Consider the following 56,917-nt stretch of genomic DNA (forward strand, 5'->3'; position numbering starts at 1 on the left):
GCGAATAGCGGCGCCTGTGGATAACTTCCCCGCTATAAATAAAGGGAAGAGTTGAAGAACAAACCTTCGCAACACGATGCCCGAGGTGCCAAGAAACAACAATCTGGCTGTAGCAGCTTTATGTAAATGTCCGCTTGTAGCCAAGTTCAAATCAGCTACCGTGCCATCTGCAGATCCGCCATCGTCGCGGCAAGAAAACGCGCGGCTTCACCGCCCGTGACGACCCGATGGTCGAATGTCAGACTCAGCGGCAAGATCCGATGCACGGCGGGCACGCCGGCGGCCGCCACGACCTGTTCGTGAATGCGCCCGGCGCCGAGAATCGCGACCGTAGGCGGCACAACGATGGGAGCCGCATATTTACCGGCGATCATGCCGAAATTCGACAGCGTGATCGTATTACCGCGCAGTTCTTCCGGCGGGATCTTGCGCCCCCGGATGTCGGCACGCATCCGGTCGAGCCCGCCGCGCAGATCGGCCGGGTCGCGTAACGCGACGTTGCGCAACACCGGGACGAAGAGGCCATCCGGCAGATCGACGGCGATGCCAAGATCGATTTTCTCCAGCACGCGGCGCCGCCCCGTATGTCCGTCGAACCAGGCGTTAAGCCCCGGTTCGGCCCGGCATCCTGCCACCAGTGCACGGATCAGGCGAATCGTGACATCGGTATCGGGTGGCCACGCATTAATGTCGGCATCGTCGATAACGGTTGCCGCTGCTACCTCGCTGTGCGCGCGCGCCATGTTCTGCGCCATTGCACGCCGCACGCCGCGCAGCACTTCGGGCGGCCCGAGCTCGGCGAGTATCTTCGCGGCGCGCTGCACGTCTGCCGCTGTGATAACACCTTCCGGACCCGATGGCGTCACCATCGCCAGATCGACATCCAGCTTGCGCGCGAGCGCCCTCGCCGCCGGGATCGCCTTGATCACGCCAACACCCGCCCCCATGCCGCCGCCAGGCGCCGTCGGCGCGTCCTGCACTACATGCTGGCCGACCTCCATATGGCCGACCACGGTGCCGGCATCGGCTTCGTCGCCCTCTCCTTCGAATGCGGCAAGCGGCGCGCCCAGATGCACGACGTCGCCCGGCTGACCGAACAGCTTCGCGATACGGCCGGATTGAGGCGACGGAATCTCGACGATCGCTTTCGCCGTTTCGACCGACAACAGCGGTTGATCCGCGCGAATCTCGTCGCCGCTCTTGACGTGCCACTCGACGATCTCCGCTTCCTGCAAGCCTTCTCCGAGATCGGGCAGTTTGAAGACTTTCATGGCTTCACGACGCCTCCAGAGTCTGCCTGACCGCGGCAACGATGCGCTCCGTGCCTGGCATATATTGATTCTCAAGTCTGTACAGCGGCACCACCACGTCATATCCGGTGACGCGCTGCACCGGCGTGAGCAGCGAGTACAGTCCACGCTCGGCGATATTGGCGGCAATCTCCGCGCCCACCCCTCCGGTGCGCGAGCCCTCGTGCACGATCACACAGCGTCCGGTTTTCGCTACCGACGCGAGAATGGTGTTCATGTCGAGCGGTTTGAGCGTCGCCACGTCGATCACCTCGGCCATCACGCCTTCCTGCGCAAGCAGTTCGGCTGCGGCCTGCACGTCCTGCAATGCTCCCCCCCAACTCACCAGGGTGACGTCCGACCCATCGCGCAGCGTGAAGCAACTGTCGAGCGGCAGTGCTTCGCCGTTGTCCTCCACCGGCTGTCTGAAGAGCCGGTATAGTCGCGTCGGTTCGAAGAAGATCACCGGGTCCGGGTCGCGCATCGACGCGAGCAGCAAGCCGTATGCGCGTGCAGGAGACGATGGCGTCACGACGCGCAATCCGGGGATATGGGTGAACAACGCTTCAGGGCTTTCGGAATGATGCTCCGGCGCGTGAATCCCTGCGCCGCACGGCGCACGGATCACTAGCGGGCACGTCAGCCGTCCGCGGGTTCGATGCCGCAGACGCGACGCGTGATTCAGAATGTGATCGATGGCCGGATAGATGAACCCGCTGAACTGGATCTCCACGACCGGCTTCAGGCCCATCGCCGCCATGCCGATCGCGGTGCCGGCGATCGCGGTTTCAGCCAAAGGCGTATCGATCACCCGCTCTACGCCGAATCGCGCCTGTAACCCGACCGTCGCGCGGAACACGCCGCCGTTCACGCCGATATCCTCGCCGAGCAGCACGACGGCTGGATCGTGCGCCAGTTCGTAGGCGAGCGCCTGATTGAGCGCTTCGACCATGTTGAGGTCAGCCATGGCGATTCCCCACAGCAGGCGCAAATCGCTGCGCCATCGCCAGTTGCTCACGCATCGCCAACGGCAAGCTCTCGTACAGATGATCGAACATCGCGGAGGTATCCGGCGGCGGTACCGCCAGATACGCGTCGACGGCCTGCTCGACCTGCGCAAGGCACGCGCGGCCGAGTTGCTCGTCCTGCGCCTTGTCCCAGACGTTTAAGCGCATCAGGTAAGTGCGCAAGCGCAGCAACGGTTCGTACGCCCATTGTTTGCTGAGGACCTCGGCGTCGCGATAGCGCGTCGCGTCATCGGCTGTCGTGTGATCGCCAAGGCGGTAGCTGAGCGCTTCGATCAGCGTCGGGCCATCGCCCCGGCGAGCCTTGGCGAGCGCCGCGTGGACCACATGGTGCACCGCGATCACGTCGTTACCGTCGACCTGCAGTCCATCGATTCCCGCAGCGATCGCTTTTTGCGCGAGCGTTTGTGCAGCGCTTTGGCGGCTGCGTGGCACCGAGATCGCCCACTGGTTGTTATTGACCACAAGGACAAGCGGCGCCTGCCAGACGCCGGCCATGTTCATTGCTTCGTAGAAGTCGCCTTTGGACGTGCCGCCGTCGCCGAATATCGCCACCGCGACGCGCGGTTCGTGACGCAGCAGGAACGCGTAGGCCGCGCCGGCGGCATGGCACACCTGCGTGCCGATCGGCACACAGTTCGGGAAGTCGTCGCGCGGCACGCTGAAATCGCTGCCGCGTTCGTCGCCGCCCCAATACAGCAGACTTTCCGTCATCGTGACGCCGCGCAGCAATTGCGCGGCGTGATCGCGATAGGAAGGAAACAGCACGTCGTCGGGCTGCATCGCGCTGGCGGCGCCGACGCCGATCGCCTCCTGTCCAACCGACGACGCGAAGGTGCCGAGCTTGCCGGTTCGCTGCAGTGCAACTGCCTTCGTGTCGAACGCGCGTGTCAGCACCATCGCGCGATAGAGCGGAATCAGCGCCGCCGGGTCCCGTGCAAACGCAGGCAGCGGTTGAGCAGGCTCGCCGTCGGGGCCGAGGTATTGCGTGTAGCCGATATGAAAACTGGCAACCGTGGTCATGATCGCCCTCCACGTTCATTCGGATATCGTATACGCGTCGGAGTTCGCTCGCACGAGCGCTACCGTACGAACACTGCTGTGCTCGTGCATTCAAACCCGCCATACACCGCTATCGCTGAGGAGAGTGCCATGACGCTTACGATCACATCGCAAGCCTTCCAGCAGAACGGAGAGATTCCTCCGCAACATACCTGCCAGGGCGCCGATGTTTCCCCGCCGCTCGCGTGGTCCGGCGTGCCCGCGAACGCAAAAAGCCTGGCGCTGATCGTCGACGACCCTGACGCGCCGGACCCGGCCGCGCCGAAAATGACCTGGGTACACTGGGTGCTCTACAACATCCCGCCGACGGCAACCGGGCTGCCCGAGGGCGCCGCTGCAGGGAGCTTGCCAGGCGGCACGCTCGAAGGCACGAACGACTTCCGGCGTGCCGCTTACGGCGGCCCGTGCCCGCCCGTGATGCGGTAACCAATCCGCGGATATAAGTGCGATCCACCGTCGAGACTTACTGCTACGCCGCCCTCAGGAAATTCTCGCGCCTATGAAAGGAAAGCGACGAAAACCGATCCCGATTGACACGGAAAGTCATATCAGTCCTTCGACCTAATGCCGGCCTTGCCTCGGAGACTCACCCTGGTCATGAAGAAGACGCTCGGCCTCCTGGTCCCCGGACCGGCATTCTCAGCAAGTGATGCATATGAGGCGTGCCTCCGTCTTCGCGCCTGATGCAATCACGTTCGACCATATTTCCGCGTCCTGATCGCGGGCAAAGGGCCACCGCAAAACCGGGGCCATAGTCAGCGAACGTCGTCCACACGAAACAAATGTAATCATCTGTTAATGCCGCGCGCCGCAGCCTTTTTTGACGACGGAAGCGCCGTTCCGTTTTGGTACGATCCCGGCTTTTCCGCCAGCGCCCCGCCACCGTGAATCGCCGATATTTATCGTTGTTTCGTGAGCATTGCGCACGGTGGCTCGCCCGCATCCAACCGCTGGCCGCCGCCGGCAGCACGATAGCCATACTCGTTTTCAGCAGCGCGCTGCGCCGCCTTCGCCACCCAACGCGACGGGGCGTCGCGCTGACACTCGCCGCGTTGCCGGCGTTCTTCCTGCTGTACGTGCTTGCGCTCGTGCCATTTACGCCGGGCATCGGCGACATCCGCAAAGCCCGCGTCGATCGGCCAGCGTTGATCGTGTCGGCCGACGGCAAACTGCTCGAGGAATTCAAGCCAGTCAATCGCGAGTGGGTGTCGCTCAAACAGATCTCGCCGTACATGTTGGATGCATTGATAGCGACCGAAGACCGCCGCTTCTACGAGCATCACGGCATCGACTGGAAGCGCACCGCGTCGGCCGCACTGCATACGTTCTCCGGCGATCGGCAGGGAGGCTCGACGATCACGCAGCAGCTCGCGCGCAACCTGTATCCCGACGAAATCGGCCGCGCGCCGACCCTCACGCGCAAGCTTAAGGAAGCGATCACGGCGTTCAAGATCGAAGCTGTGTACAGCAAGGATCAGATCCTCGAGACGTACCTGAACACGGTGCCGTTCCTGTACAACGCCTATGGCGTGGAAATGGCCGCACGCACCTACTTTGGCAAATCGGCCGAACAGCTCGACATCCTCGAAAGCGCGACGCTCGTCGGCATGCTGAAGGCCAACAGCGCCTACAACCCGGTGCTCAATCCCGAGCGCGCGTTGCAGCGGCGAAACACAGTGCTCGGGCAGATGAACAAGTACGGGAAGCTCAAGGTCGACGCTTACAGCTGGTTGAAGCGACAACCGCTTAACGTCAATTTCGAGTTGCAGACCGCGTCACCGGGCGCCGCGCCTCATTTCTCGGCGCAATTGCGCAAGTGGCTGATCGCATGGGCCGGTCGCAATGGCTATAACATCTATGCCGACGGGCTGGTCGTGCGCACGACCATCGATTCCCGCCTGCAGGCGATGGCGACGCAGGCGATGAACTGGCAGACGAACCAGTTGCAATCGATCGCGAACGACGCATGGAGCGAACGCACGGGCTGCTGGCCGGGCAACGACCTGTTCCAGACATTCATTCGGCAGACGGCCGACTACCGCGCCGCACGTGATGCTGGTCAATCGGATCCGACCGCGCTCAGGAAGCTCGGCACGAACCCCACGTTCGTTCGCGCGCTCTGCCGGAGCAAGACGCAGATCCAGGCGGGGTTTGTCGCGATCGATCCGCGCAACGGAGATATCAAGGCATGGGTCGGCAGCCGCGACTTCAGTGACGAGCCGTTCGATCACGTGCAGCAGGCGCGGCGCCAGCCGGGTTCGACGTTCAAGCCGTTCGTCTACGGCGCGGCTTTTGCGGACGGCGCGCGGCCGAACGATACGATCGTCGACCGGAACGTCGCCATTCCGCTGACAGGGCATGCGAGCTGGCGTCCTACCGACGCGGAACCGCCGACCGGCCGACCGATGACGCTGCGCGACGCGCTTGTGTATTCGCGCAACCGTGTCACTGCTCAGCTCATGCAAAAGGAAGGCCCCGAAAAGGTCGCACAGCTCGCGCGTGCGATGGGCGTGCGCGAGAGTCCGCTCGAAGCGGTGCCGTCGCTCGCGCTCGGCACGAGCCCCGTCACGCTCAAGGAAATGGTCTCGGCGTACAGCACGATCGCGAACCGCGGCGCCTATCTCGAACCGCGCATGGTCACGCGCATCGAGGATCACGACGGCAAGGTGCTCGCCGAATTCGCGAGCGCATCGCCGGAACAGGCACTGCCCGCTGGCGCCGCGCAAACACTCGTCGACGTGATGCGCGACGTCGTTAACCGGGGCACCGGCGCAGGCATCCGGACGCGCTTCGGGATTCGCGCCGACGTGGCCGGCAAGACGGGCACGACGCAGGACAACACGGATAGCTGGTTCATCCTGATGCATTCGCAACTGGTTGCAGGCGCATGGGTAGGTTTCGACGATGCACGTGTGACGCTCGGCAACGACTATTGGGGCGAGGGCGCGCACAGCGCCTTACCGATGGTGGGCGCGTTCTATGACATGGCGCTGCGTGCGAGGGTCATTGATCCGGATGCACCGCTCGGCCCCGAGACCCGGCCACCCCGCACGGTCCATGCGCGACGGCATCGACACTTCCTCTTCTGGAGCTTCTGATGTCGTCGCTGGCGGACGCGCATGCATGAACCGATTTCGACCTGCGATTGACCCGCATGCTGCAATCGCTCCCAGCTGGGACGATCGCAGAGTTGGGCGATTGCTGGATCGCGTGGTGGGACGGCGCGCGCACGATGTACGCCCGAATCGGCGCCGACGGCCGCCCAGCCGGGAGGCACGCGTCAGATCTGGTCCGCGAGTGGGAGCAATGGCGCGCCTGGCTCGCGGTATGGATCGACGAACCGCGCTTTAGTACGCGATGAGAGGACGAGCGGCCTCATTGCTCACTTCTGGCAGATGCGTCGCCATGGTAGCCGAGCGTCCTTGACGTCGATTTTTTGAACTCGATGTTGGCCAGCGCCTCGCGGACGTCCTCAGGTGGCATCCACGCCAGCAGAACTTTCCCTATGGCCGTGCTGTAGAGCGGGTTTCGTCGTCCCACACGAGATTGCATGCGCAGTCCATACTCCGAATCGATCTTGCGGATGTATATGATTGCGTCATCATCCATCCGCACCGCGATTCAACCATCCCCCTCGCCTGTCCAGCAGCAATGTCGATCTGCATGATGTTCTCAAAGTGAGATCGGCTCATCTGCATTTGCTGTTGGACATGACGTTGCAACGGGACAATTCTATGCGACATAAAGACGTGTCGACTAAGTCGAGCGTCACCTGCATCGATATCAACTGAAATCGCGATTTTTCAAGGAGCACGCCGGATGTCCGCCTTGTTCACTCCTTTCAACCTTAAGGACGTATCTCTGCGCAATCGCATTGCAATTCCGCCGATGTGCCAGTACAACGCCGTCGACGGACTGATCAACGATTGGCATCGCGTGCATCTTGCCGGACTCGCACGCGGCGGCGCAGGCCTCGTCATCGTCGAGGCGACTGCGGTGTCGCCGGAGGGTCGAATTACGCCGGGCTGCACCGGCCTCTGGAGCGACCAGCAGGCACAGGCTTTTGCGCCCATCGTCGCTTCAATCCGTGCGGCCGGGGCCGTGCCCGGCATCCAGCTCGCCCATGCAGGCCGCAAAGCCAGCGCGAACCGGCCGTGGGAAGGTGGCAACCACATCGCTGCCGACGATCCTCGCGGCTGGCAGACCATCGCGCCGTCGGCCATCGCATTCGGCGACCATCTGCCGCGAGTACCCAAGGCAATGACGCTTCAGGACATCGCCCGGGTACGCGAGGATTTTGTAGCCGCCGCGAAACGTGCGCGGGACGCCGGCTTCGAATGGCTCGAACTGCACTTTGCACACGGCTATCTCGGCCAGAGTTTTTTCTCGATGCACTCGAATCAACGGAACGACGTCTATGGCGGCAGCCTCGGTAACCGCAGCCGTTTCCTGCTGGAGACTCTGGCGGCGGTGCGCGATGTATGGCCCGAACATCTGCCGCTGACCGCCCGTTTCGGCGTCATCGAATACGACGGGCGCGACGAGGAGACCCTCGCCGAATCCATCGAACTGGCAAAGAACTTCAAGCGTGCGGGTCTGGACATGCTGAGCGTTAGCGTAGGCTTCTCCACACCGACAGCTCAAATTCCGTGGGCACCTGCATTCCTCGTGCCCATTGCCGAACGCATACGCCGCGAAGCGCAACTGCCTGTTGCATCGGCGTGGGGCATCGATACGCCAGAACTCGCAAATCGTTGCGTTGAAAATAGACAGCTCGACCTCGTGATGGTTGGGCGCGCGCATCTTGCCGATCCTCATTGGCCGTATTCCGCAGCGCGCAAGCTCGGGATCGACCGTGCGTCATGGACACTTCCCGCACCCTATGCTCATTGGCTCGAGAGCTATGCCGTTGCTGACTGAGCAGTAGCGTCTCCGATGCAGTAGGAATCCTCTTCATTTAGGCCAGGAGATCAGGCGCTGTAATCGGGCTGATACAGTGGTTGCGCGGCCTCGAACGCTGCGTGTTTCGACGCGTGCGCATAGACGGCAAGAGAGCGTGGATATGGCCGCAGATCGCACTCCATGCGCAGTGCGTTGGCGATCTGCGGCACAAGGCACACATCGGCGAGCGTTGGCTGCGCGCCGAAGCACCACGGACCTGCATCGCTGCGTTCGAGCAGTCGCTCGACGCCGCCCATCCCCTCTGCAATCCAGTGCCTGTACCACGTGGCCTTCTGTTGCGGCGTGACCTTCAGTTCCGTTTCCAGATAGCGCAGGATGCGCAAATTGTTGACGGGATGGATTTCACAGGCAATCAGCAACGAGAATTCGAGCACGCGGGCGCGCAGGTTCGGTTCGAGCGGGATCAAGCGCTGTTCAGGATACTGCCGGTCGAGGTAATCGATGATCGCCAGAGACTGACCGAGCCTGAAATCCCGGTCCATCAGCGTGGGCACCAAAGCGGACGGATTCACGCTCGCAACGTAATCGGCGGCACGATGCTCGCCTGTGCGAATGTTGACGGGTAGCGTTTCATAGGCAATCCCCTTGAGAGCGAGCGCGATGCGCACGCGATACGATGTCGAACTGTTGAAGAAGCTATGGAGTTGCACAGTGAGTTCTTCCATCAATTGCAACGCCTGACGTCAAACGACGCTCACGGCGATTTCACCCAGACGATCGACGCCGACCTTCATCGTGTCGCCCTTCTGCACAGCACCGACGCCTTCAGGCGTGCCCGTGAAGATCAGATCACCCGGTTCGAGGCGGAAGAACTTCGACAGATACGCCACTGTCTCCGCGACCGACCAGATGAGATACGACACGTCGCTCTGCTGTTTGGTCTCGCCGTTGACCGTCAGCCACAGGCCGGCGTTTTCGAAGTGGCCGACCTCGCTGGTCGGATGAATCGGTCCAATCGGCGCCGAGCGGTCAAACGCCTTGCCAACCTCCCACGGACGCCCCATTTCGCGCATCTTCATTTGCAGATCGCGCCGCGTCATATCGAGGCCTACCGCGTAACCCCATACGTGCTCGAGCGCCTGTTCGACATCGATATCCGAGCCGCTCTTGCCGATCACCGCTACGAGTTCAGCTTCGTAGTGGTAGTTCCGCGTCTGCGACGGATAAGCCAGTTCGAGTGTTTCGCCATAAGCGACGGGCACGATGGCATCGGCAGGCTTGCAGAAAAAGAACGGCGGTGCGCGATCTGGATCGAAACCCATTTCGCGCGCATGCGCCGCATAGTTCCGGCCTACACAATAGACGCGGCGCACCGCGAATTGAGCGTCGCCGCCGGCGACGGGAACAGCGATGGGCGCTTCGGGCGGGAAAACAAAAGCCATAATGTTTTAACTCGACAGGGTTAAGAAAGCAGCAGCGTGCCGCGAGCAGGGCGTGCAGAAGCAAAACGGCTGCGTCTAGCTGCGTTCTTCGCGCAGCAAATTCAGTGCGGCAAGCACAGGACGATCCGAGTAGCTGAACAACACGCTTTCCACTGATGCCGAGAGCCGCACGGGTGCCCACGACGGTGCGATGAACACGTCATGTGGTTCGAACAGGAACTCATCGTCGCCGATCCTGACTGTGCCCTTGCCTTCTACGACGCAGTAAATCGTTGCGTCTGTGCTGCGATAGGCGTGCCCCTTGAAGCCTGCGGGCAGGTACTGCATGAACGTCGCGATGCCCGGCATGGGCCAGCCGCCCGTGGCCGGATTCACGTAGCGCAGCTTCACGCCGTCCCACTCGTCGAGTTCACCATTGCGGTACAACGCGTCGAGCGCTTCGCGGCTGCGCGCGTAGGGGTAGCTGAATATCGGCGAAGTGGGATCGGATACCCGGTGCCTCACAGGTCCCATGTTGTGGCCAAAGCGCGCAAAACTGTCGCCCTCGGGCCGCGAGATCGGCTGCGTAGCCTCGGAGTAGTTTTCGGCAAAACCAGCGTCCATGTGCGCGACAAGCGGGATATCCAGGCCATCGAGCCACACAACGGGTTCGCCCCCCTCTTTCAGGGAAGGATTACCGTGGTCATGCCATGTCCATGACGGCGTAATGATGAAATCACCCGGGTGCATCGTTGTGCGTTCGCCGTTGACGGCCGTCCAGGCGCCCTTGCCTTCTACAATGAAGCGCAGCGCCGACTGCGTATGCCGGTGGCTGGGGGCAATCTCGCCGGGCAGGATCAGCTGCAGTCCGGCGTACAGGTTCGGCGTCATACTCGACTTGCCTGGGAGACCCGGGTTTTCGAGCACCAACACGCGACGCACGGCTTCTTCGGCGCTGATCAGGGAACCGGCCCGCATCACGAGATCCCGCACCTGCGCATATTTCCAGATCGCAGGCAGCGTTTTCGGCCGAGGCGCTTTCGGAACGAGGCTATGCAGCGATTCCCAAAGCGGCGTCATACGCTGGCGGGCAATCTGCTCGTAGTAAGCGGTGCGCGATGCGTCCGGATTATCGTTAGTCATTGCGTCTCCTTTCGGTGCTGCGGGCAATGCGCGTTCAAAGGCGCCCTTGCTCAACGAGGCCACGACGGATGTGCTGGATCTGCGCCTCGCCAATCTGCAGAGCCTGCGCTGAAGTGTGGACAGAGTAATAGCCAAGCACCAGGTCATGGGGATGCGGGACGGCTGAGCCAATCACGTACTCCGCATCATCCAAGGCGAGGAAATCCACAGGTGTCTCCCCTGGTTCGAAGACAATGATCTCGCCATGCTCCAATACCTCCGGGATGGAGACTCGTCCTTTACCCATGGCCAGCCAGAGGACAGAGTGCCCCTGGGGCGGCTGATAACGCCAGCGCTCGCCCGCTTTGAGAGTAACTGCGAGATAGTTGATCGACATGGCTATTGCAGTCGAGCTTTTGGCACCCTCATGCTCCCCAAGCAGCACCCGGGCGGGCCCTATTTGCGGAATATCGGCTGCGGGCTGATAGACGCTTTCCGACGGACCGAGCTCCAAATCCGGCGGCAACGCGACCCAGAGCTGGAAACCACGTGTCAACCCCGGCTCGCCTGCTCCCCCCGCATGCCACACCCCCTTGCCGGCGCGCATCCATTCCACTCCTCCCGCACGCAGAATGCCGGTCGCGTTGTTCGTGTCTTCGTAGCTGACACTACCTTCGGCCACGTAGGTCAGCGTCGCGAGCCCCGAATGGGGATGCAGGCCGAAGGTCGGAAAGACGTCCCCACGATTGTCAAAGAGATCGAGGAAGACGAACGGCTTCAGGACCCGCCCCAGATCACCAGGGCTCATCAGGCGCGTGATGTAGCCGTGGCTCTGGCCACGGGAACGATAAACGATGGCACGAGCCTGATCGGACTCGATAGCTGCGGTATTGGACATGGGACCTCTTGTAAGGCCGGAGCGAAACGGAAACGAAGCGGAAACGAAGATGCGTGTGATATCAATTTGCCTGGTCAGATCGGCGCCTTACGGCGCGTCAAACAGAAAGTTCATGCGCCTTCCGTCAGAAACTCGATGATTAGCTTTCCTACCTCATCTGCCCTTTCGATGTTCGGGCAGTGGCCAGCGTTCGCGAGAACCGCCGCACGGGCGTCAGGAACGCGCGCAGCGAGTTCGTCAGCGAACCCCGGAAGCCGCAGCCTGTCCCGATCCCCTGCAACGATCAGCGTTCTGGCTGTTATGTTCCCGTACGGCGTGCGATCGGCGCCGCCGAACTCAGTACGAACGCGTGCCTGCGGCGAGCGAAAGCGTGCCGCTGCGATCGCCTCCCACGCCCCAGGTGCGACGCTAAGTGCATGGCGGCGGCGGACGTACTCGCGATCCTGATACCAGACGGGATCTTCGAATATCGCAGCGAGTAGACCAGCCATAGCTTCCTCGCTGCCGTCATAGTCAAGCAGGCGGCGGCGTTCTTCGTTGTCGGGAATGAAACCGCCGCCGCTAATCGCGACCAGGCGATCTATCGGCAATCGGCACGGCCTTTCGGCAGCCATCTGGAGCAGAAAGGTTGCCCCCATCGAATTCCCGACGAAATGCGCTTTGTCCAGCGCCATCAGTTGAATGAAACGCACCATGTGCGACAGCATGCGCTCCCGCTTGCTGTCGAAATCATGAATCTTTGCAGTCCTGCCGAATCCAAGCCAGTCTGGGGCAATCACCCGGAAATGGCGGGCGAGCGCGGGTATAAGATATTCCCAGCTCGTCTCGGCACCACCGCCAAACTCGCCGCTGTGAAACAGCACGACTGCAGGCCCTTCGCCAGCCTCGAGGTAATGGGTGCGCATCCCATCCACCTCGACATATCGGCTTCGATGCACCGCCTCAACCGGCGGCACGCGCCATGCCTGCTCGCTTGTGACTACGGTGTTCACGACAATGCTCCCATTGGCCGCAGGCGGCGCAGTTCGGCGCGGGGGCCCGCCGCCATCATGTCCGGAGTCCATTCCGACGCAGGATCGACTGTGCAGATAACCTTGCTGACGCCAGGCACGCGCGCCACCACCTGCTCCACCTGAGCAATGATATTGGCCGCTTGCCAGCAAACCGGACTGGTCAGGCGCAACCCAATGTGCGCCACACCGTCTTCGTTCAGCGTTACCTTCGTCACCATTCCCATGTCGATCAGGCTAATTGGAAGGCCTGTCGCAATCGAGCAGGGATCGACCACCTGATCGAGCATGGTTTGAATTCCGGTGGTGTCACGCATTGGAAACCTCCTGCACAGTTGAGAACGGTGCGAGCGGCCCGTCTGGCCGCCGGCGTGCGAATTCGTCGTCGCGCGTAGCTGAGAGGCGGGCGTCGAGATCGAGTCCCGTCATGCGGCCATAATTGTCAAACAGGATCGCGCGCTTGGCGGCAAGATCGAGTTGCGAAAGACCAGCGCCCTCGATCAGCGCCTCCGGAAAAGCGAATTCGCGTACGAACGTCTCCAGCAGCGGTTGTGGATGAAAGGCCATCGCTCCCGTGCCCCACAGGATCCGCTCCATAGCATGCTGCCCTCCTGGGCCGATCAGCGCAGCCATCGCATGAAGAAATGCCGCCGGGCGGCTTGCCGCCAGAGCGCTGGTGATCTCCAGATTGACATATACATTGTCGAACCGCGCGAGCTGCCACGCCGTCTCCTCGAGGAACGCCATGCCTCCGTGGACAACCTCGAAATTCAGCCCGGGGAAAGCCATGCATGCCCGGTCGATATCGTCGACCCTGTAATGCTCCATGGGCACAGGCCCAAGCGGAAGTGCCTTATGTACGGCAACGACCTTGATCCCCAGCTTTTCGGCCCGTTCGAACAATGGAAACGCGATCTCCGGATCGTCCATCTTCCATCCACGTATCTCGCTGCCAACCCAGCTGTTCGGATAGAGCTTGAGTCCGACCGGACGCAACAGTTCCACCTGTCGTTCCAGTTCATCCAGCGCGGCCTTACCGGTCATCGGGTCAACGCCGCAGTAAGTGATAAACCGATTCGGCCATCGCGCCTGAGCCTCAATTGCCTTTTCCAGGCTGCACAACCCGTCCTTGAACGAGAATATGGGCAGAACGTGATAAACGGCGAGATCGGTATCGCTTTCGAGGAACACCTGCTCAGCCGCCTCCTGGATAGACCAGTCCCGATAGAATTGCGCCAGCGTCGGTGCGTAGCCATGCCGCGCTGTCGCCACGACCGATCCATAAACGAGATCGCATAACGGGGCGGCAAAGCGATTGGCGTAGTTCGTCGCATCCATGTTGTAGGCGTGCACGACAGCATCTAAAACGGGCAGACCATCAATCATCGTTCGCCTCCTCAGTGATTTTTAGAGAGTATCTCCATCGACTTCACTAACGTCCAGAACAGAAAACTCACAGCGTGATCTGGTTTCAAGATCAGGTGACATGCTTTGATTAGAGGACTACTCAATCGGCGACTGACAAAGTCAATTAAAAACATCGTCGCTCTGTGCCCTGTTCTCGAAGTGAGATTGCCCTATCAGGTTTTGCTGCTGGACATGCCGTGACAGCCAGATAATCTATGCAAGATAAGGAAGACACGCCAACCGTATGAAGATCGGCATCTTTGCCATGGTGACCGGGAGCGGCAGACGGGATCTGGCGCATCACCCGGGACGTGCTTCCGCTTATGGTGCAGGCTGACCTGCGTGTGCCATTCGCCAACTCTTTTCAATAACTTAATTAGCATAACTTTAAATTGGAGAGTCTCATGACATCCCAGCGCCACATCGCTATCAACGCTTTCTATATGCCTTCGCCTACGCAATCATGGGCAGGAATGTGGCCGCACCCGCAGTCAACCGGAGCTGACTACAACAAGCTCAAATTCTGGATCGACCTCGCCAAACAGGCGGAATCGGGATTGATCGACTGCGTGTTCCTTGCCGATGCACTTGGCGTGCCGGACACATATGGCGGCGCGCCCGATGCCGCAATCCGAAGCGGCGCGCACTTTCCCGCCAACGATCCAATGTTGCTAATTTCAGCCATGGCCTCCGTTACCCGACATATCACCTTCGGTGTGACCGGCAACACCACTTACGAACCGCCCTATCTCCTTGCCCGCCGTCTGTCGACGCTTGATCAACTCACGGAAGGCCGGCTGGCATGGAACATCGTTACCGGCGTGATGCCATCAACCGCGAAAGCGATGGGGCAGAGCGAGATGGTTTCACATGACGCCCGCTACGATGTTGCAGACGAGTACATGGATCTTGTTTACAAGCTTTGGGAGGCCAGTTGGGAGGACGGCGCTGCGATTCGCGACCGTGCGCGCGGCATCTTTACCGATCCCTCCAAGGTGCATACGATTCATCATCGTTCCGAGCATTTCTCTTGCGACGGCATTCATTTGTGTGAACCGTCGCCCCAGCGGACACCATTGCTCTTTTCAGCTGGTGCCTCATCCCGAGGGATCGCCTTCGCGGGTCGACATGCGGAGTGCAGCTTCATGTCCACCAACAGCATCGACTTTGCCAGCAAAACAACTCAGCGATATCGCCAGGCCGCGGTAGCCGCCGGACGTACGCCAGATTCCATAAAAGTGTTCAATGCAACTACCGTCATCGTCGGTGCTACTGAAGACGAGGCTCGCGATCGGGTCCGGGAATATCAGCGCTATATAAGTGAGGAAGGCAATCTCGCGATCTTTTCCACCTGGCTCGGCGTGGATCTGTCGCGTTACGATCCTGATGGACCGATTGACGTGGTGGAAAGCAATGCTGTGCAGTCCATCGCCGATTCCATGCGCGCTACCGGCGACATGGGCAAGGTGACGTTGCGCGACCTAGCGCGCTTCGCCAATGTCGGTGGAAGAGAGGCGTTCATTGTGGGCTCGCCCGATCAGGTCTGCGATACGCTGTTGAAATGGCGCGACGAAGCCGATGTGGATGGATTTAATCTCGTGCGTACCGTCGAACCTGATAATCTCCAGAATTTCATCGATCTGGTCATCCCACGTCTTCAGGAAAGGGGGGCCTTCAAGACTGGCTATAAGGAAGGCACCATGCGCGAACAGCTATTTCCGGAAACCGGACCCAGGCTGCGAGCAGATCACTATGGAGCGCGTTTCCGCCCCGCGGTGAACCGCCCATAAGGACCTCGCCATTTCTGCGAGCATGAGCCGGCATCTGAGGCACCCACCGGCAAGGACAACGTTGCCCGCCGCTCACTCGGTGAGCCGCGGGCAACGCTTGTCCAGAACACCGGAACCTCCCCTCGCCTCACACTTTGACGAAGCTGACTCCAGCCAGCGGGCCGAACGGCAACGACGCTAGCGGCCCGCCGACATCGAGCGCTCCAAGATCGACTGCGAAAAAGCCGGCCTTCGCGATAAGCGAGCGGACGGTCGCTTTGGCATCCAGGTCGTCACCGGAGTAAAACAGCACGCGATTTCCACCAGACACTTCCGGCTCGTGCAGAACGTTCACATCGAGGTGGTTGAATGCCTTGACGAGACGCGCGCCAGGAGCGAGATCGCTAACCACGCTGCTCGAGTGCCGGCCGCCAAGATCGACTGGCTTGATACCGTAGGCAGCCAGCGGGTTGCCCGGGTCATTGGCGTCCGGTGAGTCCGGGTCGATCCATTCGACAGGATTGGTGCCGTCGACGACAATGCGCCCGTTCCATGCGGGCAGCCCCCCAAGCACTCGTTTCAGATCCACCCAGCGAATGGCGACGAAGACGATGTCCGCCTTGCCTGCTTCCTCCGTGGTACCGGCCTTGATCGCCGGACCGAGTTCCTGGACCAATCCCGCGAGGGATTCAGGGCCCCGGCTGTTCGAAATGATGGCCGAAATGCCCACCTTGGCGAACGCCCGGGCCAGGTTCGATCCCAACGCGCCTGCGCCGATAATGCCAATGCTCATGCCTTAATCCTCCAACAGTTAATTCGGCTCAGGCCGCCGTGGCCACCACGGCCCAAAGACCGGGGCAAAAAATACCTGCGAAATACGCACCGGCCCCGCACGCCATGCACATGCGTTCGACCAGGTATATATGTCGACGACACACCGACACATAGACGAAAGAAAACTCAGGAATGCAGAATTCGAGACTTCCCGAGCCGCGCCACCTCGGCAACAATATCGGCGATCGTGTACCTGGAAAGTTCGGCTTCGAGTGCGTTTCTGGCCCGTTGCAGCGCCGGGTGCATGGCTTCCTGGATATTAGCGCCGACCGGACAGGCGATGCATGGCGGTGTCCGAGGCAGGCTGAAGAGCTCCGCATCCTCGACCGCGTTATAAACGTCCAGCAGACGGATCCTTTTAACCGGCTTTGCTAGCAATGCGCCCCCGCCGGCGCCCAATTGCGACTTCGTTAGACCTGCGTCGCTCAGCCGCGAAAGCAAGCCACGAATGACCACCGCACCGGTGTTCACCGAATTGGCCAGATCCTCCGAACGCAGCGGCTTGCCGCCGTTGACGGCAAGCGCAGCGAGTGTGTGGACAGCGACGGCAAAGCGAGTGCTGGTGGGCATAGACTGGATCGAGCAATACGACTAAAGCGCAGACGGAGCCACAATCGAAGCACGACGATTGATTCGACGGTCGATACTGAATGCACCCGCACCATGGGCTGAGAAGGCCAGAAGGCCGCCCGCCATGGCGACGTTCTTGAGGAAGTTGAACATTTGACTCTGGTCGCCAAATGCATGATGGAAGATGATCGCAGTCACAACGCAGTAAATCGCCAGTACCCACGCTACGACGCGAGTGCGGTACCCAAGAATCAGCGACGTCGCGCATACCAGTTCAAGTACCATTGAACCGATATACCCCAGCAGCGGTGCAGGCAACCCTAAGGATGCGATGTAGCCGATAGTAGGGCCCGGCGAAATGAGCTTTTCCACGCCACTGATAACAAAAATTATCGCCATGAGAAGACGCCCTGCCAAAAGGCCCACGTCGTTGTTCGAGTAACCCGAAGTGTTCATTTCAATTCTCCACGAGGGATTTCCAGCTTGATGATGGGGGTGACATAAATCTTCGTACGAGTTGGCTCCATTGCCCTATTCCATCCCGTAGTTATAGATAGACGTCAACTGACTGGCTCGTCACGAGCCTTCGCGTATATGCGTGCTGTCCATATCGCATAAGCTAGTGGCGTCGTGACATCGTGTCCAACGGCGAATTCAGATGGCATGATCGAAAGTGGTGATAGTGGATCACCAGGCAAGCATTCCACCATCCACGATCAAATCTGTGCCGGTGATATAAGAGCTCTCGTCCGAAGCCAGGAAGAGTGCCGCCTGCGCCACCTCTTCTGGTTTTGCGGCGCGGCCGAGCATAATCCGACCGAGCACGTGATCGGCCCATTCCTTATTATTAAGCTGCTCGCGGGTCTGGTTGGTCTCAGTCACTCCCGGGGAAATGGAATTGGCACGGATGCCAAATTCACGCCCCTCCATCGCCATCTGGCGCGTCATCGCGATGACACCGGCCTTCGATGTGCAATGCGCCAAAGATCCGAGCGTGCGTACTGTCGTGTACGCGTTCGCGGAGGCTGTATTGACAATCGTGCCGCCGCTTTTCTTAAGGTAGGGCCAGGCCGTGCGAGTGAGGAAGAAAACGAGACTGACCTCCTCGTTCAGGCTGCGCGTCCATTCTTCATCTGAAATATCTTCAATCCAGTTGAAATAGGCCATCGCTGCATTGTTGTAGAGCACGTCGATCCGGCCAAAGCGCTCAATCGCGAGATCGACCAAGGCGCGGCACTCATCCGAATGAGCGAGATTGCAGGGATGCCGGGAGACCATTTCGCCGCCTGCAGCGAACACCGCCTCTACCGTAGCCGCGGCAGCTGCTTCGTTTAAATCGCACCCTACGATACGCGCGCCTTCTCGTGCGAATAGCAGCGCTGCGGCGCGCCCCATGCTCCCACCCGTACCTGTGATAACGCAAACCTTATCCTGAAGCCTGCCTGTCATGGTTGTCCTCTCATATTGTTGATGAGGTTGGTCGGCTAACACTAGCTGACCTTATAGAGCCCACCGTCAACGACCAACGCCTGCCCTGTGATAAACCCGGCCTCCTCACTCGCAAGGAAGGCGACCGGACCGACAAGGTCCCGCGGCTCCGCTATTCGCTTGATTGCCTGTTGCTGCCAGACGGCGCGTTTCGCGTCCTCGGGCATGCCAGCCGTGGCAGGCGTATCGGTCAGGGACGGGAGTATCGCGTTACAGGTGATCCCGTCGGCGGCGACGTCATTGGCGAGACCTCGCATAAACCCGATCGCGCCCATTTTCGTCGCTATGTAGGCACTGAGCGCCTGCTCCGCGATGCCGATCGAATTGGACGATATAGCAATGAATCGACCATAGCCATTCTTGCGCATGCGTGGCACGAAATGCTTCGCGCTATAGAATTGTGCGTCGAGATTGACTGCGAACCCTCTACGCCATGTGTCGAAGTCCAGTTCATCAATCAGGCCACGCGGAAAGGCAGCGGCATTGTTCACGACGATATCCAGACGGTTGAACCTTTCGTCTATGGCATGTCCGAGTTTTGCCCATGTCGCCTCGATTGACACATCCCCGGCGAAAGCCATTGCCGAATCTCCGGCTAATTTCGCCGATTCGGCCGGCACTTCCAGATCGACCAAAACAACTTCTGCACCGCATTGCGCAAGCTTGACCGCAATAGCGCGGCCAATGCCTCGTCCCGCGCCAGTGACGATGGCCACCTTGCCTTTCAACGATGTCATGTGTCCCCTCCAGCAGAATTCAGTGCCTGGCACAAGCGTCCATCTCACTTGCCACCGAGCGGATAAAAAAGCACGACTCAATCTCCTAAGCCAGGTTTCCAATGACAACGCCGGCGATGGCGATCACCCCGCCAATTCCCTGAAAAACCGAAATCCGTTCGCCGAACGAGAGACCTATAAGGAACGAGCCGATCATTACGCCAACGGTCAACGCTGTCACTGCGGCACTAACCGGCGCTCCGGCCACCATCGCTCGCCCCAGGAACCAAAGCGTCAACATATTGGCGAGAATCATTCCAAGGGTGGGCCATGGCAGTGTCATGCCGGCGCAGAGCTTCATGAAATAGACGGCAATGAGATTGGCGGCGATGGCAATCGCGACCATGGCGTAGCTAACAGACATTTTGTCTCCTCCAACGATAAGTATCAGCGGTGCCCTCCGCCGTAGGTCTCCGAGCACATTGTTTTGATCAGCAATTTCGTCAACCTACCTGGTTCAACGCGTCGAATTCATACCGCCAGGCACAGCGGCAGACGCAAAATCGAGAATCTATCCTCCTTATATCATTTGCATTCCTTATCATCATGTTTATAAACAGATTGTTAAATGATCGCCTCAACCTGCGGCGAACTCCCGAAGCGCTTTTATCGAGCAAGAGAAACTCGCCGCTCCTAAAAGACTCTCACTGCCTGGACCAACCAAGTGCGTCTCCACCTAACCGGTGACATAGCTCGCAGCACGTCGTGCACCATAGTGCGCATCCCAATAGCGGAGATGCTCAAGCCAGGGCACATGGGTCAAGCCGATGTCATCGTTGAACGCCATGACACGCGGCGCGGCTGGATCGAAAACGGGCCAATCTGGAAGACCCTTCGCCGTCGGACGGCCGGTACGGGCGAATTCCACCCAGGCAGCGCGGATTGTCTTGCCCAAAGCATAGTCCCCGGGTTGCCATGGCCAATCTCGCAGACTAAAGCGATCGAAACTAAAGAAGATAGAGCTGCAGTGAAAAGCGCCCAGCGGCCTTGGGAAGGCCTGTTCGTCGTAACTATCAGCCGGCACCGGGGGAGCTTTCTGAAACTGGTAGTAGTAGACGTCGTGGCCACCTGCTGCATGAAGATGGGCCCATGTCCAATTCTGCCAGGTGAATACACGGTGACTATTGGCCTTCAGGCTAGCGGCAAGCGCTTGCGCGTCTGTCGTGGCTGGGTAAAGCGCAAGGAAGCGCTCGGCGCTATCGCCATATTCTATTTGAACGTAGTCGCGATACGCTGCGAGACTGGGGGAGAAACCGATCACGAGATCCTCATTCGCCACCGACCCAACGAGTAGCGGGACAGCAGCTTGCTGCCGGCTCTCAAAGATCTGATAGCTTCCCGCCGGCAGTACCGCCCCATCCACAATTGGCTGAGCCGCGTCAAAAATCCCCTGCATATTGGTGCCGTCGACACCGCTCGCTGCCCGGATCGTATCGACATCGAGTGTCCGGATGTCCAGGTTGGCACCGCCTGTGATACCGTCGGTCCAAGCTTTACCCGACCGTGTTGCTGCCGCGAGAGATTGCCAGCGATCAGCAACACCGCTATCTTCAGCCACGGTACCGAAACTTCCACCGCTCTCGGCGATCGCTCGATGGAACAGGCCGCGTGCGCGGGGCGATGCCATGAGCAGGCTGACGCTGGAGGCGCCCGCAGAAATGCCGAAGATAGTCACGCATCCGGGGTCGCCGCCGAACTCAGCAATGTTGTTCCGCACCCACTGGAGCGCCGCGATCTGGTCAAGCAGCCCGTAATTGCCGGAAATGCCCTCGTCATTTTCCAGAGAAAGCTGAGGGTGGGCGAGAAAACCAAGTTTCGCCAAACGGTAGTTAATGGTAACGAACACCACCCCGTCACGCGCCCATGCATCACCATCAAAGAAGGGAGCCGATCCTGATCCAAACTGGAAGCCACCGGGATGGATCCACAGTATCACCGGACGCTTCTCTGCGGCATCCTTGGCCGCCGTCCATACGTTGAGATACAGACAATCCTCTGACTGGCTTTCAGCGCCAAAGGGGAGAAGCGAATTACCTAACATCGATTGCTGAATCGCAATTGACTTCGCGCGCGTGGCGTCTCTCACCCCGCTCCAGGCAGCCGGAGGCTGCGGAGCACGCCAGCGCAGATCGCCAACAGGCGGCGACGCGAACGGAATGCCGCGAAACGCAGTCACCTCGCCGTCCACGGACGGCTCTCCCCTCAACTGCCCCTGGCTTATCGTTACGATCTCGTTCATATTTAGCTCCTCACATGCCGACAAGCGATCAGGTCCGACTCATCTCGCTCTGACTCCGTGCGGTGAAAGGCGCACGCAGGCCAGTCTGCTCCATAAGCGGAAGCACGTCTCGGGTGAAGCGCCCGATCCCGTCCAGCGGATCAACCCAGGTCAGCAGAATGCCGTCGAGCCCGCAGTCCGCCAGCATCTCCAGGCGCTCCGCAATGCGCGCCGCGGAGCCTATCAGCGGAAAACCGCCACCGCTGCCGGCCATGCGCTGACGGAAAGCCTTCAATGCCTCGGGTGACATGAGCTTTGCGTGCTCCTGCTGCATCTGCATCCACGCATCGACGCACGCCTTGTCTTCATACTCGACAATGCAGCGGTGGTAATAGGCATCCGCCTCCGCCTGCGTATCACGCTGCATCACCATCGAATTGGTCCATACCTGGATCTCGCGGCCGAACTCCTCTCTCGCCAGGCGCTTATACTCGTCCACCTGGCGCCGGATTGCCGCAGGCGACTCAGACTGGATGATGAGGAAGCACATATCGGCGTTCTCGCACGCAAATTGCCGGCCCCGGTCCGATCCACCTGCATTCATGATCGGCGGATTCGACTTCTGCACTGGCTTGGGCATCGACGATCCACGCACGACATCGAAGAAGTCCCCGTGAAAGTCGAATTCCTCATGAGATTTCCAGAGCTGGCGGATAACGGCGAGCCATTCCGACAGATGGTCGTAGCGTCGATCATGTTCCTTGAAGGGCGCACCGAACATCTCGAGTTCGGGCTTGTTCCAGCCACCTACGACATTCAGCCCGAAGCGGCCGCCGGAAATGATATCGATCGTCGAGCTCTGCTTGGCCGCGAGGATAGGATGGATCGTGGGGGCATGCGAGGTTGCAAAGACGGCGGAATAGCGCGTCGCCTGCGCAATGCCCGCTGCCCACGTGAAAGGATCCATCGTGAGGCCGGTGGAATCGTCATTGTCACCTGTTACCCAGCCTTTCCAGCGGGCGTAGGAGACAATCGCCTCGAAACCGGCTGCGTCTGCCATCTGCGAAGTCTTCACCGACAGGTCCCAGGTTGGCTCATAGGCTTCCGGTACCGTCGTCATGATCCCACCTCTGCCATTTATGGCAAAGATGCCGATCTTCATCCGGTTGGCGTTGAAGATCGGATTGGTCGAGCCAGGCATCAATGTCCCTCCTGCAGGTCTCTGCTTATGTAAACGTATGTGACGCTCGACACGGTCGGCGCGTCTTCCTTATGTCGCATAGATTATCCGGCCGCCACAGCATGTCCAACAGCAAATGCTGATTGGGCAATCTCACTTTGAGATCTCATTCGGCAGTCGCAGTGAACCAGTCTGAAGGCCCGAAGGACGTTCACAAGATTCGATCATGTCATCAGGATTTGCCGTTGGACACGCTATGAAGGCGGCATTAGCTTATGGGGTATGGGCTGGCACGCATAGACGCGAAGGCCGTGACGAGCCAGTCAGTTGAGCTCTATCTACAAGGAGAAGACAGAATATGGCAACCCCGCAGACCCGTACCAAAGCTCTGATGTGGCAAGGCAAACCCTTTTCAATCGAAAGCTACACAAACGGCCCCGTCTTTGTGGCGGACACTGACCTGAGCCGGGCAAACAAGGAAGTGTTTGAACGCCATCTCGTCGCGGAATGGTCGAGCGACATCGAAGAAACGATGGCGACAGTTCATCCGGTTGGCTCCTACCAAAGAATTCCGGCACTCGGCGTTGACGTAGACAGCTTTAACGGCATCCGCGAGTTCTATCTCGACCGTTTCGAAAAGTGGCCTGGTCCAGCGCTCAAGTCTTTTACGCGCGTGACCGTCGTGGACACTTACATCTACGTCGAGGGAGAGTTCGACGTGGAAGCCGCCGGGGACGACCTGCAAAGTCTCAACGTTTCCGGAAAGTCGGTCAAATCACCGTGCATGATCGTACTCGAGTGCCGGGACGGTCTGCTCGTTGGCGAGATCGTCTACATGGACAGCGGCGCGCTCAAGGTTTCCTGACATCTGAAAGCGCAATAATCCGGCCTCCGCGGTGAAAAATTGGACTGTCGCGACGAGCGGGTTATCTCAACAGGAGAGAAGATGAGGATCGTAGCTCTTGAGGAGCATTTCCTTGTTCCCCCGCTGGTCCACGCCCATTTTGATGCCAGCAGCAATCCCGGCTATTCCCCAGAGAGCGACATCGTACTAGGGGATCTCGATGCTGGCCGCCTTGCTGCCATGGACGAGCACGGTATCACTCAGCAAGTGATTTCCGCGAGTATGCCCGGGGCCGATCTTCTAGACGGTGGTGCCGGAATCCGCTTCGCCCAGGAGACGAACAATCGCCTGGGCGTTGCCGTGCGCCGGCATCCGAACCGGTTCGGCGGATTTGCTCATCTGCCGATGCGAGAACCTGACGCAGCGGCAGACGAGCTGGAACGCGCCGTCTCCGATCTCGGTTTTCGCGGTGCAATGGTGAACGGACTCACCGATGGCCGCTTCCTCGATGACGAACGTTTCACACCGGTGCTGGCTCGGGCTGTCGCGCTCGATGTGCCGATCTATATTCATCCCAATCTGCCACCGAAGGCGGTATATGACTGTTACTACGACGGGCTGCCAGGTCGAGCCGGGCCGTTGCTTGCGTCCGGAATATTCGGCTGGCATTCGGAGACCGCGATTCATGTCCTCAGGTTGGCACTAGCCGGAACATTCGAGAAATTTCCCGGCTTGACGGTGATTGTCGGGCATATGGGAGAAATGCTGCCTTTCATGCTCGGACGCGCCGATGACGTGCTTTTGAGCCGTGGCGCGAACCCGATCAGCCAGACGATTGTGGATAACGTGTACATAACAACATCGGGTGTATTTCACCTGCCACCTTTCCTGAACGCACTGACTGCATTCGGCGCGGACAGGATCATGTTTAGCGTGGATTATCCGTACAGTGCCAACGCGCCGGCGCGAAAATTCCTTGATGCTCTACCGCTGTCCCCCGCGGATCGGATCAAGATCGCGCATGGCAACGCGGATCGGATTCTCAAATTGGACGTTTCCACCAAGTTTGACGCCCATGCTCAAACAGCAACGTAATTTATCTCGCACCACATCACATTAGGGGTCGTTGCATTGGTCAGTCCGCCTCCGCCCGTTCGGAGGCTCACGCGCAACATTTGCGGTTTGATCCGGCACATCAATTTGGACTCCGATATAGATTATAGATGAATACACCCTGACATTTCTTATTATAAAAGCGATTTTCTTACGCGCCGATGATGTGTTTTTGCTTTATCTGAAGGACTGACGTGCAGAATTGAATTAGACATATTAAATGACGACATTAGGAGACGAAATATGAAAAAAAATCTTGTTTGCGTGATGTTAACCTCGCTCGGTGTTTGTGCCGCGCACGCCCAAAGCTCTCTGACGCTTTACGGACGTGTGGCTGCTGATATTGATTTCGTGAACCACGTTGCGACTCCGAACGGCAGCAAAAACCTCTTTCGGTTTGGCAGCAATCAGTACGGGGCAAGCTTTCTTGGTCTTCTCGGCAAAGAGGATCTTGGCGGGGGGACGAAAGTAGTCTTCAACCTTGAAAATATGTTCCTTGCGGGAACCGGCCAGACAATCGGGGATGCTTACTGGAATCGTTATGCGTACGTCGGCCTGTCAAACGACACCTACGGCAGTTTGTGGGCTGGCCGTGCAATGGTGTTGTCGGACGCGACTGAGTGGTACCTCGATCCGTTTGTCGCACAGCAGACCAGCGTCCTCAACTTTTCCAGGTACCGCGGAACTGGACAGGCGGTGAACGCTTTGACCTACAATTCGCCGGAGATGCACGGTCTTTCGTTTCGCGTGCAAAACGGCTTCGGGAATACCGCTGGTAACTTCAAGGCATCGCGAACATTCAGTGCGAGCGTGCAATATTCTTTGGGCGGATTCACTGGCTACGGACTCTACGACGAGCGTCGGGACGCGAACGGAAACTTCTCGGGCCTGTACAGCAACTCGAGAGAGTATATGGCTGGTGCCACGTACCAGTTGCAGGCGTGGAAGTTCTACACGGGCTACCAGCAACTGGTTTCCTCGGGATCGGATACTGTCGTCGATTCGACCAACACCGTTGGTGCAACACGAGCGAGTCAGGAGTGGGTTGGCGTGTCTTATCAGTTCAATCCGGCACTTCAGCTACAGGCTGCGTGGTACCACACCAATGTCAACCACGGCGGCGGAACTGCCAACCTCGCTGCCCTGGGCGCGACGTACAACCTCTCGAAGCGCACATTTATCTACGTGGTGGTTGCCTCAATGTTCAACGGCGCAAATGCAGCGTTTCCTGTAGAGACGCAAGATTCGCCACCTGAGCAAGGACATAATCAGCAAGGTGGTTACATCGGCATCATGCACATGTTCTGATGTGCTTAGGAATGGCGCTAACACGCGATAACGTTATGAGGAAGTTGCGAAGCGGTGAAGTTTGGGCTTCTGATATCTATTAGGAGATTTCTCGATGAAATGTAAGTTTGCGTTTTTGGTGTTTTGCCTTCTCACGTCAGCGTCAATGGGTGCTTATGCCCAGACAAGTGAGGCTTCTGCCCCAACGCCTCAATCAGCCAAGTCGATTAGAGCCGCTGATCGCGCGCTTTCGAAACAAGTGCGAGCGGCCCTGATCAAGGCGAAGATTGTCGACACACCGACCATCTTCGTGCGTGCGAAGAATGGATCGGTCACGCTCGCAGGCTCGGTCAGCGACCAGTCTCAAATCGAGCGTGCCGGCGAAGTCGCCCGAGGTGTAAGTGGAGTAAGCTCGGTCAACAACGCACTGACGATCCGTCAGCCCGGTCAATAGAATCAGACTGCTCTGGGTGTCATTCAATGGTCCGTGCCACCCAGACGGTCGTTTGCCCCCTAAACAATACAATTCATTGTAGGGATGGACGACCGCATCCAAAACACGCAGACCATCAGCCATCGTCTCCCTTTCCAGTGATTTTGATGAAGTATCTCAATCGACTTCACTAACTTCCAGAGCAGAAATCTGCTGGAACGGTCTGGCTTCAAGATCCGGTGACATGCTCTGAACGACTCGTCTAAATTGATTGATCGCGACATTGGTGCTGGTCGCCGCCTTTCGCCACGCGATCCGCAGCTCATAATTGGGTAACGGATCGGTCAGGTAGGCATAAGATGCGCCGGTAGAAAAGTTTTCAGCAGCCCATTTCGGTGCGAGTGTCACACCGATCCCGGCGTTGACCAACGACATCAGGGTATGAAGCTGCTCAGCCTCCTGAGTCACCCTGGGCATGTATCCCGCCCCCGAACAGGCCGCGACAATCATCTCCAGCATCCGGGTCCGCTTACGCGTGGGGAACAGGACGAAAGGCTCAGTCGCTAGTTCTCGCAACGAGATATCACGGCGACCGGCGAGGCGGTGTTGCTTAGGCAGTACAGCTACGAAGGGAGCAGCAGCGAAAGGTTCAGTACAGATATCCGCATCCTGTGGCGCAGGTGACGGAATGATGGCGATATCGATCGCCGAGGTATTCAGCGCTTCGATCTGCGCGATGCGGTCAAGCTGGCGCAATTGCAGATCAATCGACGGAGCTTGACTGCGAAACTCACTCAAGATTGCCGGCAAAGTCGCCCAGAGCGCGACGTCAACGAAGCCGATCGTCAAGCGGCCGACCGTGCCGCGAGCGCAAGCGCGCACCCGTTCCAGCCCTTCGTCCGCCCGTTGAAGGATTGCATAGGCTTCTGGCAGAAAAATTTCGCCTGGAATGGTGAGACCTACCTTCTGGCCAATGCGTGTGAACAACGTGAAATCAAGCTCCTCCTCCAGGAGCTTGATTTGCCGGCTAACCGCCGACTGAACGACATTTACCTTTTCGGCCGCACGACCGAAGTGCAGCTCTTCGGCAACAGCCACGAAATATCGAATCCTGCGCAGATCCATGGGGATCACCTCAAGAGTCAAGTGCAACGTTTAGCAAGTCCAGCGTTTGGCAACTCACTGACCACGACGAACTCGGGCGCATCTCAGCCAGCTAATAGACGACGCGCAGTGGCGCGCCAGTTCACGCAAGACTGTCGAGGCGCTTCGCCCAAACAGTCGTGCGATGGCCTATGTGGCGCCTCTCTAACGATGTTCGATCATGGTGACCGCGCGCTCCTCCGTGTTGAGCGTCTGTTTTGCAAACGTCAGTCCAGCATGTGTCCGAGCACGGCTTGTTTTGTTTTCAGATAGAAAGCGTTTTCGCTGTTTGGTGCCGTTACGAGGGGCACGCGTTCCTCGATGCTCAATCCGAACCCGGAGATGCCTTGATACTTGCGCGGGTTGTTTGTCATCAGCCTCATCTTTGTTACGCCCTGGTCATGGAGAATCTGGGCGCCAACCGCGTAATCTCGCGCATCCACCTGGAGACCCAACTGCAGATTTGCCTCAACGGTATCGAGGCCCTCATCCTGCAACGCATAGGCCCGCAGTTTCTCGGTCAGTCCGATGCCTCGCCCTTCGTGCCCCTTGAGATAAACAATAACGCCGCGGCCTTCTGCTGCAATCTGGCTCATCGCCAGATCAAGTTGTGCGCGGCAATCGCATCTGATCGACCCGAACACTTCTCCAGTGAGGCATTCCGAATGAACACGCACGAGAGGCGAGTCGTTTCCCGGCAATTCGCCCATTACCAGCGCGGCGTGTTCCTGCCCAGTAATCGTTTCCTTATACCCATACACCGTAAACACACCATATCGGGTGGGCAGACGCGCGACCGACATGCGTTCTACGATGCATTCATGCTTGCGGCGATACGCAATCAAATCCTTGATCGTGATAATGGGCAGCGAATGTGTTCGCGCGAACGCCATCAATTGCGGCAACCTCGCCATCGTTCCATCATCGTTGACGATCTCGGCCAGCAAGCCACCAGGCGCCATCCCTGCGAGTCGCGCGAGGTCAACCCCTGCTTCGGTGTGTCCGGGACGACGCAATACGCCGCCGCGCACCGCACGCAACGGGAAGACGTGTCCCGGCCGGTTAAACTCCGCAGCGTCGGCATTCTCGTCGACGAGTGCCCTGACAGTGATGGCACGATCGGCCGCCGAAATTCCCGTCGTCGTACCGATGCGATAGTCCGCACTCACCGTGAATGCAGTACCCATCGAATCGCTATTGTTCGCCACCATCAGCGGAAGCGATAGCATGTCCAAGCGCTCCCCCGGCAGCGATACGCAAAGCACTCCGCTCGTGTAGCGCACCATAAAGGCAATGTCGGCCTCAGTTGCGGCGTGCGCAGCCATAATCAGATCGCCTTCGTTCTCGCGGTTTTCGTCGTCCACTACGACGACCATCCGCCCGGCCGCAATCGCGCCAATTGCGGTTTCGATCGAATCTGTCTTCACGTTCTGTCTCCTTCATTCCCAGATCAATATGGCACAGCGCCCGCGATCAGGCTGAAGCACCGTTCGTGAAACTACGAGATCTGCGGGCGGGAAAGTCGCCGACAAAGTCCTGCCCGCCTGCGTCCGATAAAAACACCCGCTCGCGCCGCACATTGCCCCAGCCTGCGGCACGGGCCACAATTGCGTCAGGTTCTAGCAATCATTGCCGGCCTCGCGGCCTTGAGTGTTTGCCGAGTCGGCTCGGGCATCCGCTTCGGTCAGCACCTGATGCCTGGCAACCAATGGGACTGTGATCACCACTGCCTCAGCAAAGCGTCGCAATGCCTGCACCGAGCCATGCACGCTGCTGTATTCCTGCGTGCCGATGCGACCATCCAACGTGATGTGCATCCCTGAAGCGATGGCCAGTTCGATAATGTCCATCAGTCGTCTCCTCCTACACATGGGTTCCCCGCTAATCCCGGCAAGCAATCGACCCATACGATGTGGTTCCAGGGTGCCAGTTTTGCCCCACACAACAGGTACATCTGCGTCGCGACGCAATTAATTTAGAGCGAACGTTGGCTTCTTCGAGGCAGGAGGAAAAACACTCCATGACCCATCGTCGTGACGGAAAAAGAATATTTTGATTGCAACACCGGCGCCAGTCGATTCGAAGCACACGCAGCGACCTACATGCGAATGCACAGGCGATGATCGCGTAAGTCGATAGGTGCCGTCAGACGGGAAACCAAACCATTTCTCAATGAGCCACCGCAACGAATTTCCATCCGCGTGCATTTTGGCCTCCTAATTTCATTTACTGAATCACTCACCCCGCTTTGCCTTCTCGTCACTGACGACCGGATCCACTCGCGAGTCATCGGGCGCGCGTACTGCCGCTCGCTTCGCACGTGGTGCGCTGCCTGAAGTGCCATGCTGGACGGCGTCGATGAGAATCATCGGCCTCGCCGCGATACTATCGGAGCGCCTGCGATATCCGTCTACGAGAACACAGCCGATTTTAAAATCATCATATATTTATACTAAAAATATTCACCAGCGTTTATTAATTGCAAATCAACGCGTCTCTTTCGCTAACCAACGCGATATTCGACGGGATCTGTGTTCCATCTGTCCGAACTCTTCAGTGTGGCCAACTTCTTCATCCGAGCAAACTCCACGACTTGCCTGCCGACCGTTTCCAGAGAATCGGCTACTTTGGAATCGATACATTCATCGTTCACAAAGATTCCACCCGAGCTATTGATCGCGGCTCCAAACGGCGTAGGCCAGCCACGCAGTGCATGGGTAATTGTCCGCAATGTAACCAAGGTACTGCCTGTCGCCTGCCAGCCATAAGCCGTTGCTATCAGACCAACTGGAACACCCTCCAGATACGGGCGACTATCCTTGGCCGTCTCCTCAAGATAGTCAATGGCATTTTTCAGGAGTCCGGAAATCGTTCCATGGTACCCAGGGCTGGCAATGACCACTCCGTCGGCAGCCCTGATTGCTCTCAAAAGCAGGACCGCGCATGGGTTGTCGGCGGCATTCGACACAAGATAGTGAGGCAACGATGCAAGTACTTCGCCCCCAAACATCTGTACATCAGCCCCCGCACTCTCGGCCGCGGACATCGCGATCCTGAGCGATTTTTCAGTGGATGAACCCGGCGTAGACGTACCACCGAGGCCAACTATGAAGGGACGAAAGTTATCTTCGGACGACATCGTAAATCTCCAGAAATTGCTGAGGAAGCACGGACAGATAGCCCCTCGGATTCGCCATACTCGCCTTGATTACCGGGCATCATCCAGAAATGGGAGCGGCAAGTTCTTCAGGCCACATCACACTTCCATCGCGCCACGAATAAAACATAAGGACTCCATATCATTACATCATCACCGAACCAATCATTGTTCCCCGTGCGAGATCCCACGCGATCAACATACAGGGACTACATCAAGAATGCTTCCTCACATTGTCAGTTCAGACGGATCCGACCGTCATCCGAGTCACTGCGCAAAGTACTCGCCAACGATCAGTTCCAGCTGCTATTCAATGTCGACCGCGTTCAGTGCCCCGTATCTTCTCGCCATCGAATTGCCCCAACTACCATTTTCGTTAGCGTTTCAACCAGCTCAGAGTCATCAATGTTTCGATTCAACAACTCCAGGTCACCATTTGCGACAACCCAGTTGTAGCAACTGAATTCAACCATCGAGCAAAGCACCGAGCTTGCAACTTCCGGATCAACGCCCTGGCAATAACCGCGACGCTGCGCGAGGCGAATGCGAAGGCTGGCGATGCGGATACCCTGTGCACGAATCTGCCGCCACATGTCCGCGAACGACTCGTTCACCATCGCGGCCTGAAAGACCGCTACGGCAACCGCCCCGTGTTCGCGGTAAGCCCGCCAGAACGCACGCACCACCGCGCGCAAATTGTCAAAGGGGTCCAGTTCGATCCCGCTGGGGGCGCCAATATTGTCTTGCACTGCGATCCGGAATTCCTCAGCAAGTGCCAGAAGCAGTTCCTCTTTGTTTCGGAAGTACTGGTAAAAGGAGCCGATTGCTTTACCCGCCTCTTCCGCGATATCACTAATCTTCGCGTTGTGATAGCCGTCTCGCGCCAACACGCGGCGGGCCGCAGCCTTGATTGCCGCTTCCGTCTTACTACGCTTCGTGTTTTCGCGAAAACGCCCCGCCTGTTCGATTGCCATGTCTGCGCTACCCACCTATCCGACTTCCATGCAGACAACTATAGCAGCCCGACATCTAAAATGAAAGTGAATTCACATTCATTTTTTTATATTGGGGCACGACCCTGACGCACCCCACCCTGATGCGCTTCAGTTCGCGCGGCGGGCGCGTCCCAGTCACAATCCGGAAAGTCTGCACTTGTCGTGAGAACGCGGCCGGCTTACGGTCGCGGGTATATGTGTCCGACAAAGAATGGAGCTTCGCGGCGCGCTATCTGACGCTGATGAACGTCACCGCGCCGCAGCGCAAATATGAGCTGCGCGAAATGTTTAATGCGTTACGCTGGATCGCGCTGGCCGGTGCGCCCTAGCGGATGCTACCCAATGACTTCCCGCCTTGGGAGTTGGTGTATCAGCGGACTCAACGCTGGGCTGTTTTGAGAACATGGTCTGCGGTCTGCGCTCGGTAATACGCGTCGCACAGGGACGGCGGGGGGCAACCCAGCGCCGTCATTCTGGATAGGCGCACACGATGCAGTCAACCGGCGAGAGCGGCGCATGTGCGGGCTATGACGGTTATAAGCGCAAACGCGGCAGCAAGGTCCACATTGCGGTGGACACCTTGGGGCAATTGCTGGCCGTGCACGTAACCCCGGCCGATGAACAGGAGCGCTCAGGTGGCAGAGCTTGCGCGTCAGGTCCAGCAGGTAACGGGACAAACCGTCAAGGTTGCATTTGCGGATCAGGGATACACGGGCGAAGAATCTGCTCAGGCTGCACGTGATGAAGGATGAGGGACTGACGAGGCGCAGCGAAACGCGCAGCGCCGCGTAGACAATGGGCGTTGTCAGGTTGACGGAAAGCACGGGCTGCATTGCTTCGCGTTTCCGACGGCATTGCTGTGCATGCTTCTCCGCAGCAGCGCACACTTCGGCGGCGCTCGCATCGAGCGCAAGCGGCGCCTGGTCCAGCTTCGTAATAGTCTGGAGAAGCCCCTGGTGCGCGCAGACGTGCTTCGCCCTCGCTTTACGACACCAGCGTTCCAGCTTTATGTAATAGCCACCCTGCGCCGCACTCACTATTATCAAAGGATATTGAACAACGCTGACGCTAATGGTGACGCCGCGACGCGCATCCAGCGCCGTGACCCCGAACATCCGGACCGACACAATCCTTTGAGCCGGCATGAACAAAGACGCCATCCCTCGCCAAGGCCCCATAGACGAAGTGGACACCGTCTCATTGGCAGCCTCGCTCCTGTTCACGCACGGGCAGACCACGGAAAGGACGGTCGTCGCGGCGCAGCAGCTCGGGCGCACCCTTGGCGTACCGGTCAGGGTGTTGCCGCACTGGGACGAACTCGTGGTCGAGCTTGACCACACCGCCTTCTCGGAAATTGTCCCGGCCGCGCCGCTAGGCGTAGACATGGGCAAGGTACTCGCCGTCCAGACAATCGTGCATCAAGTCTGCGACGGCGCCATATCGACCGCAGACGCGCGCCCGGCGCTCGTAGCGGCAGAGCGCATGCCACCCGTCACGATACTCCGCTTCGCTCTGTTCGCGGCCATCGGCGCGGCGTCTCTCGGTGTGATCTACGGCGTGTACGATGTGGCGAGCCTGGCGCTGATCGCCCTGAGCGCCGGCGCGGGCGCCCTTATCCGTCGCTGGCAGGCGAAGCTTGGCAGCGACCCTTTCCTCGAACCGCTGACCGCGGCCACGCTCGCCGGCGTAATCGGTGCCGTCGCAGGTCGCCTCCACCTGTCAGACGCGCAATCGCTCGTCGCGTTTTGCCCCTGCATGGTGCTGGTTCCCGGCCCGCATATCCTCAACGGTGCGATCGATCTTGCGCGCACCCGGATCACACTGGGCGTCGCACGACTGACCTATGCCGGTCTCATCGTGCTGATGATCTGTACGGGCCTGCTGATCGGGACGGCCGCTAGCGGCGGCGCGCTTCAGGCCGGTATGTCCGCGGACGCGGCCGCGCCCGCGCCCTTCGCAGCCGATGTCCTCGCCGCAGGATGCGCCGTCGCGAGCTTCGGGACTTTCTTTTCGATGCCGTGGCGCCTGCTGCCCCTGCCAATCGTCGTCGGTATGCTGGCGCACGCCGCGCGCTGGGCGCTCGTCTCGATCCTGAGCGCCAACGCCGCGATAGCGGCGTTCTTCGCCTGTCTTCTGGTGGGCCTCATCGTTGCGCCGCTCGTCGATCGCCTACGCCTGCCCTTCGCCGCCGTCGGCTTCTCTGCGGTCGTCTCGATGATGCCGGGCTTCTACCTGTTCCGCGCCGCAAGCACGCTGCTTGAGTTGGTCGCCGTCGGACCGCGCGCGTCAGCCGACCTTGTCCCGGCCCTCGTCGCGAACGGCGCCACGGCGTTCCTGATCATCCTGGCCATGACCGTGGGACTGGTTTTGCCTCGCATGCTGTTTGCGCGGTTCGCGACGGCGCGCCCGGCCTTTTGAATGACCTTCAAGCCCAAACCGCGGCGGATGGTTGTTGCCTGACCCGAAAAGCGGCCAGCTTCCGGGCGACAACCATGTGATTGTCCCTTTCGCTCGAAGCAACAAACGGTCACGAAGTTCTCGCACAACCTACGGTAGTCTGTCGGGATTGGTTCAGCAGCGGCGGGTCTGCGGATCGACTCCGCCAGTACGACAACGGTTATCGACACCTGATGGAGGGTACTTACTGTGGCTACGAACAATGGCGGTACGCTGTATGTCCTGCAGGCACGTCCACCGGCGATCATCGCTCTGTCGCCGGACGGTTCACACGAGGTCGTTCTCGGGAACCTCACGCGCACGCCCGACGGCATCAAGGTCGATGCTGAAAACCAGATGGTCTACTGGACCAACATGGGAACCGGCATCCATCTGGTCGACGGCGATCCGGCTTCCGGTGCAGTTCCCCCGAACGACGGCACGATCGAAAGCGCGAAGCTCGACGGCAGCGAGCATCGGGTGCTGGTGCCTTCCGGTATGGCCGGAACGCCCAAGGAAATCGTGCTGGATAAGGAAGGTGGTCACCTGTACTGGTGCGATCGCGAAGGCATGCGAGTCATGCGTGCGCGGCTGGACGGCACGGAGGTGACGGAACTCGTTCGCACCGGGAATTTCCCGGAGGATACGGCCGACGCGAAGCGCCATTGCGTAGGCATCGTCCTGGATAAGGCAAACGGGCATGTCTACTGGACGCAAAAGGGAGCGCCGGATGCCGGCGAGGGGCGCATCTTCAGGGCGGGCATCGAGCTGCCGCCTGGTGCGACACCCGATCGGCGCCCGGATATCGAATGTTTGCTGGCCGATCTGCCCGAGCCGATCGATCTCGATATCGATCACCGCGACACCATGCTTTACTGGACGGATCGCGGCGACGATACGCATGACGGAAACACACTGAATCGCGCAAGAATCACGGCGTCCGGACTGGTTGATCGCCAGGTGCTCGCTCGCGATCTGAAGGAAGGGATTGGCGTGTCTCTCGACTCACGGGGGCGCCGCGCATTTGTGACCGATCTGGGCGGCAACGTGCGCGAGTTGGACATCGATCTGAAGCAAGAAGCGCATTTCACCACCGTTGCTCATCTGGGTGTGCTGACCGGTATCGACTACGCGGAAGACATCTGAGTCGGATCCCTCAGAACCGCCCGGCTCAAGGCTCCTGACTAGTCGGCCTGAACAGGATTTCGTTCAGGCCGACGTCGCCCGGCGGGCTCATCGCGAAGGCCACCACGCAAGCGAACGATTCCGCGGGAATCATCACCCACGATACATGGATAAAGTGGCTACCCAAAAATAGACAAAATCGGTCATTTAATAACACCAGTCGAACGCCTAATCTTCACTCACCGACGCCACGGCGTGGGTCCAACCCCCAAGGAGTGAATCATGGAACAACGTCTCGACTTCTACAAAGCCAACCCCGCTGCCATCAAGGCGATGCTCGGCGTCGAAGAACGCATCGGCAAATCGGCCCTCGAAAAATCGCTGACCGAACTGGTCCGTCTGCGCGCCTCGCAGATCAACGGCTGCGCGTTCTGCGTCGACATGCACGTCACCGACGCCCGCAAAGGCGGCGAATCCGAGCGGCGTCTGGCCACCGTCGTGGTGTGGCGTGAAACGCCCTTCTTCACCGACCGTGAACGCGCGGCGCTCGAATGGACCGAAGCACTCACGCTGGTGTCGCAAGAACACGTACCCGACGCCGTGTGGCAAGCCGTACGCCCGCATTTCAGCGACGAAGAACTGGTCGACCTGACGCTGCTGATCTCCGCCATCAACGCATGGAACCGCTTTGCGATCGCGTTTCGCAAGATGCCGGCTTGAGCGCGCCGTCGCCACGCCCCTGCGAACCCTTTCTGCATAACCCTGAAGGAACGAAGTCATGAAAATCATGCACGTCGACGCGAGCGCCAAACGCGAGCGATCCAACTCGCGCGCGTTGAGCCAGCATTTTCTGGAGCGCCTGCGTGAAGAAGGTCTGGATATCGAGGTCGACTACCTCGACGTCACGGTCGATACGCCGCCGCATGTGAGCGAAGCATTCGCCATCGCGACCTACACGCCGTTGGATGAGCGCACGCCCGCCATGAAAGCGACGCTGGCGGCATCGGATGCGCTGTGCAAGCGCCTGCTCGACGCCGACGCGTTGGTCTTTGCCATGCCCATGTACAACTGGTCGATGCCCTCCGTGTTCAAGGCGTTTGTCGACAGCATCACGCGCACCGGGCTGACCTACGTATTCACAGACGACGGGCGCATAGAAGGCCGGCTTGCGCGGCAAAAGGTGCTTTTCATCACGAGTCGTGGTGCTGACTTACGCGCCGGCTCGCCCTACTCGTCGATGGATGCGCTGACGCCGGCGCTTAAGGCCGCTTTCGGATTTCTCGGCGTGGTGGACCCGACCTTTGTCGACGCGCAACCGTTGCAGTTTTCGGATCAGGCCTCGCGGATCGAGGCACTCGAACGCGCGCGCACCGAACTCGCCGCGGTGGCGGCGCACTGGGCCAACCCGGCGAAGCCGGAGTCGGCTTCAGCATTGGAACAGGACAACGATGTCATGGCACTCAGCCAGGAGTAATCGCATGAAAATTCGTACGCTGACGGCGACGGTAGCACTCGCCGGTCTCCCCTAGAACTTCGGATGACACTCGAAATTCACTGACGACGCATGCTCGGTCATCATCTGCACGCCGCTCACCGTTTCAGTCGTGACACTGCTCTGCATGCCGCGACGCTCGCAGTAGTCGCGCGCCTCGCTTATTGCGTGTTCATGCGCGCGCGCCCAGGCCATCTTCCCGCCGGTGGCGCTCGCCGCTACCGTGTATGTGCCGGGTTTGTCGGTTGCGACAACATCGGTCGTCGATGCGCATCCCACCAGGCTGGCGCACGCGGCCACTGCCGCGATGAGCACCCGCCCCCGCCTGGACAACGCGCTTCTGCGCTGCGGCACTACGGATGCCCGCTCCTGATCGAGCACGGAATCTGACACAGGGTTGAACATATTCGTCTACATTTTTTAACCGTTTACCAATCTCGAAATTATGCGCAATCAGGCGCGCGAGATCAGCTTCGTCACCTGAAAACACTGTTGCACACGCCTGAACAATCGCTGGCAGTCCACGCCAGGAAGGGGCTCCGCAAGTCCACGGCACAACAGACGAACACCGCGTCCCCGCGGGCCTGAGCCCTGTTTCCGCGCCCCTTCTGTTCCATGCAATTTCTGCACTCTCCTCATACGAACAATGCACTGGCTTTATTCCTCTAGTTGACCGAAATTAGAACGGTCATTCCATTTTGCGGCGCGCAGGAGTCGGGTCGGAGAACCCCACCCGCGTTAACTCCGCAGCAAAGACTGTGCAATCGAGTCCGCAACCGGCGGATATAAAAAGAGGAGACATGCATGCGTTTTATCAACCATGGCGTTTGCGGAGCCACGCTGATTCTGGCCGCCGGTGGCGCCGCGGCCGCCGAGTCGAGCGTGACCTTGTACGGCGTCGTCGATGCGAACATCCAGTATCTGGACAACGGCGGCGTTCATTCGTATGCCGAAAAGAGCGGAGGCTCGACGGGCTCCCTGTTCGGCCTGAAGGGCACTGAAGACCTGGGCGGTGGCCTGAAGGCGCAGTTCACCGTCGAAACGGGCTTTAACGTGAACAACGGCGGCTTGTTCGCCGACACCTCGGCGCTCTTCTATCGTCAGGCATGGGTCGGCCTGAGCCACGACCAATACGGTTCGTTGACCATGGGACGCCAGTACGAGCCGAGTTTCCGGGTCATCTATCCGTCCGATCCGTTTCGCGCGAACGAAGTGTTGTCGCCGTTTTCGGCCAACGTCCTCGCAGTGGATCGGAACACGCTGTCGACGCAATACGATTCCGGCCGCGCCAGCAATTCGATCATGTATCAATCGCCGGATATGAAGGGCCTGAAGTTGTACGGCATGTATGCGTTCTCCGCCACGGTGAGCCAGCCGGTGCCGGCCACGACCGGCAACATGCTGAACGTCGCGGCCACTTACTCGGGCTACGGTTTCTACGCGGGTCTTGCCTACGTGAACCAGCATCCGGGACAGGTGACCATCGCCGGCCTGCCCACGTCGCTGAGCCTGCTGGGCACTGAGCACTTCATCGGCGCGCTCGCTTATCGGATCGGTATCGTGAACTTCCAGTTCAACTATTCTTACAACCGCCCGCAGGACCCGGCGCATGGGTCGCTGGCTGCGCACCTGGGCACCGCCCATTCGCTAAGCATTGCGGAGTTGGGCGCGACGATTCAGGCAACCCCGGCCGATACGATCATGATTGCGGGCGTTCAGCGCAGCGTGCGTGGTGCGCATGACAGTACGTCGAGCATCGAGCTAGGCGTCGATCATTCGCTATCCCAACGTACGAGTCTGTACATGCGGGCGGGCTATATGAAGAACAACGGCACCGCCACGACGAGCTGGCCGGGCGTGACCGTGACATCACCCGGAACCAAGCAGATTCTTGCAACGGTGGGTATGACGCATCGGTTCTAAGGCAAATCGCCGCCCTAGGCGGCGCGGCATGGTCGAACCTCAGGGCGATGTGCTCGCGCTCGCCGGCACGCTCGGGAGTGAGTTTGCCGCGCCGCCGCCTGCATCCGGCGGCAACACGTCGTCCGGCGTGGGCGTCGGCGCCAAGGCCGGCTCGCCGCCGCCATGCACCTCACCGTCGACGGCCCTGTTTGCAGGCGCAGCCGTTGATGCCGGTGCTTGAAGGAGCGGCGGCTGCGGCGGCAGCGCGCGCGGTTCGACATCGGCGGCGGTTGCAGACACCGCGGTCGCCGATGCAGCGGATGCCGGTGCAGCGACAGCCGTAGCTGTGGCAACAGCAGGCGCATGGCGCGTCGTATTGCGCGTGCCAACCGGCGCCTCCGTCTTCCCGGGCGACGCTGCAAACAGATGCTGGAACCACTCGCGCAGCCTGCCCGAGCGTTCCGCAAACCAGCCCGGCTCCTGATCGGTCGCGAACCTGACGCGACTGTCCACCAGCTTCGAGCGTTGCGCGCGCTGGAAAAAGTCGCCGACGATCGGCAACGCGCTGTGCGCCCCCTGGCCCCAATAGTCGCTGCGCAAGGTGACCCGGTTGTCGTTGAAGCCGACCCACGCCCCGGCCACGAGTTGCGGCTGGATCAGGATGAACCAGCCGTCCGCGTTGCCCTGCGTCGTACCCGTCTTGCCCGCGACATCGCCACGCACGCCGAAGCGGCTGCGAATGCTCAAACCGGTGCCCCTGCTCACCACGTCGCGCATCACATCGACGAGGGTACGGGCGGCCTCGGCCGGCAACTCCTGTTTGGGCGATGCCGGCTCGAACTCGGCCAGCACTTCGCCGTTGCGGTCTTCGATGCGGGTGACCATCACCGGCTCGACGTAACCGCCAAGGTTGGCGATCGTGCCGTAGGCCGAGACCATCTCTTTCAGCGTCACTGGGCTCGTGCCGAGCGCGAGCGACGGCACCGGATCGAGTTCGCTGTCGCGCACGCCCATGGCGCGTGCCAGTCTCGCGACCTTGTTGGGACCGACCGTTTCCATCAACTGGGCGGTAATCCGGTTGCGCGAATAAGCTAGGCCGTCGCGCAGACTGATAGCCCGCTCGCTCGGCTCATCCTCGTCGCTCGGACGCCAGACTTCGCCGCCGGCCAGCGGAATTTCGACGGGCTTGTCGATAAACGTATCGCTGGGTTTGGCGCCATCTTCGAAGGCCGCGGCGTAGACGAACGGCTTAAAGGTCGAACCCGGTTGACGCCGCGCCTGCTGGACGTGGTCGAACGGGTCCTGGCTGAAGTCGCGGCTGCCGACCCATGCCTTGATCTGGCCATTGCGCGGGTCCATGGCGAGGAAATCCGCCTGCACCCGGGTCTTGGATTCGCACACGCTCTTCACCAGGTCGCGGTCGGACGAGACCCGCTTCATCGCGTCGTCATCCGTCAGGCCAGCGTCTTTTGCGGCGCGATAGTCGGGCGTTTCGCGCAGGAAAGTCTGCAGCAGGTCGCGGCCATTCGCACAACCCGCGCGCGTGCCCCACGCCGAATTCGCGATGCCCTGCAACTGGTTGCCCTGCAAGGTCACGGCCTGAGTGGCCATGGTCTGCAAGCGTGAATCGATGGTAGTGCGCACCACCAGTCCATCGGAATAGATGTTGTAGTCGTTGCGATCAGCCCATGCCGCGAGCCATTTGCGCAGTTGCTGCGCGAAGTGCGGCGCGGGTCCGGGCGGCTCGGTTTGCCGCTCGAAATCGATGCGCAAGGGACGGCGCTCAAGCGTCGCATAGGCCGCGGGCGTGAGCTTGCCGTACTTGACCATTTGCGCCAGCACCGTGTTGCGCCGTTGCAAGGCGCGTTCCGGGTTGAGTACCGGGTTGTAGTAGCTATTGCCCTTGAGCATGCCGGTGAGCGTCGCGCTTTCCAGCACATTCAGGTCGCCGGCCGATTTGTCGAAATAGGTTCGCGCCGCCATCTCGATGCCGTAGGCGTTGTAGAGAAACGGCACCGTGTTGAGGTAGGTCTCGAGAATCTCGTCCTTGGTGTAGAGCGCCTCGATCTTGAAGGCCGTAATCGCCTCCTTGATCTTGCGGGTCAGCGTGGGGGCGCGACCGATCTCGTCGGGATAAAGGTTGCGGGCGAGTTGCTGGGTGATGGTCGAGCCACCCTGCCGGTCGCCGGAAAACGTATGCAGCGCGGCGGACGCCGTGCGGCGCCAATCCAGCCCGAAATGCTGGTAGAAGCGGTGATCTTCCGTGGCGATCAGCGCATTCACCACATTCGGCGAGATGTCCTTGAGTTTCACCCACTCCCGGTTCGAGGGCTTGAATTCGGCCAGCAGTTTGCCGTCCGCCGAGCGAATCTGCGCCGGCTGCTCGACTTTCGCCTTGCGGATGTCGCCGATGCTGGGCGTGAACGGAATCAGGATCAGCACATACAGAACCAGCAGCACCGGGCTCGCGGCACAGGCCCATGCCACGCCGCGCAGCGTGGGATGGCGCAGATACCAGAGGCCCCGCACGATGGGCCGGTTGGCCAGGGTTAGCCCTTTTTCAAGGGTCTGTAGGAATGAGGTGATCAGGCGCTTCACACTTGCTACCGTCTGCTGGGAAAGGCTGAATCCTACCAAGATGCTGAGCGAAGGCCGATTTTTGCGCCGTAAATGGACAAACCCAGGCGCCGCGCACAGGCAGAAACCCAAGCCCACTATAATGTCGGCAATTCTGACAAGAGGTGCTTCATGATCATCAAACCGCGCGTGCGTGGCTTCATCTGTGTATCGACCCATCCGGTTGGCTGCGAAGCCAACGTCAAAGAGCAGATCGAATACGTCAAGGCACGCGGCCCCATCGCCAATGGCCCGAAAAAAGTGCTCGTGATCGGCGCCTCCACGGGCTACGGCCTGGCCGCCCGCATCAGCGCCGCCTTCGGCTCGGACGCGGCCACGCTCGGCGTGTTCTTCGAGCGAGCCGGCAGCGAAACCAAAGCCGGCACCGCTGGCTGGTACAACACCGCCGCCTTCGAGAAATTCGCCACTGAAAAAGGCCTGTACGCGACCAGCATCAACGGCGACGCGTTCTCCGATGAAGTCAAGCAACGCACCATCGAAGTCATCAAGCGCGATCTCGGTCAGGTCGACCTCGTCGTCTACAGTCTCGCCGCGCCCAAACGCACGCATCCGAAAACCGGTGAAGTGTTCACCTCGACCCTGAAGCCGGTCGGCAAGGCCGTCAACCTGCGCGGCATCGACACCGACAAGGAAGTCATCAAGGAAACCGTCCTCGAACCCGCCACGCAAGCCGAAATCGACAACACTGTCGCGGTGATGGGCGGCGAAGACTGGCAGATGTGGATCGACGCCCTCCTCGAGGCCAACGTGCTCGCCGATGGTGCGAAGACGACCGCGTTCACCTACCTCGGCGAAAAGATCACGCACGACATCTACTGGAACGGCTCAATCGGCGCGGCCAAGAAAGATCTCGACGAGAAGGTGCTCGGCATCCGCGAGAAACTCGCGGCCAAGGGCGGCGATGCCCGCGTTTCGGTTCTCAAGGCGGTCGTGACGCAGGCGAGCTCCGCGATCCCAATGATGCCCCTGTACCTGTCGCTGCTCTTCAAGGTGATGAAGACAAAAGGCACGCACGAAGGCTGCATCGAGCAGGTCTACGGACTCTACAAAGACAGCATGTACGGCACGACGCCGCACATCGACGAAGAAGGCCGTCTGCGCGCGGACTACAAGGAACTCGATCCCGAAGTGCAAGCGCGCGTTCAGGAACTCTGGACTCAGGTGACCAACGACAATATTTACGAGCTCACCGACTTCAGCGGCTACAAGACCGACTTCCTGCGTCTCTTCGGATTCGAGATCGCCGGCGTGGACTATGAAGCCGACGTCAATCCGGACGTGCAGATTCCCGGGCTCGTGCAGATGTGATGTTTGCTTGCGGGGTCTTTACGACCCCGCAAGCCGTGCGTTTTTGGCATGGGCAATGGACGCGTTCCGAATGGCGTCGTAGCCCAACTCATCCTGCGTATCAGCAGGGAAACGCCGCCTGCAGCGTGCGCAGAATGGCAAGCCCAATCGGGAAGTCGTCCGAGATGCTCGGATGGTTGGTGAAAAACTGATCGAGCAACGGATAGACGTTCTGATTGCCGATAGCAAGGTTCTGCGGCGGGCAGAACAGCGGCGGACGCTTCTTCGACACCAGGTCCCCGTTCGCCCACCCCAGCGCATTGATCGTGCCGGTGATATAAGCCGCGTACACCGAGTTGTTGTCGGTATGAGCCCAGAGCTTGTATTGCGCGGCCGTCATCTCGGCGCTTGCGTTGAGAGTAAAACAGGCCGTCAGCAAAGCCAGTGCAAATTTCGATACCCGCATCTTTAAACCTTCAATCTGTGTCGCAAAAACGGCCATTGTAGGCGACTCGGATCGTGGCGCGCAGAACCACTCGACACTTAGGCTTTTGTAAGCACTACGCAGGCATTTTTGTAAGCGTCCCGTGCGAATTGAACCCGTGATGCAAAAGCCGCCGACATTACCTGATAGCGTCAAGGCAGATGCAGCACGAATCAACTGCTCACGGCGTACCGTTGCGGCAGTACTCCAGATAGCCAGGACGCAAGGCAAGGCGCTCCATGTAAGCCGTCAGCGCAGGAAAATCGGCGTGCTGCAGTGGCGTTTCAAGCCAGCGGTTAATAGAAAGCGCGATTGGAATGTCCGCAAGCGAGAACGATGTCCCGGCGATGAAGGCACCGGTTGTCTCCAGTTGCCTGTCGACGATCGCAATATGCCTCGCCCAGTTCGCGCACGACAGATCGATCTGCTGACCGTCCTGGTGAGCCGGTGAGTGCCGGACCAGCGCAAGAAACGCGTAGCTCCACGCCCGGTTCAGCTCGCTCGCCTGCCAGTCGATCCATTGATCGCACTTAGCGCGCTCGCAAGGATCGCTCGGGTAGACAAATTCGCCGTCGTAACGGCCGGCCAGGTAACGGATGATCGAGTTGGATTCCCACAGCACAAACTCACCGTCCCGGATCACTGGAACCATGGCGTTGGGATTCAGAGCAACAAATTCGGGCAGGTCGGTCGCCCTGAATCCGGAACCCCAGTCCTCCCGTTCGAACGGCAGGGCGAGTTCGGCACACGTCCACAGTACTTTGCGCACGTTGATGGATGAGGCTTTGCCTAGTATCTGAAGCATAGGATCGGGGCCGCTCGTTCAGTCGCTATGGATAAATTCATCGGGAATCCGGCTCGAATCGTAGCGTATCGATAGCGCGATAAAGCGGACATGGACACTTTGCACGTTGCGCGCTGGGCCAGCCGTCGTCACGACGGACGGTCGGTTAAACCGACTCAAAACCCGTCAGCACATTCACCGCGTTGACCCCGATCGCCGCGACCGCGTAACCGCCTTCCATCGCGAACAGCGTCGGTTTCCCCAATCGTCCGATCGCCTCGCCGATGCGCAGATAGTCGGCGCTGCGCAGCTTGAACTGCGAAATCGGGTCTTCCTCGAAAGTATCGACACCGAGCGACACCACCAGCGCATCCGGCGCGTAATCAGCGACACGCGCGCAAGCCGCGTGGAGCGCCACCATATAGTCCGCCCACGCCGTACCCGGTTGCAGCGGGAAGTTCGCGTTGTAGCCGAGACCCGCACCCGCGCCAGTTTCGTCGGCATGCCCGAGAAAGAACGGATACTCGGTGCGCGGATCGCCATGCAGCGACGCGAACAAGACGTCCGAACGGTGATAGAAGATGCTCTGCGTGCCGTTGCCGTGGTGATAGTCGACGTCGAGAATCGCCACGCGTTTCGCGCCCGCGTCGAGGAATGACTGCGCCGCGACCGCCGCGTTGTTGATGTAGCAGTAGCCACCCATATAGTCCGCCGCGGCGTGATGTCCGGGTGGCCGGCACAACGAGAACGCGCCGCGTGCGCCCTCCCTCACGTGGCGCGCGCCGGTCAGCGCGACATCCACCGCGTCGCTCACGGCAGCCCACGTGCCCGCGGTGATCGGCACACCCGCATCCATCGAGTAGTAGCCGAGCTTGCCGTCGATATCTTCCGGCACGCGGTCCTGGCGCATACCGCGCACCGGCCAGATGAGCGGCAGCGCGTCGTGCTTACGGCCGAGCGCGCTCCATTCGTCCCATGCGCTGCCAAGAAACGCAATGAAGCCCTTGTCGTGAATACGGTGCACGGGATCGAGCCCGAACGATGCGGGCGCAATCACGTCGCCGAGCCTCGTTTCGCGCACCCGTTCCAGTATGAAATCAGCACGGCTCGGCATCTCGAAGCAAGGCTTCATTTCGCCGTCGATCAATTCAGCATGGCCATGGTGCAGCCGGTGCCGATCGCTATATACCGTCAACATGCAATGTCTCCTCTTGATGCTTGCTGCTCGAATCCGTGGTTTAACGCGTCGAGGTTGATCACGCTCGTGAATACGACACTCAAGATACCTGCTCCTGAGTACGGTGTTCGCCATCGCTCGTCGCGAGGATGCCGTAGCAGGCTGGACGCCGGTCGCGAAACACGCCCCACGCATGACGGGTCGCGGCAACCGCATCCAGATCGAAACGATGCAGCAGGATCGCGGGCTCGTCGCGCCCGGCTTTCTGCACCTGCTCGCCGTACTGATCGGCGATGAACGACGAGCCGTAATAACGCTGCGGAAAATCGCGGCCCTGCTCGCGGCCGGTGCGGTTCGCGGCGATCAGCGGCACGAGGTTCGCGCCTGCGTGGCCCTGCATCACGCGTTGCCAGTGCGCGCTGCTGTCGAGCGAGGCGTCTTGCGGTTCGCTGCCGATCGCGGTCGGATAGAACAGCAGTTCGGCGCCGAGGAGCGCCATCGCGCGAGCCGTTTCCGGAAACCACTGATCCCAGCAAATGCCGACGCCGAGCATGCCGTAACGCGTCGGCCAGACGCGAAAGCCCGTGTCGCCGGGCGTGAAGTAGTACTTCTCGCTGTAGCCTGGGCCGTCGGGGATATGGGTTTTGCGGTAGCGGCCGAGCACGCTGCCATCTGCATCGATCATCGCCACCGTGTTGTAGAAGACGTTGCCGGCCCGCTCGAAGAAGCTGATCGGCAGGACCACGTTCAACTCGGCCGCGATGCGGCTAAAGCGCGTGATGGCGGGATGTCCATCGAACGGCAGCGCATGGCGGAAGTGTTTTGAATCCTGTTCGGTGCAGAAGTACGGCAGCTCGAAAAGCTCGGGCATCAGGATCACCTGCGCGCCCTGCGCCGCCGCTTCGCGCGCGAGGCGCTCGGCTTGCGCGAGATTCGCCTCGCGATCCCATCCGGGTACGGCCAACTGGATTGCCGCCACGCTGACTTCGCGCATCTTATGTCTCCTCCGTGTTCGTCTGGGAAAATTCTGCCCGAGGAACGCGGCTGGGCGATAACGGGGAAACGGTCATCGAGGGGATAAATGTGGCCAATCTGGCCGGGGTGGCATGACGTTGGAGCTGGACTCGACGACAGCACGTAGCCGCGCCGCCGACACAGTGCGCACAAAAGAACTCCGGAAAGAACCGCAGGCTATGCGCAGCGGTAGTCGCTCGGACAACGACCGGTCCAGCGGCGAAACGCGTGCCGGAAGCCGGCCGTTTCGCTATAGCCGAGCCGTTCGGCGATATCCGACATCGACAGGCGCGTACGCACCAGGTAGTCGAGCGCGAGATCGTGGCGCACGCGGTCGAGCAGCGCCTGGAAGGCGGAGCCGCTGCCCGCGAGACGCCGCCTGAGCGTGCGCTCCGACACGCACAGCGCATCGGCGAGCGAGCGCAGCGAGCCGTAGCGGCGTGGGTCGGAATACAGCAGGCGCAGGCTGCGCGCCGTGACGTCGTTGCCCGCCGCGGTGGCCCATTCGCGTTCGAGTTGCGCGCATTGCTGGCGCGACATCAGATAGCTCACCGGCTCGGCGAGAGGCAACGGTTCGTCGAGCCAACTGGCCGGAAAAATCAGCGCGTTTTCGACAGCGTCGAAGGTAGCGTGACGGCCGATCCGCTCTTCGTAGGCATCCGCATGGGCGGGTGCGCCGAACGCCACCTCAAGCGCGGATGGCGCGCGCCGCGCCGACAGCACGTCGCAGACCACCGCCCACATCGACGCGAGACACATGTCCGTATTGATCGCGGCGAGATCCGGCCGGTAGCGATAATCGGCCGCGACGATCGCCGCGACGTCTGCGTTGCGGCGCAGCGAAACCTTGAAGTAGCTTCCGAGCAGTAAGGGAAAGTCCTGGGCACATTGCAGCGCGTCGCCAAGCGTGGGGCTCACCAGCATCGCGTAACCGAGGATGCCGTAGCTCGAGATATGCATCGCGCGGCCGATGTCGAGGCCGATGCGCGTATCGCCGCAAGCCTGCAACGCGTTGGAGAACACGATCAATTCCTGCGCGTGCGTGACGAGCCCGGACGGCTGACGCAAATCGCCCTCGCTGACGCCGCTTCCCGCCAGCAACACCTCAGCGCGAATCCCCTGCCGCTCCAGCAAGGAGACGGCGGCGGCAATCGTATGCAAGGTCGCAACGCATTGGGCCGGCGACGGGTGCGGCGACCACGGTGCATCGGTCATGGGTGATTCTCAGGTTCCCTCGATCAACCGATGATATTTGATCAAATTTCCCAAAAGGAAAAATCCATGCGATGATTTGATCAAATCCCATGATGCAAAACGCCCAGCTTTTCCGGACAGGCTCGTCCGCGCAAAGTTTGCAGCCGCGCTTCGCGCCGTCTTCATCAACCGACTGGAGTCAACCTTGCAAAGCGACCTACGCGACGACCTGCGTGAATTCCTGGAACATCACCGCATCCATGAAGTGGAATGCGTGATACCGGACATGACGGGCGTCGCGCGCGGCAAGATCGTGCCGAAGAACCTGTTTCTCTCGGAAGGCAAGATGCACATGTCGAACGCGCTCCTGATGATTACCGTCAACGGCGAGTTCGCGGATTTCGAGCGCTTTGTCGGGCCGAGCGATCCCGACATGGTCTGCATTCCCGATCCGAACACGGTACGGCTCGTCCCATGGGCGATCGAACAGGTCGCGGTAGTGATCCACGATTGTGTCGGGCTCGACGGCAAGCCGATCGGCATTTCGCCGCGCGCGGTGTTGCGGCGTGTGCTGAAGCTCTATGAGGAAAAAGGCTGGCGCCCTGTGGTCGCGCCGGAGATGGAGTTCTACCTGATCGCGCAGAACAAGAATCCGCATGAACCGCTGCGCCCGCCGCTCGGCCGCGCGGGGCGCAGCGAAGCCGGCCGCCAGTCGTTCTCGATCGACGCCGTCAACGAATTCGATCCGTTCTTCCAGGACCTCTCACGTTTCTGCGAGATGACGCATCTCGGCGTCGAAACGCTTGTGCATGAAGTCGGCGCGGGGCAGATGGAAATCAATTTTTCGCACGGCGACGCGCTCGATCTCGCCGACCGCGTGTTTCTGTTCAAGCGCGCGGTGCGCGAAACCGCCTACCGTCATGGCATTTTCGCGACGTTCATGGCCAAGCCGATGGAGCATGAGCCCGGCAGCGCGATGCATATTCATCAGAGCATCGTCGATAGTCAAACCGGCGAGAACATCTTTTCACTTCCCGATGGAACGGCGAGCCCGCTGTTTTTCAACTATATCGGCGGCTTGCAGAAGTACATGCCGCAAGCCATGCCGATGTTCGCGCCCTACGTGAACTCCTACCGGCGTCTGTCGCGCTTCACCGCCGCGCCGATCAACGTGCGCTGGGGTTACGACAACCGCACTTGCGGCATCCGCGTGCCGAATTCCGGACCGGATGGACGGCGGCTCGAAAACCGCGTGCCGGGCGTCGACGTCAACCCCTATCTGGCGATGGCGGCCACTCTCGCCTGCGGCTATCTCGGCATGGTGGAGCAGCAGGAAGCGTCGGCGCCGATGATCGAAAGCGCCTACGACCTCGAATACGAATTACCACGTGGTCTCGAAGATGCGCTCAAGGCGCTCCTTAAGTGCACCGAACTCGCGGACGTGCTCGGCGACAACTTCGTGCAGGCCTATTGCGCGGTGAAGGAAAAGGAGTTCGAGACATTCTCGCAAGGCATTACCGCGTGGGAACGCGAGCATCTGCAACTGCTCGTCTGAACGCGGGCGGCTTATGGAAACGTCATCGGAGAAGCTGGATTTGAATACTCGCCAAGGCATCAACTGGGAGCGCGCGCAAGCGCTCGTCGAACGCGAACGCCGCGCGTTTGCCGAAGCCATGCCGAAATCTCGCGCGCTGTCCGAACGCGCTGCGCGCCACCTGTTGTTCGGCGTGCCGCTGCACTGGATGAACGACTGGTCGACGCCTTTCTCACTCTATGTCGAAGAAGCACGCGGCGCCGCGTTTACCGACGTGGACGGTCATCATTACGCGGACTTCTGCCTCGGCGACACGGGCGCGATGTTCGGCCACTCACCCGCTCCCGTGGCTCGCGCGCTGGCGGTACAGGCTGAGCGTGGTCTGACGACCATGTTGCCGGGCGAGGATGCCGCGTGGGTCGGCGAAGAACTCGCGCGCCGTTTCGGCCTGCCCTACTGGCAGTTCGCAATGACCGCGAGCGACGCCAACCGCTTTGCGTTGCGCTGGGCACGCGCGGCGACCGGTCGCAAACAGATCGTGATCTTCAACGGCTGCTATCACGGCACCGTGGACGACGTGTTCGTCGATCTCGTCGACGGCAAGCCGCAACAGCGCGACAGCCTGATCGGCCAGGTGCACGACCTGCTCGGCACCACGCGCGTGATCGAATTCAACGATCTGGCCGCACTGGAAAACGCGCTGAAAGATGGCGACGTGGCCTGCGTGCTGGCTGAACCCGCGATGACCAACATCGGCATGGTGCTGCCCGAACCGGACTACTGGCGGCAAGCGCAAGCGCTCATGCGGCGCTACGGCACGCTGCTCGCGATCGACGAAACCCACACCATCAGTTGCGGGCCGGGCGGTTATACGAGAGCGTACGGCCTCGAACCCGATCTGTTCATTCTCGGCAAACCGGTGGGCGGCGGCTTTCCGTGCGCGGTGTACGGTTTCAGCGCGGAGCTCGCGGCCCGCGCGCAGCACGCCAAGCGCAGCGCACCGCCCGGTCACTCCGGCATCGGCACGACCCTCACGGCGAACATGCTGGCGATGAGCGCGATCCGCGCGACGCTCGCCGAGGTAATGACCGACGCCGCCTACGACCACATGTTCGCGCTTGCCGAGCGGATCGAGACCGGCCTGAAAAGTGCGATCGCGCGTCACGGCCTCGCGTGGTGCGTGACGCGCGTCGGCGCCCGCACCGAATTCCAGTTCACGCCGACGCCGCCGCGCAACGGTGACGAAGCCGGCCGCCAGCTCGACCCGGAACTGGAGCACATCGTGCACCTGTACCTGCTCAATCGCGGCGTGCTGATCACGCCGTTTCACAACATGATCCTGGTATGCCCCGACACGTCGGCGGCCGACGTCGACAGACTGGTTTCTACATTCGACGCCTGCCTAGCGGAACTGACCTGAGCTGAGCTGAGCGTTTTCAGATCGAGGTTGATCGAGCGTGGCCGACGCTAAACTCTCGGCCCGTTTTTCCGGCCTTTTTGCAGTCTTTTTTCGGCTCCCGAACCGAGCTTTATGAAAACTTCGCGCCATCACACGCTGCAGGATCAGACCTACGAAACGCTGCGGCAGTGGCTGACGATCGGGCGCTTCGTGCCGGGCGAGCGCATCAAGATCCGTCACGTCGCCGCCGAGCTCGGCGTGGGCGAAATGCCGGTGCGCTCCGCCTTGCAGCGCCTTGCGGCCGAATCGGCGCTGGTGAACGTGCCCAATTGCGGCGTGACGGTGCCGCGCCTGTCGAAAGAGCAATTCGACGACGTGCTGCGCGTGCGTCTGATTCTCGAGGGCCAGGCCGCCGAACTGGGTGTGCCGCATCTCAGCGAGCATGATCTGGAAACGCTGGAAAAATTGAATGCGCAGATGGTGCAGGCCTTGCGGACCGCCGACGCCAAGGGCTATCTCGACGCCAACGAGGCGTTTCACCTGATTCTGTATCGCGCGGCCGGCTCGCCGCTTTTGCTCGAATTGATCGAAACGGTGTGGCTGCAGGTTGGGCCGATTTCGAATCTGTTGTTCGGCGACGCGCAGTTCGCCGCTACGCTCAACGACGCCCACGACGATTTGCTGAACGCCGCGAAGGCGCGTGATGCGGCTGGTGTGCGACGCGCGATTGAGCACGATCTGAGTCATGCGGCGAGCTGTTTGCGCGCGCAGTGTTTGTAGAAGCTGGACTTGCCCTGGGCGTTCGTACTCGGGATTCGCGTCACGTTTCAGGCTTCAGGTTTCGAGCCCGATACCCTGCGCCCGGCCGCCCTCGTCACGCTTTCAACGTCGCCTGCTCAAGAATCATGAACGGTGTGGCTGCAGGTTGGGCCGATTTCGAATCTGTTGTTCGGCGACGCGCAGTTCGCCGCTACGCTCAACGACGCCCACGACGATTTGCTGAACGCCGCGAAGGCGCGTGATGCGGCTGGTGTGCGACGCGCGATTGAGCACGATCTGAGTCATGCGGCGAGCTGTTTGCGCGCGCAGTGTTTGTAGAAGCTGGACTTGCCCTGGGCGTTCGTACTCGGGATTCGCGTCACGTTTCAGGCTTCAGGTTTCGAGCCCGATACCCTGCGCCCGGCCGCCCTCGTCACGCTTTCAACGTCGCCTGCTCAAGAATCATGTCGTAAAGCGCCTGCGCCGCTGGCGACAACTGAGCGGTCTTACGCGCCACAAGGACGAGTGTGCGCGAAACCACCGGATGCGTGAGCTCAACCGTGCGAACCGTCGGATACGCGCCCTTCTGAATCGCGAGTGCCGGCACGACCGCCGCGCCCACACCCTGAGCGACCAGCCCCACGGCAGTCGAACTGCGCTGCACTTCATAAAACGAGCGCAGCGCCAGTTCGCTCTTTTCCAGCGCGACATCGAGCAATGCGCGATTGCCGCTGACCTCGCCGGCAAAAATCAGCGGATACGATTGCAATTGCCGCCAGGCAATGCGCCGCCGTTTCGCCAACGGATGATCTTCATGGCAAATCAGCACGTAGCGGTCTTCCGTCAACGGCACGCTGGCAAGATCCGGATGATGCTCGCCGGCGATATTGATGCCGAACTCCACCTCCCGGCGCAGCACCGCCTCCTCCACCGCGGACGACGCGTGATCGAGAATCTTGATCCGGTTATGCGGATAACGCGCAGCATAGGCCTGCAGAATGCGCGGGAGATACTGCACGCCCACGGTCGGCACGCAGGCGATCGACACATCGCCGCGACGGGCAACCCCCGTCTCGCGAATCTCCACCAGCGCATCGGCAAGCTCGCCCAACAAACGGCGCGCCTGCGGCAGAAAACTGCGCCCGATTTCCGTCAGCGCCATGGAACGCGTGGTCCGCTCGATCAGCGTGACGCCGAGATACGTTTCGAGCTTGCGCAGACGCTGCGTAATGGCCGTTTGCGTGACGTGCAGTGAATCGGCGGCGCCTTGAAAGCTGCCGCGATCCGCGATCGCGACGAACGCCTGTACGCCGAGCGTGTCGATTTTCATTAGAAAAATGAAGGAATTGGAATGATAAATTCATTTTACTCCGTGTTCGCCGCCGCACAGAATGAGCGGATTGGATCGATTTGACACCACACACTGCGCGTGGATGTCAGCGAAAACGGTCCGGCAAACGCGTGCAATCGGGACAAAGGAGCGCGAGATGACTTCATCGACGAATTGGCAGGCAAAACAGTACGTGTTGTTCGAAAACGAGCGCACGCGTCCGGTCAGGGATCTGCTGGCAGCGGTCCCCGCAACGGATGTGCGAGTGGCGGTAGACATCGGCTGCGGCCCCGGCAATTCCACCGAAGCGCTGGCGGCCCGCCTGCCCGGCGCGGCGGTCAGCGGTATGGACAGTTCCGCCGACATGATCGCGGCGGCTGCGAGGCGCCTGCCGCAATTCCAGTTCGAGGTGAGCGACATTGAAACATGGGATGCTCCCGGCCCCTACGACCTGATCCTCGCCAATGCCGTGCTGCAGTGGGTACCGAATCACGAGCAACTGTTTCCGTCGCTGGTGAAAAAACTTGCGCCGGGCGGCAACCTGGCCGTGCAGATGCCGGACAACCTCGACGAACCCGCGCACCGTCTGCTGCGCGAAATCGCGGCGGACGGCCCCTGGGCGAACAAGCTGAGGGGTGTGGAACGCACCATGCGCTACGGCGCCGACTGGTACTACGCGCTGCTCAAGCCACTGTGCGCACGGGTCGACGTGTGGCGCACCGTCTACCATCACCCCCTCGCGGGCGGCGCGGACGCGGTGGTCGAATGGTTCAAGGGCAGCGCGCTGAGGCCGTTCCTCGCCGAGCTCGACGACAGCGAGGAAGGCGTCTTCCTCTCGCGCTACCGGGATGCGATCGCGCGAGCCTATCCGGCCCAGGCTGACGGCACCGTGCTGCTGCCCTTCCCGCGGCTGTTTATCGTCGCTACGCGCTAGCGGAGTCGAGCCGCTAGCCGGGGTTGCCGCGCGGCGTTTGTGGTGCCGGAGTCGCCAGGGTCAGTCAGGCATTGCCGCTCGTGAATTCTGCGTGATATTGTGTAACGTATGCGGGGGGCGGCTTGCCGTCCTCACCGGAACGCAAATTACAGCAGCGAGCGTCGCCATGAGTGATGTACGCCATCATCTGAGTCCGCGGGACCGTTTGGAGCTGTTGTGCTGGCTCACATGCGGCTGCCTGGGCGCCTATTACCTGAATGAGGACTGGCCTGACGCGGCGTTTCACGTGCAGGCCGCTCATAAGTGGCTCGACTATCGGTCCCGGGAAGCAGACTGGTTGAGCATCGCCAGATTGTCGGCAACCGCACTGGAGATTGCCCAGCGGCACGCGAAATTTGTCGAGGCCGATTGGGCGCGGGATGCGGTCGAGGAAATTCTCGATACAGACGAGCTCGACCCTCAGGCGAGGCTGGTGAAACAGGTGCTGGCGGATTGCCAGAACGCGCTTTCGGATAAGCGCCTGGCAGATTAATTTTTTCCCCACGCGGCACTTTGAGTGAGTCGGGACGCGGCGTTGGCTCCGCTGATCTGTTTGCCAGCGCCGCGCAGGCAGATTAAAAATTGTGCCGCAAACCTACGATCACGGAGAGTTGTTTATCCGTGTCCGAATTGACGATATTCGGAATCTGCGCCAGATTCTCCGTCTGCCCCGTCGCCGGGTTGATCCCCAGCCCGGCGCCGGAAGACTTCTGCCCGATCGCCACCGCATAGACCGCCGTCCGCTTCGACAGGCTATACACCGCGCCGAGATTGATCTGATGCACGCGTGTCGAAGCGCTGCTGCTCGGTTTGGCATCGTTGAAGATATACGCCAGACCAAGCTGCAAATCCGGCGCGACCATATAGGTCGTATTCAACTCGGCAATGTCGAAAGAGATATCTTCCCCCGCGGGCCTCGCCGTACTTGCGAAATACTGGCTCTGCGATAGGCGCGTATGCGTATAGGTGAGCGCCACGCCCGCCTTGCCGAACGCATACGAGCCCCCTGCTCCGAAAATCCTCACCTTGCTTGCCTGCTGCAGCAGACAATACGACGCATCGGCATTCGCGCAACTGAAATCGCCGATATATCCGGCAGTGCCGCCCAAGGCCGCCTGCAACGGCTGGTTCAACTCGAGATACCCCGCGCTCAGCGACAACGGACCCTGCGCGTAATTCGCCGCCAATGCCCAGCCCTTGTTCTGCGAAAAATTCCCCGCCACGCCACCCAGGCTGAACAACCCGCCCACCGTCAAGCCACCGAAGCTCGGGCTGATGTATTTGATCGAGTTGTTGAAGTTGAACGCTTCGTTGAGGTTGTCGACGTCGCCGAAATGCGAGCCGTACAGCGTCGCCCAGTTATTGCTCGATGCGTACGCACCCATGTAGTCGGAGAACGGATCGTATTGACGGCCGAACGTCAGCGCGCCGTACGTGCCGTTGTTCAAACCGACCCATGCGTTGCGGTTGAACAGCGTATTCGATTGCAACATCGCGCCGTTGCCGATCAGAAAGCTGTTCTCCAACGTGAAGTTCACTGTGGTGCCGCCACCGATATCTTCAGCGCCCGTCAGGCCCCAACGCGACGGCACCAGATTGCCGCCCGCCAGTTGATAATTCGCGTGGCCGTTGGTGCTGCCGTCGGCGAGCGTCGTCTGCTGGTTGGTGGTGTACACGACGCCGGCGTCGACCGTGCCATAGAGCGTCACCGAAGATTGCGCATGTGCGCCCATCGCGAGGCCGCACGCGGCCAGCGCAAGCGCTGAGCGCTTGACGAATGTGTCTGCCATATTTTTTAGCCGGAAGTTGAGTGGTGAAATCAGCAACAACAAACAGGACACCCCGAGGACGCCCCGAACGAACGACACCATTCCGCCGCCGCTCAGGAATGAACGGCAACAGTCGATTGTTAGAACGTGGCGAGCTGGCGCGCGCTGGGTGTCTTGCGCGCTGTTCGATTACTGCCCGAAGCGCGCGTAGATATCCGGTCGCTTCTTACGCAAGATGAGACCGATCACGACGCCAAAGAGCGCCACCGCGAATACGATCCAGGGGAAAGACTTGACGATCGGGCTATCGGAGCCGCTGAGCGCATCGAGATTGCGCACCAGAATCACGCCGATATACAGCAGGCCGATGCCACCGATGAGGGGCGCGACGAACGAGTGCCACACGCGCGTATCCTTGCGCGTCTTGCGGAAGAACGCGATGACGGAAAAACTCGTCACGGCCTGAAGCATCACGATCCCGATCGTGCCGAGCGCCGAACTCCAGCTGAATACGATGTTGAACGCATCGCTGCCCGCCGCGATGAAGAGCCCGAGCAGAACGCACACGGAGAGCGTTTGCAGATAGCTCGCCACATACGGCGAACGGTATTTTTCGTGCACCCGATTGAGCGCTTGCGGCAGGATGCCCTCCAGGCTGAGCGCGTGGATATAGCGCACCAGCGTGTTATGAAACGACAACAGGCTCGCGAAGATACTGCTGAGCAACAGGAAGCTCATCACCGTCGTCACCGCACCGCCCAGGTACTTGCCGGATTGAATGAACCAGAAGTCACCCGGCTGCTTCGTCGCGACCGTGACCACGTCGTTCAGTCCGTACGCGCAAACAATCGTCCACGTGACGAAAGCGAAGAACACGAGAATCAGCATCACCGACACATACGTCGCGCGTGGCACGGTCACCTTCGGGTCCCGGCATTCCTTGCCGTAAATCGCCGTCGCTTCGAAACCGATAAACGACGCGAAGGCGAACATCACCGCAATGCCGAGGTGGCCGCTGAACACATGCTCCGGCGTGAACGGTGCAAGCGTGAGGCCGTTCGGGCCACCACCATGCACGACGATCGCAGTCGCAAGCAGCAACAGGATGCCCAGTTCGAGACACATCAGCACGCCGAGCAACCGGCTATTCAGATCGATACCGCGGATGCCCGTGAATTGCACCACGGCCACGCAGATCAGCGAATAGCCGTACCAGGGCATCGCCGTGTGCAGGAGTGGAGAAAGAATCACCGTACAGAAAAATCCAAACAGCCCATACAGCGCGATCTGGATGAAGGTGTACGACATCAACGCGACGAGTGCGCCGGCCATGCCCAACGGCCGCCCAAGTCCGGCGGTGATGTACGCGTAAAACGCACCGGCGCGCACCACGTGGCGGCTCATCGACGCGAAGCCCACGCTAAAGATCAGCAGCACGACGCCGGCAATCACGAACGCGCCCGGAATGCCGGCGCCATTGCCCAGGCTGATCGCGGGCGGCACCGCACCGAGCATGCCGGTCAGCGGCGCGGCCGCGGAAATCACGAGAAACACGATCTGCCACAGGCCCAACGTATTGCCCTTCAGTTCCACGGGATTCTCCGCGTCGACCAGACGGGTCGGAGAGTAGGGTTCATTCATCGCTGCCTCTATTTTGTTGGCTAGTCTGGAACTCGCC

54 protein-coding genes and 3 pseudogenes are annotated in these 56,917 nt (G+C 60.2%); 22 read left to right on the forward strand and 35 right to left on the reverse strand.

Annotation, left to right across the window (positions count from 1 at the left end; all coding sequences use genetic code 11):
• Positions 1 to 155: 155 nt before the first annotated feature.
• Genes P3T25_RS42305 through pdhA form a run of 3 tightly spaced genes read right to left on the reverse strand, consistent with a single transcriptional unit; the run spans position 156 to position 3,337 of the window.
• The gene (locus tag P3T25_RS42305; protein WP_429363210.1) at positions 156 to 1,271 is read right to left on the reverse strand and encodes a dihydrolipoamide acetyltransferase family protein; all 1,116 of its coding nucleotides are present in this window, start codon (positions 1,269 to 1,271) and stop codon (positions 156 to 158) included.
• A 4-nt stretch (positions 1,272 to 1,275) separates the two neighbouring features.
• Positions 1,276 to 2,256, reverse strand: a complete 981-nt coding sequence (locus tag P3T25_RS42310; RefSeq protein WP_266260522.1) for an alpha-ketoacid dehydrogenase subunit beta — start codon at positions 2,254 to 2,256, stop codon at positions 1,276 to 1,278.
• The gene (pdhA, locus tag P3T25_RS42315; RefSeq protein ID WP_429363213.1) at positions 2,249 to 3,337 is read right to left on the reverse strand and encodes a pyruvate dehydrogenase (acetyl-transferring) E1 component subunit alpha; all 1,089 of its coding nucleotides are present in this window, start codon (positions 3,335 to 3,337) and stop codon (positions 2,249 to 2,251) included. Before pdhA ends, P3T25_RS42310 begins: the two co-directional genes overlap by 8 nt.
• A gap of 129 nt (positions 3,338 to 3,466) precedes the next feature.
• Between pdhA and P3T25_RS42320 the strand changes: the two are divergent.
• The 3 genes and pseudogenes from P3T25_RS42320 to P3T25_RS42330 all read left to right on the forward strand — a co-directional run.
• Positions 3,467 to 3,799 (forward strand): annotated as a pseudogene (locus P3T25_RS42320) (YbhB/YbcL family Raf kinase inhibitor-like protein); the annotation flags it as partial.
• 482 nt (positions 3,800 to 4,281) lie between these two features.
• Positions 4,282 to 6,474: a penicillin-binding protein 1A gene (locus P3T25_RS42325; RefSeq protein WP_429363215.1), complete on the forward strand. Its 2,193-nt coding sequence runs from the start codon at positions 4,282 to 4,284 to the stop codon at positions 6,472 to 6,474.
• Positions 6,475 to 6,530: 56 nt separating this feature from the next.
• Positions 6,531 to 6,737: a hypothetical protein gene (locus P3T25_RS42330; protein ID WP_429363217.1), complete on the forward strand. Its 207-nt coding sequence runs from the start codon at positions 6,531 to 6,533 to the stop codon at positions 6,735 to 6,737.
• 53 nt (positions 6,738 to 6,790) lie between these two features.
• On the opposite strand, the pseudogene P3T25_RS42335 reads toward P3T25_RS42330, so the two are convergent.
• Positions 6,791 to 6,982: pseudogene (locus P3T25_RS42335) on the reverse strand (IclR family transcriptional regulator domain-containing protein); the annotation flags it as partial.
• Positions 6,983 to 7,195: 213 nt separating this feature from the next.
• On the opposite strand from P3T25_RS42335, the gene P3T25_RS42340 reads away from it, so the two are divergent.
• Positions 7,196 to 8,296 carry an NADH:flavin oxidoreductase/NADH oxidase gene (locus tag P3T25_RS42340; RefSeq protein ID WP_429363219.1) on the forward strand — a complete coding sequence of 367 codons (1,101 nt, stop codon included), beginning with the start codon at positions 7,196 to 7,198 and terminating at the stop codon, positions 8,294 to 8,296.
• Between the two features lie 50 nt (positions 8,297 to 8,346).
• Here P3T25_RS42340 and maiA read toward each other — a convergent pair whose 3' ends face one another.
• The 7 genes from maiA to P3T25_RS42375 form a co-directional block, all read right to left on the reverse strand.
• Positions 8,347 to 8,988, reverse strand: a complete 642-nt coding sequence (gene maiA, locus P3T25_RS42345) for a maleylacetoacetate isomerase (RefSeq protein WP_168435963.1) — start codon at positions 8,986 to 8,988, stop codon at positions 8,347 to 8,349.
• Between the two features lie 33 nt (positions 8,989 to 9,021).
• Complete coding sequence (locus tag P3T25_RS42350) at positions 9,022 to 9,720, reverse strand: fumarylacetoacetate hydrolase family protein (RefSeq protein WP_154566260.1); 699 nt, start codon at positions 9,718 to 9,720, stop codon at positions 9,022 to 9,024.
• A gap of 75 nt (positions 9,721 to 9,795) precedes the next feature.
• Positions 9,796 to 10,842 carry a gentisate 1,2-dioxygenase gene (gene gtdA, locus P3T25_RS42355; RefSeq protein ID WP_429363222.1) on the reverse strand — a complete coding sequence of 349 codons (1,047 nt, stop codon included), beginning with the start codon at positions 10,840 to 10,842 and terminating at the stop codon, positions 9,796 to 9,798.
• A 34-nt stretch (positions 10,843 to 10,876) separates the two neighbouring features.
• Positions 10,877 to 11,719 (reverse strand): pirin family protein, encoded by an 843-nt coding sequence (locus P3T25_RS42360; RefSeq protein ID WP_154566258.1) that lies wholly within the window; start codon positions 11,717 to 11,719, stop codon positions 10,877 to 10,879.
• 110 nt (positions 11,720 to 11,829) lie between these two features.
• Positions 11,830 to 12,711 (reverse strand): alpha/beta fold hydrolase, encoded by an 882-nt coding sequence (locus P3T25_RS42365; protein WP_429363224.1) that lies wholly within the window; start codon positions 12,709 to 12,711, stop codon positions 11,830 to 11,832.
• The gene (locus P3T25_RS42370; protein ID WP_266257946.1) at positions 12,708 to 13,046 is read right to left on the reverse strand and encodes a metal-sulfur cluster assembly factor; all 339 of its coding nucleotides are present in this window, start codon (positions 13,044 to 13,046) and stop codon (positions 12,708 to 12,710) included. The genes P3T25_RS42365 and P3T25_RS42370 overlap by 4 nt, the downstream gene beginning before the upstream one ends.
• Positions 13,039 to 14,115 (reverse strand): amidohydrolase family protein, encoded by a 1,077-nt coding sequence (locus P3T25_RS42375; RefSeq protein ID WP_429363227.1) that lies wholly within the window; start codon positions 14,113 to 14,115, stop codon positions 13,039 to 13,041. The genes P3T25_RS42370 and P3T25_RS42375 overlap by 8 nt, the downstream gene beginning before the upstream one ends.
• A gap of 425 nt (positions 14,116 to 14,540) precedes the next feature.
• Between P3T25_RS42375 and P3T25_RS42380 the strand changes: the two genes are divergently transcribed.
• Entirely contained in the window at positions 14,541 to 15,926 is a 1,386-nt protein-coding gene (locus P3T25_RS42380) for an LLM class flavin-dependent oxidoreductase (RefSeq protein ID WP_429363229.1), read from the forward strand.
• A 127-nt stretch (positions 15,927 to 16,053) separates the two neighbouring features.
• Here the strand turns inward: P3T25_RS42380 and P3T25_RS42385 are convergent, their stop codons facing one another.
• The 8 genes from P3T25_RS42385 to P3T25_RS42420 all read right to left on the reverse strand — a co-directional run bounded on the left by P3T25_RS42385 (position 16,054) and on the right by P3T25_RS42420 (position 22,992).
• Positions 16,054 to 16,698, reverse strand: coding sequence for an NADPH-dependent F420 reductase (locus P3T25_RS42385; RefSeq protein WP_429363231.1), 645 nt, complete (start codon positions 16,696 to 16,698; stop codon positions 16,054 to 16,056).
• A 167-nt stretch (positions 16,699 to 16,865) separates the two neighbouring features.
• Positions 16,866 to 17,309, reverse strand: coding sequence for an Rrf2 family transcriptional regulator (locus tag P3T25_RS42390; RefSeq protein WP_154566253.1), 444 nt, complete (start codon positions 17,307 to 17,309; stop codon positions 16,866 to 16,868).
• A gap of 21 nt (positions 17,310 to 17,330) precedes the next feature.
• Positions 17,331 to 17,765 carry a DoxX family protein gene (locus P3T25_RS42395; protein WP_154566252.1) on the reverse strand — a complete coding sequence of 145 codons (435 nt, stop codon included), beginning with the start codon at positions 17,763 to 17,765 and terminating at the stop codon, positions 17,331 to 17,333.
• A gap of 231 nt (positions 17,766 to 17,996) precedes the next feature.
• Positions 17,997 to 18,758: an SDR family NAD(P)-dependent oxidoreductase gene (locus P3T25_RS42400; RefSeq protein ID WP_154566251.1), complete on the reverse strand. Its 762-nt coding sequence runs from the start codon at positions 18,756 to 18,758 to the stop codon at positions 17,997 to 17,999.
• 41 nt (positions 18,759 to 18,799) lie between these two features.
• Positions 18,800 to 19,636 carry an SDR family NAD(P)-dependent oxidoreductase gene (locus P3T25_RS42405; RefSeq protein WP_429363235.1) on the reverse strand — a complete coding sequence of 279 codons (837 nt, stop codon included), beginning with the start codon at positions 19,634 to 19,636 and terminating at the stop codon, positions 18,800 to 18,802.
• Positions 19,620 to 19,937, reverse strand: coding sequence for an SMR family transporter (locus P3T25_RS42410; RefSeq protein WP_429363237.1), 318 nt, complete (start codon positions 19,935 to 19,937; stop codon positions 19,620 to 19,622). Before P3T25_RS42410 ends, P3T25_RS42405 begins: the two co-directional genes overlap by 17 nt.
• A gap of 312 nt (positions 19,938 to 20,249) precedes the next feature.
• The gene (locus P3T25_RS42415) at positions 20,250 to 21,812 is read right to left on the reverse strand and encodes a carboxylesterase/lipase family protein (RefSeq protein WP_429363239.1); all 1,563 of its coding nucleotides are present in this window, start codon (positions 21,810 to 21,812) and stop codon (positions 20,250 to 20,252) included.
• A gap of 28 nt (positions 21,813 to 21,840) precedes the next feature.
• Positions 21,841 to 22,992, reverse strand: coding sequence for an LLM class flavin-dependent oxidoreductase (locus P3T25_RS42420; RefSeq protein WP_429363241.1), 1,152 nt, complete (start codon positions 22,990 to 22,992; stop codon positions 21,841 to 21,843).
• 337 nt (positions 22,993 to 23,329) lie between these two features.
• On the opposite strand from P3T25_RS42420, the gene P3T25_RS42425 reads away from it, so the two are divergent.
• The 4 genes from P3T25_RS42425 (at position 23,330) to P3T25_RS42440 (ending at position 26,669) form a co-directional block, all read left to right on the forward strand.
• Positions 23,330 to 23,836, forward strand: a complete 507-nt coding sequence (locus P3T25_RS42425; protein WP_154566246.1) for a hypothetical protein — start codon at positions 23,330 to 23,332, stop codon at positions 23,834 to 23,836.
• An 81-nt stretch (positions 23,837 to 23,917) separates the two neighbouring features.
• Positions 23,918 to 24,910 carry an amidohydrolase family protein gene (locus P3T25_RS42430; RefSeq protein WP_429363243.1) on the forward strand — a complete coding sequence of 331 codons (993 nt, stop codon included), beginning with the start codon at positions 23,918 to 23,920 and terminating at the stop codon, positions 24,908 to 24,910.
• Between the two features lie 261 nt (positions 24,911 to 25,171).
• Positions 25,172 to 26,236, forward strand: a complete 1,065-nt coding sequence (locus P3T25_RS42435; protein WP_266257938.1) for a porin — start codon at positions 25,172 to 25,174, stop codon at positions 26,234 to 26,236.
• Positions 26,237 to 26,330: 94 nt separating this feature from the next.
• A complete protein-coding gene (locus tag P3T25_RS42440) occupies positions 26,331 to 26,669 on the forward strand; it encodes a BON domain-containing protein (protein ID WP_429363246.1) in 339 nt (112 codons plus the stop codon).
• 156 nt (positions 26,670 to 26,825) lie between these two features.
• On the opposite strand, the gene P3T25_RS42445 is transcribed toward P3T25_RS42440, so the two are convergent.
• From P3T25_RS42445 to P3T25_RS42470, 6 genes are all read right to left on the reverse strand, one after another.
• Positions 26,826 to 27,773, reverse strand: coding sequence for a LysR substrate-binding domain-containing protein (locus P3T25_RS42445; protein WP_429363248.1), 948 nt, complete (start codon positions 27,771 to 27,773; stop codon positions 26,826 to 26,828).
• Between the two features lie 54 nt (positions 27,774 to 27,827).
• A complete protein-coding gene (locus P3T25_RS42450) occupies positions 27,828 to 27,938 on the reverse strand; it encodes a hypothetical protein (protein WP_429363293.1) in 111 nt (36 codons plus the stop codon).
• Between the two features lie 80 nt (positions 27,939 to 28,018).
• The gene (locus P3T25_RS42455) at positions 28,019 to 29,218 is read right to left on the reverse strand and encodes a bifunctional 3,4-dihydroxy-2-butanone-4-phosphate synthase/GTP cyclohydrolase II (RefSeq protein ID WP_429363250.1); all 1,200 of its coding nucleotides are present in this window, start codon (positions 29,216 to 29,218) and stop codon (positions 28,019 to 28,021) included.
• Positions 29,219 to 29,410: 192 nt separating this feature from the next.
• Complete coding sequence (locus P3T25_RS42460; RefSeq protein ID WP_429363252.1) at positions 29,411 to 29,641, reverse strand: hypothetical protein; 231 nt, start codon at positions 29,639 to 29,641, stop codon at positions 29,411 to 29,413.
• Between the two features lie 653 nt (positions 29,642 to 30,294).
• Positions 30,295 to 30,930, reverse strand: a complete 636-nt coding sequence (locus tag P3T25_RS42465; RefSeq protein WP_154559326.1) for an NADPH-dependent FMN reductase — start codon at positions 30,928 to 30,930, stop codon at positions 30,295 to 30,297.
• A gap of 344 nt (positions 30,931 to 31,274) precedes the next feature.
• Positions 31,275 to 31,922 carry a TetR/AcrR family transcriptional regulator gene (locus tag P3T25_RS42470; RefSeq protein WP_429363254.1) on the reverse strand — a complete coding sequence of 216 codons (648 nt, stop codon included), beginning with the start codon at positions 31,920 to 31,922 and terminating at the stop codon, positions 31,275 to 31,277.
• Positions 31,923 to 32,140: 218 nt separating this feature from the next.
• Here P3T25_RS42470 and P3T25_RS42475 point away from each other — a divergent pair.
• From P3T25_RS42475 to P3T25_RS42495, 5 genes and pseudogenes are all read left to right on the forward strand, one after another.
• Positions 32,141 to 32,692 (forward strand): annotated as a pseudogene (locus tag P3T25_RS42475) (transposase); the annotation flags it as partial.
• 394 nt (positions 32,693 to 33,086) lie between these two features.
• A complete protein-coding gene (locus tag P3T25_RS42480; protein ID WP_429363256.1) occupies positions 33,087 to 34,361 on the forward strand; it encodes a threonine/serine ThrE exporter family protein in 1,275 nt (424 codons plus the stop codon).
• Positions 34,362 to 34,589: 228 nt separating this feature from the next.
• Positions 34,590 to 35,525 (forward strand): hypothetical protein, encoded by a 936-nt coding sequence (locus tag P3T25_RS42485; protein ID WP_429363258.1) that lies wholly within the window; start codon positions 34,590 to 34,592, stop codon positions 35,523 to 35,525.
• A gap of 261 nt (positions 35,526 to 35,786) precedes the next feature.
• Complete coding sequence (locus tag P3T25_RS42490; RefSeq protein ID WP_154559323.1) at positions 35,787 to 36,224, forward strand: carboxymuconolactone decarboxylase family protein; 438 nt, start codon at positions 35,787 to 35,789, stop codon at positions 36,222 to 36,224.
• Positions 36,225 to 36,282: 58 nt separating this feature from the next.
• A complete protein-coding gene (locus P3T25_RS42495) occupies positions 36,283 to 36,978 on the forward strand; it encodes an FMN-dependent NADH-azoreductase (protein ID WP_429363261.1) in 696 nt (231 codons plus the stop codon).
• A gap of 51 nt (positions 36,979 to 37,029) precedes the next feature.
• Here P3T25_RS42495 and P3T25_RS42500 read toward each other — a convergent pair whose 3' ends face one another.
• A complete protein-coding gene (locus P3T25_RS42500; protein ID WP_154559321.1) occupies positions 37,030 to 37,401 on the reverse strand; it encodes a hypothetical protein in 372 nt (123 codons plus the stop codon).
• Positions 37,402 to 37,800: 399 nt separating this feature from the next.
• Here P3T25_RS42500 and P3T25_RS42505 point away from each other — a divergent pair, with 399 nt between their 5' ends.
• A complete protein-coding gene (locus tag P3T25_RS42505) occupies positions 37,801 to 38,919 on the forward strand; it encodes a porin (RefSeq protein WP_429363263.1) in 1,119 nt (372 codons plus the stop codon).
• 39 nt (positions 38,920 to 38,958) lie between these two features.
• Here the strand turns inward: P3T25_RS42505 and P3T25_RS42510 are convergent, their stop codons facing one another.
• Entirely contained in the window at positions 38,959 to 41,496 is a 2,538-nt protein-coding gene (locus P3T25_RS42510; protein WP_429363265.1) for a penicillin-binding protein 1A, read from the reverse strand.
• Positions 41,497 to 41,646: 150 nt separating this feature from the next.
• Here P3T25_RS42510 and fabV point away from each other — a divergent pair, with 150 nt between their 5' ends.
• Positions 41,647 to 42,843, forward strand: coding sequence for an enoyl-ACP reductase FabV (gene fabV / locus P3T25_RS42515; protein WP_429363267.1), 1,197 nt, complete (start codon positions 41,647 to 41,649; stop codon positions 42,841 to 42,843).
• Positions 42,844 to 42,943: 100 nt separating this feature from the next.
• Here the strand turns inward: fabV and P3T25_RS42520 are convergent, their stop codons facing one another.
• From P3T25_RS42520 to P3T25_RS42540, 5 genes are all read right to left on the reverse strand, one after another.
• Positions 42,944 to 43,483, reverse strand: a complete 540-nt coding sequence (locus tag P3T25_RS42520) for a hypothetical protein (RefSeq protein ID WP_429363269.1) — start codon at positions 43,481 to 43,483, stop codon at positions 42,944 to 42,946.
• A 4-nt stretch (positions 43,484 to 43,487) separates the two neighbouring features.
• The gene (locus tag P3T25_RS42525; protein ID WP_429363271.1) at positions 43,488 to 44,111 is read right to left on the reverse strand and encodes a glutathione S-transferase family protein; all 624 of its coding nucleotides are present in this window, start codon (positions 44,109 to 44,111) and stop codon (positions 43,488 to 43,490) included.
• 145 nt (positions 44,112 to 44,256) lie between these two features.
• Entirely contained in the window at positions 44,257 to 45,288 is a 1,032-nt protein-coding gene (locus P3T25_RS42530; RefSeq protein ID WP_171925667.1) for a histone deacetylase family protein, read from the reverse strand.
• Positions 45,289 to 45,367: 79 nt separating this feature from the next.
• Positions 45,368 to 46,261 carry an N-carbamoylputrescine amidase gene (aguB, locus tag P3T25_RS42535; protein ID WP_429363273.1) on the reverse strand — a complete coding sequence of 298 codons (894 nt, stop codon included), beginning with the start codon at positions 46,259 to 46,261 and terminating at the stop codon, positions 45,368 to 45,370.
• Positions 46,262 to 46,458: 197 nt separating this feature from the next.
• Positions 46,459 to 47,496, reverse strand: coding sequence for an AraC family transcriptional regulator (locus P3T25_RS42540; protein ID WP_429363275.1), 1,038 nt, complete (start codon positions 47,494 to 47,496; stop codon positions 46,459 to 46,461).
• A gap of 184 nt (positions 47,497 to 47,680) precedes the next feature.
• Here P3T25_RS42540 and P3T25_RS42545 point away from each other — a divergent pair, with 184 nt between their 5' ends.
• The 4 genes from P3T25_RS42545 to P3T25_RS42560 all read left to right on the forward strand — a co-directional run bounded on the left by P3T25_RS42545 (position 47,681) and on the right by P3T25_RS42560 (position 51,506).
• Positions 47,681 to 49,030, forward strand: coding sequence for a glutamine synthetase family protein (locus tag P3T25_RS42545; protein ID WP_154559313.1), 1,350 nt, complete (start codon positions 47,681 to 47,683; stop codon positions 49,028 to 49,030).
• 13 nt (positions 49,031 to 49,043) lie between these two features.
• Positions 49,044 to 50,429, forward strand: a complete 1,386-nt coding sequence (locus P3T25_RS42550; protein ID WP_414693406.1) for an aspartate aminotransferase family protein — start codon at positions 49,044 to 49,046, stop codon at positions 50,427 to 50,429.
• Positions 50,430 to 50,540: 111 nt separating this feature from the next.
• Complete coding sequence (locus P3T25_RS42555; protein WP_154559311.1) at positions 50,541 to 51,188, forward strand: GntR family transcriptional regulator; 648 nt, start codon at positions 50,541 to 50,543, stop codon at positions 51,186 to 51,188.
• A gap of 132 nt (positions 51,189 to 51,320) precedes the next feature.
• Positions 51,321 to 51,506: a hypothetical protein gene (locus tag P3T25_RS42560; RefSeq protein ID WP_429363278.1), complete on the forward strand. Its 186-nt coding sequence runs from the start codon at positions 51,321 to 51,323 to the stop codon at positions 51,504 to 51,506.
• A gap of 94 nt (positions 51,507 to 51,600) precedes the next feature.
• On the opposite strand, the gene P3T25_RS42565 is transcribed toward P3T25_RS42560, so the two are convergent.
• Entirely contained in the window at positions 51,601 to 52,497 is an 897-nt protein-coding gene (locus P3T25_RS42565; RefSeq protein WP_154559310.1) for a LysR family transcriptional regulator, read from the reverse strand.
• 157 nt (positions 52,498 to 52,654) lie between these two features.
• Here P3T25_RS42565 and tam point away from each other — a divergent pair, with 157 nt between their 5' ends.
• Complete coding sequence (gene tam, locus P3T25_RS42570) at positions 52,655 to 53,431, forward strand: trans-aconitate 2-methyltransferase (protein ID WP_171925672.1); 777 nt, start codon at positions 52,655 to 52,657, stop codon at positions 53,429 to 53,431.
• 166 nt (positions 53,432 to 53,597) lie between these two features.
• The gene (locus P3T25_RS42575) at positions 53,598 to 53,963 is read left to right on the forward strand and encodes a hypothetical protein (protein WP_054037539.1); all 366 of its coding nucleotides are present in this window, start codon (positions 53,598 to 53,600) and stop codon (positions 53,961 to 53,963) included.
• 82 nt (positions 53,964 to 54,045) lie between these two features.
• On the opposite strand, the gene P3T25_RS42580 is transcribed toward P3T25_RS42575, so the two are convergent.
• A complete protein-coding gene (locus tag P3T25_RS42580; RefSeq protein WP_429363281.1) occupies positions 54,046 to 55,260 on the reverse strand; it encodes a porin in 1,215 nt (404 codons plus the stop codon).
• A 168-nt stretch (positions 55,261 to 55,428) separates the two neighbouring features.
• On the reverse strand, positions 55,429 to 56,880 hold the full coding sequence (locus P3T25_RS42585; protein WP_429363283.1) for an APC family permease: 1,452 nt from the start codon (positions 56,878 to 56,880) through the stop codon (positions 55,429 to 55,431).
• Between the last annotated feature and the right edge of the window lie 37 nt (positions 56,881 to 56,917).

The organism is Paraburkholderia sp. GAS32 (assembly GCF_050434225.1).
Classification (GTDB): domain Bacteria; phylum Pseudomonadota; class Gammaproteobacteria; order Burkholderiales; family Burkholderiaceae; genus Paraburkholderia; species Paraburkholderia madseniana.

What these genes read in the sequence shown, in the direction of transcription:
- P3T25_RS42305 (WP_429363210.1), bottom strand. Translation starts at nt 1,271, where the DNA reads ATGAAAGTCTTCAAACTGCCCGATCTCGGAGAAGGCTTGCAGGAAGCG.
- P3T25_RS42310 (WP_266260522.1), bottom strand. Translation starts at nt 2,256, where the DNA reads ATGGCTGACCTCAACATGGTCGAAGCGCTCAATCAGGCGCTCGCCTAC.
- pdhA (WP_429363213.1), bottom strand. Translation starts at nt 3,337, where the DNA reads ATGACCACGGTTGCCAGTTTTCATATCGGCTACACGCAATACCTCGGC.
- P3T25_RS42330 (WP_429363217.1), top strand. Translation starts at nt 6,531, where the DNA reads ATGCTGCAATCGCTCCCAGCTGGGACGATCGCAGAGTTGGGCGATTGC.
- P3T25_RS42340 (WP_429363219.1), top strand. Translation starts at nt 7,196, where the DNA reads ATGTCCGCCTTGTTCACTCCTTTCAACCTTAAGGACGTATCTCTGCGC.
- P3T25_RS42350 (WP_154566260.1), bottom strand. Translation starts at nt 9,720, where the DNA reads ATGGCTTTTGTTTTCCCGCCCGAAGCGCCCATCGCTGTTCCCGTCGCC.
- gtdA (WP_429363222.1), bottom strand. Translation starts at nt 10,842, where the DNA reads ATGACTAACGATAATCCGGACGCATCGCGCACCGCTTACTACGAGCAG.
- P3T25_RS42360 (WP_154566258.1), bottom strand. Translation starts at nt 11,719, where the DNA reads ATGTCCAATACCGCAGCTATCGAGTCCGATCAGGCTCGTGCCATCGTT.
- P3T25_RS42370 (WP_266257946.1), bottom strand. Translation starts at nt 13,046, where the DNA reads ATGCGTGACACCACCGGAATTCAAACCATGCTCGATCAGGTGGTCGAT.
- P3T25_RS42375 (WP_429363227.1), bottom strand. Translation starts at nt 14,115, where the DNA reads ATGATTGATGGTCTGCCCGTTTTAGATGCTGTCGTGCACGCCTACAAC.
- P3T25_RS42380 (WP_429363229.1), top strand. Translation starts at nt 14,541, where the DNA reads ATGACATCCCAGCGCCACATCGCTATCAACGCTTTCTATATGCCTTCG.
- P3T25_RS42385 (WP_429363231.1), bottom strand. Translation starts at nt 16,698, where the DNA reads ATGAGCATTGGCATTATCGGCGCAGGCGCGTTGGGATCGAACCTGGCC.
- P3T25_RS42390 (WP_154566253.1), bottom strand. Translation starts at nt 17,309, where the DNA reads ATGCCCACCAGCACTCGCTTTGCCGTCGCTGTCCACACACTCGCTGCG.
- P3T25_RS42395 (WP_154566252.1), bottom strand. Translation starts at nt 17,765, where the DNA reads ATGAACACTTCGGGTTACTCGAACAACGACGTGGGCCTTTTGGCAGGG.
- P3T25_RS42400 (WP_154566251.1), bottom strand. Translation starts at nt 18,758, where the DNA reads ATGACAGGCAGGCTTCAGGATAAGGTTTGCGTTATCACAGGTACGGGT.
- P3T25_RS42410 (WP_429363237.1), bottom strand. Translation starts at nt 19,937, where the DNA reads ATGTCTGTTAGCTACGCCATGGTCGCGATTGCCATCGCCGCCAATCTC.
- P3T25_RS42415 (WP_429363239.1), bottom strand. Translation starts at nt 21,812, where the DNA reads ATGAACGAGATCGTAACGATAAGCCAGGGGCAGTTGAGGGGAGAGCCG.
- P3T25_RS42420 (WP_429363241.1), bottom strand. Translation starts at nt 22,992, where the DNA reads ATGCCTGGCTCGACCAATCCGATCTTCAACGCCAACCGGATGAAGATC.
- P3T25_RS42425 (WP_154566246.1), top strand. Translation starts at nt 23,330, where the DNA reads ATGGCAACCCCGCAGACCCGTACCAAAGCTCTGATGTGGCAAGGCAAA.
- P3T25_RS42430 (WP_429363243.1), top strand. Translation starts at nt 23,918, where the DNA reads ATGAGGATCGTAGCTCTTGAGGAGCATTTCCTTGTTCCCCCGCTGGTC.
- P3T25_RS42435 (WP_266257938.1), top strand. Translation starts at nt 25,172, where the DNA reads ATGAAAAAAAATCTTGTTTGCGTGATGTTAACCTCGCTCGGTGTTTGT.
- P3T25_RS42440 (WP_429363246.1), top strand. Translation starts at nt 26,331, where the DNA reads ATGAAATGTAAGTTTGCGTTTTTGGTGTTTTGCCTTCTCACGTCAGCG.
- P3T25_RS42445 (WP_429363248.1), bottom strand. Translation starts at nt 27,773, where the DNA reads ATGGATCTGCGCAGGATTCGATATTTCGTGGCTGTTGCCGAAGAGCTG.
- P3T25_RS42460 (WP_429363252.1), bottom strand. Translation starts at nt 29,641, where the DNA reads ATGGACATTATCGAACTGGCCATCGCTTCAGGGATGCACATCACGTTG.
- P3T25_RS42465 (WP_154559326.1), bottom strand. Translation starts at nt 30,930, where the DNA reads ATGTCGTCCGAAGATAACTTTCGTCCCTTCATAGTTGGCCTCGGTGGT.
- P3T25_RS42470 (WP_429363254.1), bottom strand. Translation starts at nt 31,922, where the DNA reads ATGGCAATCGAACAGGCGGGGCGTTTTCGCGAAAACACGAAGCGTAGT.
- P3T25_RS42480 (WP_429363256.1), top strand. Translation starts at nt 33,087, where the DNA reads ATGAACAAAGACGCCATCCCTCGCCAAGGCCCCATAGACGAAGTGGAC.
- P3T25_RS42490 (WP_154559323.1), top strand. Translation starts at nt 35,787, where the DNA reads ATGGAACAACGTCTCGACTTCTACAAAGCCAACCCCGCTGCCATCAAG.
- P3T25_RS42495 (WP_429363261.1), top strand. Translation starts at nt 36,283, where the DNA reads ATGAAAATCATGCACGTCGACGCGAGCGCCAAACGCGAGCGATCCAAC.
- P3T25_RS42500 (WP_154559321.1), bottom strand. Translation starts at nt 37,401, where the DNA reads ATGTTCAACCCTGTGTCAGATTCCGTGCTCGATCAGGAGCGGGCATCC.
- P3T25_RS42505 (WP_429363263.1), top strand. Translation starts at nt 37,801, where the DNA reads ATGCGTTTTATCAACCATGGCGTTTGCGGAGCCACGCTGATTCTGGCC.
- fabV (WP_429363267.1), top strand. Translation starts at nt 41,647, where the DNA reads ATGATCATCAAACCGCGCGTGCGTGGCTTCATCTGTGTATCGACCCAT.
- P3T25_RS42525 (WP_429363271.1), bottom strand. Translation starts at nt 44,111, where the DNA reads ATGCTTCAGATACTAGGCAAAGCCTCATCCATCAACGTGCGCAAAGTA.
- P3T25_RS42530 (WP_171925667.1), bottom strand. Translation starts at nt 45,288, where the DNA reads ATGTTGACGGTATATAGCGATCGGCACCGGCTGCACCATGGCCATGCT.
- aguB (WP_429363273.1), bottom strand. Translation starts at nt 46,261, where the DNA reads ATGCGCGAAGTCAGCGTGGCGGCAATCCAGTTGGCCGTACCCGGATGG.
- P3T25_RS42540 (WP_429363275.1), bottom strand. Translation starts at nt 47,496, where the DNA reads ATGACCGATGCACCGTGGTCGCCGCACCCGTCGCCGGCCCAATGCGTT.
- P3T25_RS42550 (WP_414693406.1), top strand. Translation starts at nt 49,044, where the DNA reads ATGGAAACGTCATCGGAGAAGCTGGATTTGAATACTCGCCAAGGCATC.
- P3T25_RS42555 (WP_154559311.1), top strand. Translation starts at nt 50,541, where the DNA reads ATGAAAACTTCGCGCCATCACACGCTGCAGGATCAGACCTACGAAACG.
- P3T25_RS42565 (WP_154559310.1), bottom strand. Translation starts at nt 52,497, where the DNA reads ATGAAAATCGACACGCTCGGCGTACAGGCGTTCGTCGCGATCGCGGAT.
- tam (WP_171925672.1), top strand. Translation starts at nt 52,655, where the DNA reads ATGACTTCATCGACGAATTGGCAGGCAAAACAGTACGTGTTGTTCGAA.
- P3T25_RS42575 (WP_054037539.1), top strand. Translation starts at nt 53,598, where the DNA reads ATGAGTGATGTACGCCATCATCTGAGTCCGCGGGACCGTTTGGAGCTG.
- P3T25_RS42580 (WP_429363281.1), bottom strand. Translation starts at nt 55,260, where the DNA reads ATGGCAGACACATTCGTCAAGCGCTCAGCGCTTGCGCTGGCCGCGTGC.
- P3T25_RS42585 (WP_429363283.1), bottom strand. Translation starts at nt 56,880, where the DNA reads ATGAATGAACCCTACTCTCCGACCCGTCTGGTCGACGCGGAGAATCCC.